Origin of the sequence: Actinoallomurus sp. NBC_01490, from assembly GCF_036227085.1 — a bacterium.
Taxonomy (GTDB): Bacteria; Actinomycetota; Actinomycetes; order Streptosporangiales; family Streptosporangiaceae; genus Actinoallomurus; species Actinoallomurus oryzae.
Genome location: NZ_CP109433.1, coordinates 6,074,427 through 6,132,097 on the forward strand (window position 1 = coordinate 6,074,427; position 57,671 = coordinate 6,132,097).

Genomic DNA, 57,671 nt, shown 5'->3' on the forward strand with positions numbered 1-57,671 from the left:
TCCGTCGAGAGCGTCGAGCAACTCGTCGGCGATGCGCTGTACCCGGGGCCGCAGGCGCTCGACCTGACGCGGCGTGAACCCCTTCGCCACGATCCGGCGCAGCCGCGTGTGGGCCGGAGGATCCATGTTCAGCAGGTTCGCGTCCAGGGCGGGCGGCAGCGAGAACCCCTTGTACCCGCCGCTGGAATGCGCCTTGTCCAGCGACAGTCGCGGGTCGGCGAGCGCCTTGCGCACGTGGTCGTACCGGGTGACCAGCCACACCTGGGTGCCGTCGGGCGCGAGGGCGCGATGCACGGGTCCCTGTTCGCGGAGCCGGGCGTACGTGGCGCGGGGCGCGGTGACGAACTCGCCGTCGATCTCTATGGGCTGCACCGGCCCCAATCTACCGACGTCCCCCGCACCGTACGATCCGGTCCGTCACGTACCGTCACCGGCCCCGGCGGCCGGTGCGTCCGGCGCGCGGTGGACGGGTGCCGGGGCGACGGGGACGGGACGTACCGCGGGACGGCGAGGCGGACGGCACAGCGCGACCACCACCAGGCCCGTGCCGCCCGCGAACGTGATCGCCAGGTCCGGCGGCACGAACTCGCCGAGCGCGCCCGCCGTGGCGAAGCCCACGCCCTGCGTCACCATCAGTCCCGCGGAGTTCAGCGCGTACGCGCGCCCGAGCAGCTCCGGCGGGGTCACGTCGAGCAGCAGCTGGTCCAGGCCGAGCACGTACGCGCCGCAGAGCCCGGCGGCGGTCAGCAGGACCAGCGCGGGAACCAGCGGTGGACGTACGGCGAAGAACGCGAGGGGCACGAAGCCGCAGGCGGCCAGCGGCGCGCTCAGCCGGGCGCGGCGGGCGGCCGGGATCAGCCAGATCCCGGCCAGCTCGCCGAGGACCGTGCCCACCGGGTCGGCGGCCAGCCACCATCCGGTCGCGGAGGCCGGCAGTCCCCGCCCGGCGACGGCGGGCGCCGCGAGCGCCTCCGGCCACGTCGTCAGGAACGGCACCAGCCAGCCCAGGAGCAGGACCCGCCGCAGCGGCCCGTTCGCCAGCACCCGCGTCACCCCGCGCAGCGAGTCCCCGGCGAGCGAGCCGCCGGCCCCTCCGCGCGCCGGCCGCCGCGCGAGCAGGACGCGCAGCACCAGCGCCGAGGCCGTGAACGTCACGGCCTCCACCCCCAGCACGGCGCGCGGCGGCAGGGCCGCCAGCAGTCCGCCGCCGGCCGCGTACCCGGCGACCTGGGCGCCCTGCCCCACCAGCCGCAGCAGCGAGCGCGCCGGCACCACCGCGTCCGGCGGAAGAACGTCGGCGACCAGCGCGCCCCGTGCCCCGGTCGCGACCGGGGTCAGCAGGCTCATCGCGAACAGCAGCGCGAACAGCGCCGGCACCGGCACACCCGGCACGGTCATCGCCGCGACGATCGCGGCGCAGCCGAGGTCGCACCCGACCAGCAGCCGCCGCGACGGCACCCGGTCCACCAGGCCGGACAGCAGCGTCCCGCCGAACAGGTACGGCAGGAACGTCGCCGTGAAGACCAGCGCCGACAGCAGCGGCGAACGCGTCTGCCGGTAGACCAGCACGGTCAGCGCCAGCCCGGCGACGACGTAGCCGAGCATCGACACGACGAAGGCGCCGAACAGCGCGCGGAACTCGGCGGAGGCGAACGCGTCGCGGTAGCGCCCCGCCCGGGGGATGGTGCTCACGCCCCGAAGCTGGCAGAACCTACGCTGAGGGGCGAAAGATTCGTTAGGGGGCGAATGTCGTGGCCGTGACCCGCCTCGTGGCGAGCGGCGGCGATCTGCTGCGCTGCCGGTTCGCCACCTCCCCGCTGTGGGAGACGGCGAACGCCGTGCGCGCGTTCGTCGACCCGCGCCCCCGCCCGTACCTGCGGCCCTGGTGGGAACAGGTGCGCGGCACCCCGCCGGCGCACCGGCTGCTCGCCGTGCAGTCCCCGCGCGGCTACACACCCGACTTCCTCAGCCCGCCGCCGCGTGAGGCCGCGCTCTCGGTGGAGGACCAGCTCGCCGCCGTGCGCGCGACCCCGCCCGAACAGGTCCGGGCCGAGCTGCGCCGCGTCCACCCGTGCCGGTCACCGGCCACCGTGCGCGCGATGATCGCCGACCCGGAGGCGGCACGCGACGCTCTCGTCGCCGAGCTGGAGGACGCCTGGCGCCGGCTGGTGCTGCCCTGGTGGCCGCGGGTGCGGGAGCTGATCGACGCCGACATCGAGTACCGCTCACGGCTCCTGGCCGCGTACGGCCTCGGTCACGTGGTCGCCGGCCTGGACGAGCGCATCCGATGGGCCGGGCAGTCCATCGTGATCGAGCCGGCCGGTGACGACGTCGAGCGGGATCTGGACGGCGACGGGCTGATCCTCATGCCGAGCGCCTTCGTGTGGCCCAGCGTCGCGGCGATCGTGGACCGGCCCTGGCAGCCGACGCTGGTCTACCCGGCCCGGGGCATCGGCGCGCTCCTGGGCGGGCGGGCGACGGCCCCGGCCCCGCTGGCCCGGCTCCTCGGCCGTACCCGGGCCCTGATCCTCGCCGACCTCGCCGAGCCGGCCACGACCGCGGCGCTCGCGGCCCGGCACGGGCTGGCGCCCTCCACGGTGTCGGCGCACCTGTCCGCGCTGGAGGGCGCGGGCCTGCTGACCCGGCGCCGTGCCGGTCACGAGGTGCGGTACCGGCGTACGCCGCTGGGCCGGGCGCTGGCCGAGGGGCTCATGCCGGGGGAGTAGCCCGAACCGTCCCCTGGAAGGAGTGGGATTCGCGTCATTACGTGTAACCATGGGAGGGCCAGCCGTACGAACGGATCCGTCCCAACGGGGTGCCGCCATGAGCGAACGCAGTGAGCGAATCGATGACACAGCGCGCTCGGTCACTCCTCCGACGGAGGAGGTCTCATGAGCGATTTCTTCCTCTTCTCGATCAGCCTGGCCGTCACGGTGCTGGGGCTGGCGGGCAGCTGGGCGGCCGCCCGCCGGCGTGGGGCGGCCTCCGGTCTGCGCGGTGCCGCGTGGTCGCTGGTGCCGCTGGGCGCCTACCTGACCGGCCTGACGAAGTTCCTGGCCGACCTGGTGTTCAGCCCGGTCAAGTGGGCGGGAGTGATCGTCCTGGGCCTCGGTGCGGTGCTGTACGTGACCTCCGGCGTGATGCTGCGGCGGGGCGGCGGCGCGAAGGAGGGATCCGGCCGCGTCGATGCCGGCCGTGGCGACTCCGGTGGCGCGCCCAAGGCGGCGTCCAAGGGCCGGGCCAAGCCGGCGGTCGAGGAGCGGAAGGCGGCGGCCGACCCCGATCTGGCCGAGATCGAGCAGATCTTGAAGAACCGCGGGATCAGCTGATGACCTGCGGAAACGTGGGGCCGATGTGACCCACGTGTGACGGCGTGCCTGCACATGTTCACGAGCGTGTAACACCGAATGTGGCCTTGATGACGACGAGATCACAATCGAGACACGGGTACTAGCGCCGACCTGCTCCCGGGCATGAAAGTCGTCCCGGGAGAGGTAGGTTCCCTCTCCAATGGGCGCGTATGGGCCTCATATGTCCTGTTTCGCATATGGGGTGGCCGATCGCTCCATTGACGGCAACGCCGCCGAACGTGGGAGGTACCCCTAGTGACCGAGCGCAGTGAGGGAACCGTTCGACACAGCACTTTGGTCACGGTGCCGATGAAGGAGGTGCCGTGACCGCACCGATCGAGGTGTCGGGTTCCGAGGCCGAGGCGCAGCCCGAGGCCGTGCTCGCGGGCATGGGCGGCAAGGTCGAGGGCCGTTCGCTCGGTCAGATCGCCTGGATGCGGCTCCGGCGCGACAAGGTGGCCATGGCCGGTGGTGTCGTGGTGATCCTCCTGGTCCTCATGGCGATCTTCGCTCCGTTGCTGACGTCGTGGTTCGGCCACCCGACGAGCGAGTTCCACCAGGACCTGATCGACCCGAACCTCCAGCGTCCGCTGCACGGGCCCTGGCACTCGGGCATCAGCGGGAAGTTCCCGCTCGGGATCGAGCCGACGAACGGCCGTGACATCTTCAGCCGGATCGTGTACGGCGCCCGGATCTCCTTGCTCATCGCATCCCTCGCGACGCTGCTGTCGGTCGTCATCGGATCGACCCTCGGCATCATCGCCGGCTACTTCGGCGGCTGGGTCGACACCCTGATCGCCCGCGCGATGGACGTCTTCCTGGCCTTCCCGCTCCTGCTGTTCGCCATCGCGCTCGCCGGCGTGGTTCAGGGCAAGGTGTTCGGGCTGTCCGGCAACGGGCTGCGCATCGGCCTGCTGATCTTCATCATCGGGTTCTTCAACTGGGCCTACATCGGCCGGATCATCCGCGGGCAGACCCTGTCGCTGCGCGAGCGGGAGTTCGTCGACGCCGCGCGCTCGATGGGCGCGCGGGCGCCCTACATCCTGTTCCGCGAGCTGCTGCCGAACCTCGTCGCGCCGATCCTGGTGTACTCCACGCTGCTGATCCCCACGAACATCCTGTTCGAGGCGGCGCTCTCCTATCTCGGGGTGGGCGTCAACGAGCCGACGCCCACGTGGGGCGGCATGCTCGCCCAGGCGGTTCCGATCTACTCGGTCGACCCATGGTTCATGATCGTTCCCGGCCTGGCGATCTTCATCACCGTTCTCGCCTTCAACCTGTTCGGCGACGGGCTGCGCGACGCCCTGGACCCCCGTGCCCGCTGATCACAGATGTGCCGATCGGACCGACTCTCAGCGTCGTTCCCCAAGGAGGAAGACAACCAAATGAGGAGAAGAACGCCTTTGGTGGCGGTGGGCGCCGCGCTCGCCCTCGCCCTGGCCGCGTGCGGCGGCACCGGCGGTTCCAACAGCGGTAGCGGAGGGAACGGCAAGTTCAACGAGGGCAACACCTCGGTGGTGAACGCGTCGACGAAGACCGGCGGCACGCTCCGCATCGGCACCGCCTCCGACTGGGACAGCACCGACCCGGCCGACACCTACTACGGGTGGTCCTGGGACTTCATCCGCCTGTACGGCCGGGCGCTGACGATGTTCAAGACCGTGCCCGGCAAGGACGGCCTGCAGCTGGTCCCCGACCTGGCCCAGAACCTCGGTCAGCACAGCGCCGACTTCAAGACCTGGACCTACAAGCTCAAGCCGGGCGTCAAGTACGAGGACGGCACGCCGGTGCGCGCCCAGGACGTCAAGTACGACGTCGAGCGCACGCTGGACAAGAACACCTTCCCGGACGGGCCGACGTACTTCGGTGACTTCCTCGACACCAAGGGCTACTCGTCGCCGTACAAGGACAAGACCCCGGGCAAGCTCGGTCTGAAGGCGATCGACACGCCGGATGACAACACGATCGTCTTCCACCTGAAGAAGGCGTTCGCCGGCTTCGACTACTTCGCGATGCTGCCGGCCACCATCCCGGTGCCGCAGGCGAAGGACACGGGCACGAACTACAAGCTGCACCCGGTGTCCACCGGGCCGTACAAGTTCGAGAACTACACGCCGGGCAAGCAGCTGAACCTGGTCCGCAACACCAACTGGGACCCCAGCACGGACCCGAACCGCAAGCAGCTGCCGGACCGCATCCAGGTGCAGATCGGCGTCAACGCCGACGACCTGGACAACCGGCTGATCGCCGGTTCGGCGGACATGGACATCCAGGGCCTGGGGCTGGGCGCCGCCGCCGCGGCCAAGGTCCAGTCGAACCCCAACCTGAAGAAGAACGCCGACTCGGCGGCGACCGCCCGGCTGGACTACGTGGCGATCTCCTCCTCGGTGCCGCCGTTCGACAACGTCCACTGCCGGAAGGCCGTGGAGTACGCCACCGACAAGCAGGCGATGCAGACCGCCTACGGAGGCCCGCTGTCCGGTGGTGACATCGCGACCCACCTGATGATGCCGCTGATCCCCGGCAACCAGGACATCAACCCCTATCCCTCCGGGGCGGACAACCACGGCGACGTGGCCAAGGCCAAGCAGGAGCTGCAGGCGTGCGGTAAGCCGAACGGTTTCAGCACGGTCATCTCCGCGCGCACCGAGCGGACGAAGGAGCTCAACGCCGCTCTCGCGCTCCAGCAGGGTCTGCAGAAGGTCGGCATCAAGACCGAGATCAAGAAGTTCCCCTCGGGCGACTACTTCAAGCTCTACGCCGGCAAGCCGGAGTACGTGAAGGACAACGGCATCGGCCTGATCATGATGTCCTGGGGCGCCGACTGGCCGGAGGGCTTCGGCTACCTCTCGCAGATCGTCGACAGCCGCGTCATCCGGAGCGCGGGCAACACCAACCTCGGCGTGAAGGACCCGGCCGTCGACCAGCTGCTGGACAAGGCGGCGGTGACCGCCGACATCACCGCCCGCGGTGCGCTGTGGGCCCAGATCGACGCGAAGGTCATGGACGACGCCTACATCGTGCCGTTCCTGGATGAGAAGCACCTGCTCTACCGGCCGGCCACGGTGAAGAACGCGTACGTCAACCAGGGCCTCAACGGCTTCTACGACTACGCCCAGCTGGGCGTGAAGTAGCCGTCGGGCAGAACCGTCCATAGAAGGCAGGTGAAGGCATCGGTGGACGGCGGGAGCTAACCGGCCCGCCGTCCACCGCAGCCAGGGACTGTGGTCAACTTCCTCATCCGGCGACTGCTCGCCGCCATCGCCCTGCTCATCATCGTGAGCATGGTGACCTTCGCCATCTTCTTCCTCGTCCCGAGGCTGACCGGTGCGAGCAGCGCGGACCTGGCCTCGCGTTACGTGGGTAAGAGCGCGGGCCCCCAGGCGGTCCACGAAGTGGAGATCCGGCTCGGCCTGAACCGGCCGGTGGTGGTCCAGTACTGGGACTTCGTGAAGGGCATCGTCGTCGGGGCGCACTACGACTTCGGCCCCTCGAAGGTGTACTGCGCGCCGCCGTGCTTCGGCTACTCCTTCATCAACCAGACGCCGGTCTGGCCGGACCTGCTCGACCGGCTGCCGGTGACGCTGTCCCTGGCGGGCGGCGCGGCGGTGATCTGGCTGCTGTTCGGCGTGACCACCGGCGTGATCTCCGCGCTCAAGCGGGGCAGCGCGGTCGACCGGGTGTCGATGGGCGTCGCCCTCGCCGGGGTGTCGCTGCCGATCTTCTTCACCGGGCTGCTGTCACTGGCGATCTTCCGGGACCACCTGCAATGGTTCCCCGGCGCCGGCACCTATGTCGGGCTCACCCAGAATCCGGCGACCTGGGCCGCCAACCTCGTGCTGCCCTGGGTCACGCTGGCGTTCCTGCAGGGCGCGTTGTACGCGCGGCTGACCCGCGCCGGAATGCTGGAGACGATGGGGGAGGACTACATCCGCACGGCACGCGCCAAGGGCCTGCCCGAACGCGTCGTGATCACAAGACACGCACTGCGGGCCACCCTGACGCCGGTACTGACCATCTTCGGCATCGACCTGGGCACGCTGCTCGGCGGCGCGGTGCTGACCGAGGGCACCTTCTCCCTGCCGGGGCTCGGCAAGTTCGCGATCGACTCGATCAACAACAACGACCTGCCGCGGGTCCTCGGCGTCGTGATGATCGGAGCGTTCTTCATCGTGATCGCCAACCTCGTCGTGGACATCCTGTACGCGGTGATCGACCCGAGGGTGAGGCTCTCATGACGGAACCGGAGGCGACGGTGGAGGCGCCGCGGGCGTTCCTGGAGGTCCGGGACCTGCGCATTCACTTCCCGACCGACGACGGGCTGGTCCGGTCGGTCGACGGGCTGTCCTTCTCCCTGGAGCGCGGCCGTACGCTCGGCATCGTGGGGGAGTCGGGCTCGGGCAAGAGCGTGACCAGCCTCGGCCTGCTGGGCCTGCACAACCGCAAGAACGCCCGGGTCTCCGGTGAGATCTGGCTGGACGGGCAGGAGATCGTCGGCTCGTCGGCCGACCAGGTGCGGCGCATGCGCGGCCGGAAGATGGCGATGATCTTCCAGGACCCGTTGTCGTCGATGCATCCCTTCTACACCATCGGCGCGCAGATCATCGAGGCGTACCGGCTGCACAACGACGTCTCCAAGCAGGTCGCCCGCAAGCACGCCATCGACATGCTCCACCGCGTCGGCATCCCGCAGCCGGACAAGCGGGTCGACGACTACCCGCACCAGTTCTCCGGCGGCATGCGCCAGCGCGCGATGATCGCGATGGCGCTGTCGTGCGACCCGGAGCTGCTCATCGCCGACGAGCCCACGACGGCCCTCGACGTGACCGTGCAGGCGCAGATCCTCGACCTGATCCGCGACCTGCAGCAGGAGTTCAACTCCGCGGTCATCATCATCACGCACGACCTCGGCGTGGTCGCCGAGCTGTCCGACGACATCCTGGTGATGTACGGCGGCCGATGCGTGGAGCACGGCGACGTGGAGGAGATCTTCCACGCGCCGGAGCACCCCTACACCTGGGGCCTGCTCGGCTCGATGCCCCGCCTGGACCGGGACCGCTCCGAGCGGCTCCTGCCGATCAAGGGCAGCCCGCCCAGCCTGATCAACGTGCCGCAGGGCTGCGCGTTCAGCCCCCGCTGCGCGTACGCGGAGCTGAACCAGGGGCGCAGCGAGACCGAGCGCCCGGAGCTGCGCGAGGTCTCGCCCGGGCACCGGGTCGCCTGCCACCTGGACCGGCAGGACCGGCGGCGTCTCTGGGACGAAGAGGTACGGCCGAAGCTTTGAACGAGGAGACCGCGGGAGACATGGTGACGACACCTGACACGACGGTGGTGGAGGAGCCGCGGCCGTCGGGCCCGGAGGGTGACGCCCTGCTGGAGGTCAGCGGGCTGCGCAAGCACTTCCCGGTGACGCGCGGCGCGGTCGTCAAACGTCAGGTGGGCGCCGTCAAGGCCGTCGACGGCGTCGACTTCACCGTCCGTACGGGCCAGACCCTGGGCCTGGTGGGGGAGTCCGGCTGCGGCAAGACGACCACCGGCCGCATGATCACCCGCCTGCTGGAGCCCACGGACGGCCGTATCGTCTTCCAGGGCCGCGACATCACCCACGTGTCGCAGGGCGCGATGCGCCCGCTGCGCCGCGACATCCAGATGATCTTCCAGGATCCGTACTCGTCGCTGAACCCGCGCAAGACGGTCGGCTCGATCGTCGGCGCGCCGTTCCACCTGCAGAAGGTGGCGACCGAGGCGGGCGTGAAGAAGGCGGTGCAGGACCTGCTCGACGTGGTGGGCCTCAACCCCGAGCACTACAACCGGTATCCGCACGAGTTCTCCGGCGGGCAGCGGCAGCGCATCGGCATCGCCCGCACGCTCGCGCTGCGGCCGAAGCTCATCGTGGCGGACGAGCCGGTGTCGGCCCTGGACGTCTCGATCCAGGCGCAGGTCGTCAACCTGCTGGAGGACCTGCAGGACGAGTTCGACCTGACGTACGTGGTGATCGCCCACGACCTGTCGGTGGTCCGGCACATCTCCGACCAGGTCGGAGTCATGTACCTGGGCAAGATGGTGGAGCTGGGCGACAACGAGAGCCTGTACGGCGGACCCATGCACCCGTACACGGTGGCGCTGCTGTCGGCGGTCCCGGTGCCGGACCCGAGCGTCCGCGGCGGACGCGAGCGGATCCGGCTGCAGGGCGACGTGCCCAGCCCGCTGAACCCGCCGCCGGCCTGCCGGTTCCACACCCGCTGCTGGAAGGCCCAGGAGGTGTGCGGCCAGGTGGAGCCGCCGATGGTGGAACTCCGGCCGGGTCACCAGGTCGCCTGCCACTTCCCGGAGAACGCCCCGGCGGACGCCGAGAGCCGCGTCGCCAAGGCCGCCGGTATCGCCTGACGGGTCACCGCCCGCATGCCGTGCGTGGTGAACGTCTCACTTCGTGCGCTTGGTGCAATGATGCACTGGTTGCAATGATTTACGGGTGACAGGCAGATTCGCGGCATGCGTGGCGGTGCTCGTGCTCGGCCTGGCCGGGTGCGGCGGCGGGCAGGGTGGCGGGGTCCGGGCGGACACCACGTTCGATCAGGCGTCGACGCGAACCGTGCACCCCTCGTCGAGCCGCGGCGGCACGCTACGGCTCCTCATGACCGACGCGCCGGTCTCACTCGACCCCGGCGACCTCGGGTTCGCCTACGGTGCGGACCTGGCACGCCTCTACGCGCGCTCGCTCGTCACCTACGCCCCGGCCCCCGGCGCCGCCGGCCTGCGGCTCGTGCCCGACCTGGCCGAAGGGCTCGGCATGCCCAGTGACGGGGGCCGCACCTGGACCTACCGGCTCCGCCCCGGCCTGACCTACGAGAACGGCCGCGCCGTACGCGCGCAGGACGTCAAGTACGCGGTCGCGCGCAGCAACTACACCGCCGAGCTGAACGACGGCCCGCACGACCTGCGCGACGTCCTGTCCGGAACCTACTGGGGCCCGTACCTCGACGCGGACCTCGACCACTTCACCGGCGTCACGACGCCCGACGACCGCACGGTCGTCTTCCACCTCGGGCACCCGTTCGCCGACTTCGACCACCTGGTGGCGAGCCCGCAGACCGCGCCCGTGCCGCGCGACGCCGACGCGAGACGAAAGTATGAGAAGCACCCCCTGTCCACCGGGCCGTACCGCTTCTCCCGCAATGACATCGGCGAGGGCTTCACCCTCGTCCGCAACCCCGAGTGGAAGAACGGCCCCGCCCGCCCGGCGCTGCCCGACCGGATCGAGGTCACCGAGAAGGTCGCCGCCGCCGACGTCGACGCCCGCCTGCTGGGCGGCGGCGCGGACGCCGACCCGACCGGCGCGGGCGTGCTGCCCCGGACCCGCGCGAGCATCCTGGCCTCTCCCGCCGAACACGCGCGTGCCGACGACCCGCTGACCGGCCTCGTGCGGTACGCCATGCTGCCCCGGGGCGTACGGCCCCTGGACGACGTGCACTGCCGCCGTGCCGTGCAGTACGCCGTCGACCGCGCCGCGGTACGGGCCGCGTACGGCGGCCCCGCCGCCGGCGATGTCGCCACGACCGCGCTGCCCCCCACCGTCATCGGGTACCGCGCCGCGAACCCCTACCCGCACGACCTCGCCCGCGCGCGGCAGGAGCTGCGGGCCTGCGGCCGGCCGGACGGCTTCCACACCGGCCTGGCGGTACGCAGCGACCGGGCCGGGGACGTCGCCGCCGCCGGAGCGCTGAGCCGCGCGCTGGACGCGGTCGGCATCACCGTCCAGGTCACCAGGCTGTCGCCGTTCCAGTGGGGGAGCACGGCCGGCTCACCCGCGTACGTGCACGCCCACCAGCTGGGCATCGTCCTGGACGCGCAGGCCGCGACGTACCCGACCGGGTACGGCTTCCTGGCACCGATCACCGGCGCGGTCACCAGGACCGCCAACCGCGACATCATGGAGCTGCGCGACCCGCGGCTGAAACGGATCCTCACCGACGGCCTGAAGACCACCGACCCGGCCCGCCGCGCGAGCGCCTGGGCGGAGGCGGACCGGCAGCTGATGGCGGACGCCGCACTGGTGCCGCTCCTCGACGAGCGGACCGTCACCTACCGCCCCGGCTCGCTGCGGAACGTCTACGTCCACCCCGCCTACGGCATGTACGACCTGGCCGCCCTCGGCCGCTGACCCGCGGGGCCCGCGGCGGAGCCACCACAGGCGGGTCCTCCGCCCCGAGGACGAGAACACCGGCCTCGCCGCGGACCGGGGAACCCGCGGCGCCGGACCGGGCCGCACGGGCCTCGCGGCGGGCGTCCGGGCCGGGGGCGCTACGCCTGGCCGGGCTGGATCAGGCCCGTCTCGTAGGCGAACACCACGGCCTGGACGCGGTCGCGCAGTCCCAGCTTGGCCAGCAGGTTCCCCACATGCGTCTTGATCGTCGTCTCGCTCACCACGAGCTGCGCGGCGATCTCGGCGTTGGACAACCCCCGCGCCACATGCCGCAGCACCTCCAGCTCCCGCTCGGTCAGCATCGCCAGGCCCCGCGGCGGCGCCTCCTCCCGTACCGACGGCAGCCGCGTCGCGAACCGGTCCAGCAGCCGCCGCGTCACGCTCGGCGCCACGATCGCGTCCCCGCCCGCCACGATGCGGATCGCCGTGACCAGGTCCTCCGGCGGCGCGTCCTTGAGCAGGAACCCGCTCGCCCCGGCCCGTACCGCCTCCACGACGTACTCATCGAGGTCGAACGTGGTCAGGATCAGCACCCGTGGATCGTGCTTGGCCGCCTCCTCGCGGACGATCCGCCGCGTCGCCTCGATGCCGTCCACACCCGGCATCCGGATGTCCATCAGGACCACCTCCGGCAGCAGCGTGCGGGTCAGCTCCACCGCCTGCGCGCCGTCGCCTGCCTCGCCGACGACGGCGATGTCCGCCTCACCCTCCAGGATGAGACGGAACCCGGTGCGCAGCAGCGGCTGGTCATCGACCAGCAGCACCCTGATCGTCACGGAACCTCCAACGGGAATCGGGCGCGGACCTCGAACCCACCGCCCGAACGCGGTCCGATCCGCAGATCGCCACCATAGAGGGCGACCCGCTCACGCATGCCCATCAGCCCATGCCCGTTGCCGCCCCCGCCCGGCCGGCCCAGGCCCGCCACCAGCCCCCGGCCGTCATCCTCCACCTCGATCTCCAGCTGACGGTCGGCGTACTGGATGCGCACCCACGCCCGCGCCTGCGGCCCGGCGTGCTTCAGGGTGTTCGTCAGCGCCTCCTGCACCAGCCGGAACGCCGCCAGATCCACGCCCGGCGACAGCGACCGGCTCTCACCCTCGATCCACAGCTGGACCTGCAGGCCGGTCTCGCGCAGCTGCTCCACCAGGCCGCTCACGTCGTTCACGCCCGGCTGCGGCGACAGCTCGCTGCGCGCCGGCTCCGCCTCGGTGCGCAGCACCCCCACCAGCCGCCGCATCTCCCCGAGCGCCGTACGGCCCATCTGCTCGATCGTGGACAGCGCGTCCTGCACCGCCTCCGGGTCGCGGTGCAGGATCCGCCGCGCCGCACCCGCCTGAACCGTCATCACACTCACATGATGGGCCACCACGTCATGCAGCTCACGGGCGATCCGCGAACGCTCCTCCGCCCGCGCCGCCCGCGAGTCGGCCTCGCGCGCCCGCTCCAGCCGCCGCGCCCGCGCCTCCAGCTCATCCAGGTACGCCCGGCGCAGCCGCAGGCTCCGCCCGATCCACCACCCCCCGGTGAACAGCACCGCGTTGCTCACCGCCTGCCAGAACGTGTGCCCCTGCGCGGCCATCGTGATGAGGTACGTCACCAGCGCCAGCACGCCGACCGGCAGGCTCGTGCCCAGCCCGCGGTGCGAGGCCACGGAGTACAGCGCCACCAGGCACGCCAGGCCGGCGCCCAGCGTCGGCACGTAGCCCAGCACCGTCAGCAGGACGTTCCCGGCCAGCGTGAACGCCATCACCGGCACCGGCATGCGCCGGCGCAGCGTCAGCGACATCACCACGACCGACATCAGCACCGCGCACAGCATGTCGGGGTGCTTGCCGGGAAGGTCGCCGTAGGAGTTCTGGAACGCCGCCTCGACCAGGCAGGAGACCGTCAGGAACGCCGAAACGAGCGCATCCGCGACGACTGGACGCGCACCAAGCCACGCACGACGGCCGCGAATCAGCTCGGACACGCCTCAACGTTAGGGGCTCCGGCCCGCCACGATCCCCTCCTGCACGCGGATCCGCCCTCCTCCGCAGGGAGGAGACCACGCCACCGTGGGAAGGAAGCGCGGAGCGACCACCGGGACACCCGGCCCCGCGCGCTCGCCACGGCCGGGCGCTCACAGGTCGTCGCGCTCCGGCCCCAGCGGCTCACCCTCCGCCGCGCTCCCCGCACCCGCGCTCGGCAGCGGCGGCAGCACGCCCCCGAACGACGGGCAGCGCTGCTTGTGGTCGCACCAGTCGCACAGCCGGCTCGTGCGCTCCCGCCACTCACCGGAGTCCATCGCCCGCCGGATCGCCTTCCACAGCGCCTCGACCTTGCGCTCCGTCGCCCGCAGGTCGGCCTCGTCCGGCGCGTACCGCAGGATCTCACCGTTGCCGAGATACATCAGCTGCAGCAGCCGCGGCACCGTGCCGCGCAACCGCCACAGCACCAGCGCGTAGAACTTCATCTGGAACAGCGCACGCGCCTCGAAGTCGGCCCGCGGCGCCCGCCCGGTCTTGTAGTCGACCACCCGCACCTCACCGGTCGGCGCCACGTCGAGCCGGTCGATGTAGCCCCGCAGCTGCAACCCCGACTCCAGGACCGTCTCGACGTACAGCTCGCGGCTCGCCGGCTCCAGCCGCCGCGGATCCTCCAGCGCGAAGTAACGCTCCACCATCGCGCGCGCCTCGGCCAGCCACTCCTCCCGCGCGCCCTCGACACCGGCGCCGTCCCCGGCCTCCTCGTCGTCGAACAGCGTCGCCAGCTCCGGCTCCTCGGCCAGCAGCCGCTCCCACTCCGGCCCCAGCAACTCCAGCGCCGCCGCCGGCGTCCGCGCCGCCGCCGGCATGTCGAACAGCCGCTCCAGCACCGCGTGCACGAGCGTGCCCCGCACCTGCGCCGCGCTCGGCCGCTCCGGGATACGGTCGATCACCCGGAAGCGGTACAGCAACGGGCACGTCATGAAGTCGCCCGCCCGCGACGGCGACAGCGACCCGACCACCGTCACTCCGCCGGCCGACCCCTCCTCCTCGCCCGATCCGCCGTCGGTCTCGGTGTTGATCTCGGTGGCCGTCATGCGCGTAACCCTAGGGCAGGCCGACGACAGAACACCGGCGAACCACCACCGCGGCACGACCGCGCCGGGCGCCGCGGCACCATCGCGTCGCGTGCCGCACCCGCGGGCGGTCCACGTAGCATCGGGGGCGTGGCAGACAGCGCGCCCCAGGGCGATCGGTCCGGCCCGGCTCAGCCGGGGATCCTCATGGGACGCCCGTTCGGCATCCCCATCTACGTCTCACCGACCTGGTTCATCGTGGCGATCGTCATCACCGTCATGTTCGAACCCCAGGTCGCCCAGCACGTCCACCGGCCCGTGAGCTACCTCGTGGCCCTCGCCTACGCCGTGCTGCTGTACGCCTCGGTCCTCGTCCACGAGATCGGCCACTCCGTCGTCGCCCGCTGCTTCGGCCTGCCCGTCCGCGCCATCACCCTCCACATCCTCGGCGGCGTCTCCGAGATCGAGGAGGAGCCCCGCACCCCCGGCCGCGAGTTCCTCGTCGCCGCCGCCGGCCCCCTCCTGTCCCTCGGCCTCGCCGTCGGCGGCTACGCCGTGCTCCTCCTCGTGCCCATGCCCGACGTCACCGTCCTGCTCATCGAGGCCCTCACCCTCGCCAACCTCCTCGTCGGCGTGTTCAACCTCCTGCCCGGCCTGCCCCTCGACGGCGGCCGGCTCGTCCGCGCCGCCGTCTGGAAGATCACCGGACGCCGGCGCACCGCCACCGTCGCGGCCGGCTGGGCCGGTCGCGCCGTCGCCGTCGCCGTGCTCATCCTCGGCGCCGCGCTCTCGGCCACCGGCGGCGGCGACCGCTGGCTCACCGTCATCTGGGCCGCGCTCGTCGCCTCCTTCATCTGGGTCGGCGCCGGCGAGGCCATCCGCGTCGCCCGCATCCGCGACCGCATCCCCCTCCTCAACGCCCGCGCCCTCGCCCGCCGCGCCGTCCGCGTACCCCAGAACACCCCCCTCGCCGAGGCCGTACGCCGCGCCCAGGAGGCCGGCGCCGGCGCCATCGTCGTCGTCGACCACGACGACGACCCCATCGGCATCGTCAGCGAGACCGCCGTCGCCGCCACGCCCGAGCAGCGGCGGCCCTGGGTCGACACCGCCGCCCTCACCCGCACGCTCGACCCCGGGATGGTCCTGCCCGCCGACATCGCCGGCGAGGACCTCGTCGCCGCCGTCAACCGCGCGCCCGCCTCCGAGTACCTCCTGGTCGAGCCGACCGGCGAGATGTACGGCGTGCTCGTCGCCCAGGACCTCGCCAAGACCTTCACCCGAGCCTGACGGAGGCCGCACCACGGGCCGGGGCGCCCAGGCCCCGTGCCGGGGTCCGGGCGCCTCCCGGACCTCGATAGCCTTGACCCATGACCGAACCGATCGCCGGCTCCGCCATGCCCGCAGCCCCGCACGGGCCGTTCCGCCCCGGCGACAGGGTTCAGCTCACCGACCCCAAGGGACGGGTCAACACCGTCACCCTCCAGCCCGGCAAGCTCTACCACAGCCACAAGGGCGCCATCCCGCACGACGACATCATCGGCAGCCCCGAGGGCAGCGTCTTCCGCTCCACCGGCGGCACCGAATACCTCGCCTTCCGGCCGCTCCTCGCCGACTACGCGCTCCGCATGCCCCGCGGCGCCGCCGTCGTCTACCCCAAGGACGCCGCCCAGATCGTCACCATGGCCGACATCTTCCCCGGCGCCCGCGTCGTCGAGGCCGGCGCCGGCTCCGGCGCGCTGACCTGCTGGCTCCTGCGCGCCGTCGGCGAACACGGCCTGGTCTCCTCCTACGAACGCCGCGAGGACTTCGCCGAGATCGCCCGCACCAACGTCGAGACCTACTTCGGCGGCCCGCACCCCGCCTGGCGCCTCACCCTCGGCTCCCTCGAAGACGCCCTCTCCGACACCGACGTCGACCGTGTCGTCCTCGACATGCTCGCCCCCTGGGAATGCGTCGACGCCGTCGCCAAGGCCCTCGTCCCCGGCGGCCTCGTCTGCGCCTACGTCGCCACCACCACCCAGCTGTCCCGCGTCGTGGAGAGCCTGCGCGAGCACGGAGCCTTCGCCGAGCCGTACGCCTTCGAGACCCTCCTGCGCTCCTGGCACGTCGAAGGCCTCGCCGTACGCCCCGACCACCGCATGGTGGGTCACACCGGCTTCCTCGCCACCGCGCGCCGCCTCGCCGACGGCGTGCGCCCCCCGGTGCGCCGTCGCCGGCCCGCCAAGGGCGCCCAGACCGCCGAGGCCCCCGAGCCGCCCGCACCGCTCGACTGACCGCGCCCCCGGCGCGTGCCCGCCGTGACCGCGCCGTTCCCGTCCGTGCCGCTCCGGCGTGCCCCGCCCCGCGCGGCGCGTACCCGCCTCACGGCGGCCACGGACCCGGTCCGGCCTCCGGAAGCGGCCCACTGTGGTTTTTCACACGTGCGGCCGCCACCCCGCCATATGGCCTCCGACCTGCGAAGGCATCCGATTTCCGCACCTCGTCGCCGCCCCGCCACGACACGAGTACCCGTTGGCCATGTTACGGAGGCGCTCCGGATAGGTAGGGTTTCAGTTAGGTCGTCGTCTCTGCCTGAGGAGGTGACGAGCGTGGCCGCTCGTGACGATGCCGGGGCGCGGAAGGCGCAGCACGAAAAGGAGGTCCGCGACCTCCAGACGCAGATCTCCTTCCTCGAGGAGGAGATCTCCGTGCTGCGCCGAAAGCTCGCGGAATCCCCCCGACAAGTACGTGTACTCGAAGAACGCCTACATGAGGCGCAGGCAAGCCTGGCCGCGGTTACGGGCCAGAACGAACGCCTCGTGGCGACTCTCAAGGAAGCCCGAGAGCAGATCATCGCGCTGAAGGAGGAGGTCGACCGCCTCGCGCAGCCGCCATCCGCCTTCGGAACGTTCCTCGCCGCGCGCGAGGACGGCACGGTGGACATCTTCACCGGCGGACGCAAACTACGGGTGAACGTCAGCCCGGGTATCGAGATCGAGGAGTTGAAGCGCGGCCAGGAGGTCATGCTCAACGAGGCGCTCAACGTCGTCGCCGCACTCGAGTTCGAGACCCAGGGCGAAGTCGTGATGCTGAAGGAGGTTTTCGCCGACGGCGAACGCGCCCTCGTCATCGCGCACGCCGACGAAGAACGCGTCGTCAAGCTCGCCGAGCCCCTGCGCGGAGTCTCCCTGCGCGCCGGCGACTCGCTCATGCTCGACACGCGCTCCGGATACGCCTACGAAAAGATCCACAAGGCCGAGGTCGAAGAACTCGTCCTTGAGGAAGTCCCCGACATCTCCTACCAGGAGATCGGCGGCCTGGGCCCGCAGATCGAGCAGATCCGCGACGCCGTCGAGCTGCCCTACCTCCACGCCGACCTCTTCCGCGAACACCAGCTCCGCCCGCCCAAGGGCGTGCTGCTCTACGGCCCGCCCGGCTGCGGCAAGACCCTCATCGCCAAGGCCGTCGCCAACTCCCTGGCCAAACAGGTCGCGGAGAAGACCGGCGCCGAGGGCAAGAGCTTCTTCCTCAACATCAAGGGACCCGAGCTCCTCAACAAGTACGTCGGCGAGACCGAGCGGCACATCCGCCTGGTCTTCCAGCGCGCACGCGAGAAGGCCTCCGCGGGCACACCGGTCATCGTCTTCTTCGACGAGATGGACTCCATCTTCCGCACCCGCGGATCCGGAGTCTCCTCCGACGTCGAGAACACGATCGTGCCGCAGCTGCTCTCGGAGATCGACGGCGTCGAAGGCCTGGAGAACGTCATCGTCATCGGCGCCTCCAACCGGGAGGACATGATCGACCCGGCGATCCTCCGGCCCGGGCGCCTCGACGTGAAGATAAAGATCGAGCGTCCCGACGCCGAGGCGGCCAAGGACATCTTCTCCAAGTACATTCTCCCCGGACTTCCCCTCCACCCCGACGACGTCAAGGAACACGACGGCTCGGCCGATGCCACGGTCGAGGGCATGATCCAGCGAGTCGTCGAGCGGATGTACACCGAGAGCGAGGAGAACCGCTTCCTCGAGGTGACCTACGCCAACGGAGACAAGGAAGTCCTCTACTTCAAGGACTTCAACTCCGGCGCGATGATCCAGAACATCGTCGACCGGGCCAAGAAGATGGCCATCAAGGACTTCCTCGACAGCGGGCAGAAGGGCCTGCGGGTCAACCACCTGCTCGCCGCCTGCGTCGACGAGTTCAGCGAGAACGAGGACCTGCCCAACACCACCAACCCCGACGACTGGGCCCGCATCTCCGGCAAGAAGGGCGAACGGATCGTCTACATCCGCACGCTCGTCTCCGGAAAGCAGGGCACCGAGGCCGGCCGTTCCATCGACACGGTCGCCAACACCGGCCAATACCTCTGACCCGCACGTCGCGGGCGGCCGGCACCACGCCGGCCGCCCGCGACGACTCGTCTCCGCGGCCGTACCGGTCCCCGGCGAGGCGCGCGCGGGCGTGCACCCGTACCCGGCCGTCAGGCCCGCTCGTCGGCGGACGCCCTCCGCGGTGCCGCGCCCGAGATCGAGATTTCCGCCACACCGGGGCATGACATCGCCGGCGGTCGCGATCGCGACCACCGGTTCCCGGCGGACCGGTACGCCCACGGGACCCATACCCGAGCACCGCCGGCGCTCCCCGCGCCGATTGCCGGGTCTTTACCCTGACCTGGAACGGCCATGGCGACACCGCCCGTCCCGGGGCTCTCCCCGGCATCTGGTTCGGACTCCTCCTGAGCCCGTCCCCACAAGGGGAATCGGGTCACGATCCCGCCGCGCCTCGCAAGACCACGGCGATCGCGCATTAGGCTCGGGTCTATGAGCGTGCGGCGGGTAATGGGAATCGAGACCGAATACGGCATTTCCGTGCCCGGTCAGCCGGGGGCCAACGCGATGGTGACCTCCTCGCAGGTCGTCAACGCCTACCTCGCGGCATCAGCGGCCAAGGCCAGGCGGGCACGGTGGGACTTCGAGGAGGAGAACCCCCTGCGGGACGCCCGCGGGTTCGACCTCGCGCGCGAGGTCGCCGACCCCACCCAGCTCACCGACGAGGACCTCGGGCTGGCCAACGTCATCCTCACCAACGGAGCGCGCCTCTACGTCGACCACGCGCATCCGGAGTACTCCACACCCGAGTGCACCAACCCGCGCGACGCCGTGATCTGGGACAAGGCCGGAGAGCGCGTCATGGCCGACGCCGCCCGCCGGGCCGCCCAGGTCCCCGGCACCCAGCCCATCCAGCTGTACAAGAACAACACCGACAACAAGGGCGCCTCGTACGGCTGCCACGAGAACTACCTGATGAAGCGGGAGACCGCCTTCTCGGAGATCGTCCGCCACCTCACCCCGTTCTTCGTGACCCGCCAGGTCGTCTGCGGCGCCGGCCGCGTCGGCATCGGCGTCGACGGCCGCACCGACGGCTTCCAGATCAGCCAGCGCGCCGACTTCTTCGAGGTCGAGGTGGGCCTCGAGACGACCCTCAAGCGCCCGATCATCAACACGCGTGACGAACCTCACGCCGACCCGGAGAAGTACCGCAGGCTCCACGTGATCATCGGCGACGCCAACATGAGCGAGGTCTCCACCTTCCTCAAGCTCGGCACCACCGGCCTGGTGCTCGCCATGATCGAGGACGGCTTCCTCACCGTCGACCTGTCCGTCGACATGCCGGTGGCGACGCTGCGCGCCGTCTCCCACGACCCGTCCTGCAAGCACCTGCTCACCCTGCGCGACGGGCGCAAGATGACCGCCGTGCAGCTGCAGATGGAGTACCTCGAGCAGTCCCGCAAGTACGTCGAGGACCGCTTCGGCGCCGACGTCGACGAGATGACCACCGAGGTCCTGGACCGCTGGGAGTCGGTCCTGCACCGCCTCGGCGAGGACCCCATGCAGCTGTCGGGCGAGCTCGACTGGGTCGCCAAGCTCGAACTGCTGGAGGGCTACCGCAGCCGCGACGGCCTCGACTGGTCCCACCCGCGGCTCCAGCTGGTCGACCTGCAGTACTCCGACGTTCGCCCGGAGCGCGGCCTGTACAACCGTCTCGTGGCGCGCGGGCGCATGAAGCGCATCGCCACCGACGCGGAGGTCGACGCCGCCATCGAGGACCCGCCGGAGGACACGCGGGCCTACTTCCGCGGCCGGTGCCTGCGGCAGTACGCCGACTCGGTGGCCGCGGCGTCGTGGGACTCGGTCATCTTCGACGTCCCGGGCCGGGAGTCGCTCCAGCGGGTGCCGACCCTGGAGCCGCTGAGGGGCACCAAGACGCACGTGGGCGCCCTCCTGGACCGCTGCCGTACGGCCGCGGACCTGGTGACCGCCCTGACGGGGGAGTAGCGCCCAGAGGGGCCCAGAACGCGCCGGTCCGTACGGGGAGCGGCCCCGGGGCCGGCGTGCCATCGACGGTGGAAGGCGGCCGGCGGAACATCCCGGTACGGCCGTCCGTTCACGATCAATGCACAGTCGTGACCGGTATGACCGTTTCGCGGGGATCGCCGGTGGTGATAACGCCGTCATGAGGCCGATCGCCGATCACGGTGGAACACGGTGAGTGATCCACTGGTTGTCGGCGGGCGACGATAGAGTCGAGGTCTCTCGGCAGGAGTGGAGGCTCAGCATGGCGACGAGGGACACCGGCGGGCAGCGGCAGACGACCCGGCGTGAGGAAGAGGTCGACGAGACCCAGACCGCCCCCAGCGAAGACGTCCAGGAGCGGAACGAGAAGCTCACCGACGATGTCGACGCCATTCTGGACGAAATAGACGAAGTTCTCGAAGAGAACGCAGAGGAATTTGTCAGGTCATACGTGCAAAAAGGCGGCCAGTGAGGCATATGTCCGATTTAAACTCGGGCAAAGATCGCTGCAGGGACTGCGGCGAGGTCAAGTCCGCGTCGGAGTTCTGGCGTCGTAAGCAGTCTCCGGATGGACTGTCGCTCTACTGCAGAGCGTGTTTCGGCTTGCGCAATGCCGCCGGTTACCGAAAGCGTCAGGCGGCGATAGGTAAGACGCCGCGCGCCTATCGCCGCCACTCGGCTGTACCGGATGGACTGAAATACTGCGCCCGTTGCGCGGAGACGAAGCCGCTCGCCGACCTTGGTCGCAACCGGGCGGATCCCAGGGGCCTGGCGACTTACTGCAAACCCTGTCACAACAGGGTGATGGCTGAGATCAAGGCGAAGAACCACGGCAGCGTGCGCTCATGGGAGATCGGGCAGATCGGCGGGCATGACCTCGCCGTCCCTCTTGCGTTCGCGCGCGACGACTCCGGGGACCCGTGGGAGTTCGACGTCGACGTGGCCGATCCAGGGCCGGTCGAGCCGCGCTTTCCCGTTCTCGACCTCTCCGATCTCCGAGACGACGCCCCCAGGCCCACCGGGCCGCCGCATCCCGCGGAGTACGCCCTCCTCTGATCAGTGGCGCGGCGGTGGTCGCCGACGCCGCTGATCGCGGACCGGCAGAGTGGCGGTCGGCTCGTCCCGATCATGTGCCCCCGCCGAGTGGCGCCGGTGGCCCGCCGTCTGTGAGTTTCTGAGAGTTTCGGCCGGGCGTGATTCCGGCAAGGAATGCAGGTGAATCCGCCGGCAGCAGGACCATGGCGTTGACTTCGGGCGGCATCGGTTCGCCATGGTCGCCGTTCCGGGCGGACGGGGCCCTCGGTTCACAGGGCGCACTCGCACTCGTGCAGATCTCTCCCAGAAGAGCGGATCACCGTGAGGTGGTGCGCGCGCCGACGGCGCGCGGTCCGTACCCGATCGGCTCTGGAGAGATCGTGATCGAAGTCTGTGGACTCACCAAGCGTTACGGCGATGTTCTGGCCGTCGACGACCTGACGTTCGCCGTCCGTCCGGGGGAGGTGACCGGGTTCCTCGGCCCGAACGGAGCCGGGAAGTCGACCACGCTGCGGATGATCCTGGGCCTGGACGCCGCCAGTTCCGGGACGGCCACCGTCGGCGGGCGCCCGTACGCCGCGCAGCCGGCGCCGCTGAAGGCCGTCGGCGCGCTGCTGGACGCGGGTGCGGTGCTGCCCAACCGTACGGCGTACCACCATCTGCTGGCCCTCGCGGCCGGCAACGGGATCTCGCGCGGCCGGGTGGCGGCGGTGCTGGCGGAGGTGGGGCTGGACGGCGTCGCCCGCCGCAGGACCGGGACGTTCTCGCTCGGTATGCGGCAGCGGCTCGGCATCGCCGCGGCGCTGCTGGGCGATCCTCCGGCACTCGTGTTCGACGAGCCGCTCAACGGGCTCGACCCGGAGGGGATCGTCTGGATCCGCGGGCTGATGCGGCGGATGGCCGCCGAGGGGCGCGCCGTGCTGGTGTCGAGCCATCTGATGAGCGAGATGGCGCTCACCGCCGACCACCTCATCGTCATCGGCCGCGGCCGGCTGATCGCGGACACCGCCATGAAGGTGTTCATCGACGCGCACTCCGGCCACGAGGTCCTGGTACGCGGCCCGCAGGTGGAATCGCTGCGCCGGATGCTGCCGCCGGTGGCGGAGGCGCGCCCGGACGGCGCGGACGGCCTGGTGGTGACCGGGATGGACGCGGCCGGGCTCGGGGCGCTGGCCGCGGCCGGCGGAGTGGAGCTGCACGAGTTGACGCCACGAGAGCCGTCGCTGGAGCAGGTGTTCATGGACCTGACCCGCGACGCCGTCGAGTATCAGGCGGAGACCGGTGAGAAGGAGACGAGCCGATGAGCCCGGGCGCCGCGCGAACCCGGACGGCGGTACGGAAGGAGCCGGCGCGGGATCGTCCGCGGGGGTTCCGGATGACCCTCCGCCCGGCGGGCCGGGCGACGTTCGCGCACTGCCTGCGCGCCGAGTGGATCAAGATCCGTACCATGCGGTCGACCGTCTTCCTCGTCGTCGGCACCCTGGCGTGCTGCGTGGGCCTCGCCTCGCTGAACGGCGCGTCGGCCGGGGGCGAGTACGCGACCATGACGGCCGCCGACCGGGCCGCCTTCGATCCGCTGGCCACCAGCCTGCGCGGCTATCTGCTGGCGCAGATCGCCCTCGGCCTGCTGGGCGGCCTGATGATCACCGCCGAGTACGGGGCCGGCACGATCGTCGGCACGCTGACCGCCGTGCCGCACCGGGCCCGGGTGCTGGCCGCCAAGGCGGTGGTGCTGATCGCGGTCGCGCTGCCGGTCGGGCTGCTGGTGTCCTTCAGCGGCTTTCTCGTCGGGCAGGCGGCGCTGGCGGGTGCGGGCGCCCCGCACCCCGGGCCGTCCGATTCTCTGGCGCTGCGGGGCATTCTGGGCGGTGCGCTCTATCTGGCGCTCGCGGGTCTGCTCGGGCTGGCGATCGGCACGGTGATCCGTAGTACGACGGCCACGGTGACTACCCTGTTCGGCGCGATGCTGATCGTGCAGGCGTTCGCGCCCGCTCTGCCCGGCGCGGTCGGCGACTGGGTGGCGAAGTACTGGCCGCCCATCGCGGGCGGCCAGATCATCACCGGCTACCGAGATCCGGCGTTGCTGGACCCCTGGTCCGGGCTGGCGGTCATGGCGGGGTGTGCCGCGGTCCTGCTGGGCGTGGCGTTCATCGTCTTCCGCAGGCGAGACGCGTAGCCGGGCCGGGCGCGGGCCGGGTGCGGCCGGGGAGACCGAGGGCGGACGATCAGGCGGGATGGGGCGGATGACGACATCGGAACGGCTGCTGGTCGTGGAGGACGAGCCGACGCTGCGCGAGCTGCTGTCCGCGAGCCTGCGGCTGGCCGGATTCGCCGTGGTCCCGGTCGCGACCGGCGCGCAGGCGCTGGCGGCGGTGCGGGAGCAGCGTCCCGATCTGATCGTGCTGGACGTGATGCTGCCCGACTTCGACGGCTTCGAGGTCGTCCGCCGGCTGCGGGGGATGCCTTCGTCTCCGGCGGCGGGGCATCCGCCGGTGCTGTTCCTCACGGCCCGCGACGCGCCGGAGGACCGGATCAGCGGGCTCACGGCGGGCGGTGACGACTATGTCACGAAGCCGTTCAACCTGGAGGAGCTGGTCCTGCGGATCCGGGCCATTCTGCGCCGTACGAGCGGCCGGCAACCGGACGGCCGGTTGGTCGTCGGCGATCTGGAGCTGGATCCCGGCAGCCACCAGGTGACCCGGGGCGGGCGGTCGGTGCAGCTTTCCCCGACCGAGTTCAGCCTGTTGCGGGTGCTGATGGAGAACGCCGGGCAGGTGCTGTCGAAGTCCCAGCTCCTGGAGCTGGTCTGGAGGTATGACTTCGGGGGCGATGACAGCATCGTGGCCTCCTACATCAGCTATCTGCGGCGCAAGGTGGACCGGGGCGAGCCGAAGCTGATCCATACGGTGCACGGCACCGGCTACGTCCTGCGCAGGCCCCGGTCGTGAGCGCGAGCGCCGCGCGCCGGCTGCGCGGTCGCCTCTCGCTGCGCGGCCGGCTGCTGGCGATCGCGCTGCTGCTGCTCGTCGTCGCCCTGCTCGGCAGTGACGGCCTGGTCGTCGCACTGCTCCAGCGCGACCTGGTGCATCAGCTGGACGACCGGCTCCGCGCCGCCGCGACGGTCGCCGCGCGCCTTCCGGCCCTGCCGGACGTCGCGGGCGATCAGGTTCCGGAGGTGCGCGAGACGGTGGAGCAGCAGTTGTCCGGTGAGGTCTATGTCGCCTACCTCGACCCGGAGGGCCGGGTGCGGCGGGCCGTCCGGCCGGTCTCACGGCATGCCCCCGAGCTGCCCCGGCTCGACGCCGCGGCGGTCGGCGCACGCCGCCACCGGCCGTTCGAGGTCCCCGCCGTCGGCGGCGGCGAGGGCTGGCGGGTGATCGTCATGCCGGGCCCAGGCCGGAAGCCGGGCGGAGCGGAGACCGTGGCCGCCGACGGCGGCAGCGTCGTCGTCGCCGGTTCGCTCTCCCAGGCCGGTGCGACGATCAGACAGCTCGGCGTACGGGTGCTGGTGATCGACTCTTTGGTGCTGGGGCTCCTCGGCGTGGCCGGCTGGTTCGCCGTACGGGCGGGGCTGCGCCCGCTGCGCCGGATCGAGACGACCGCGGCGGCCATCGCGGACGGCGACCTTTCGAGCCGGGTTCCCGAGCTGGCCGCCTCGCGTACCGAGCTGGGCCGCCTGGCCGCGGCGCTCAACGGCATGCTGGAGCGGATCGAGGGAGGCGACGCCGCGCGGGCGGCCACCGCGGAGCGCATGCGCCGCTTCGTCTCCGACGCCAGCCATGAGCTGCGCACACCCCTGTTCGGCATCAAGGGGTTCACCGAGCTGTACCGGATGGGCGGCATGCCGGAGCGCGCCGACGTCGACGGTGCGATGAACCGCATCGAGCGGGAGGCGGCACGTCTGGTCCGGCTGGTCGAGGACCTGTTGCTGCTCGCCCGCCTCGACGAGCACGCCGCCGCGGCGGATCTCCCGCTCCGTCTCACCCCCATGGATCTGCGGACGCTGGCCGCCGACGCCCTGCACGACCTGCGCGCTCTGGATCCCGGGCGTCCCGTCGCCCTCACCGGCCCGGGCGGCGGCCCGCCGGGTGGCGCGCCCGTGCTCGGTGACGAGGCGCGGCTGCGCCAGGTGACCTCGAACCTCATCGGGAACGCGGTCGCCCACACCCCGCCCGGCACCCCGGTCCGGATCGGTGTCGGCACCCGGGACGGCCTGGCGGTGCTGGAGCTGCGTGACGAGGGTCCGGGGCTGTCTCCCGAGCAGGCGGCGCGGGTCTTCGATCGCTTCTACCGCGCGGACGGCGCCCGGGGCCGTGCCGAGGGCGGGGGTGCGGGCCTGGGCCTGGCGATCGTCGCCTCTCTGACGGCGGCCCACCACGGCCGGGTGGAGGTCCACACGGCCCCGGGCGAGGGCGCGACCTTCCGCGTCCTGCTCCCCCTTCACGGTTGAGCAGGACGCGGATCACGAAGAGAGGGGACCGGCCTGGGCGCCGTGCGAGAGACGGTGGGGGATGCGATCCACATCCGGCGGGTTAGGCCGGGTTCGCCGTGAGCGGACGGGGGGAGGGATCATGACGCATGCACGCGATGGTGCCCTGACAGTAGGGTCTGGTTAGCGGGGGCGATCGCGTCCGCTGCAGTGGAAGGAGTCGTGTGACGTCGCAAGGTTCCGCGCCGGGGCGTCTGCCGGGCGCGTTCGCGAGCCAGAGCCCCTCGTCGTTCACCGAGTTCCTGGCGGTGCATTCGCCGAACATGTTGCCGGGGAATCGGGAGTTGCCGGCGGGGGCGTCGGCGGGTGAGCACTTCCCCCACGGTACGACGATCGTGTCGGTGACGTTTCCCGGTGGTGTGGTGATGGGCGGGGACCGGCGGGCGACCGCGGGTAATGTCATCGCTCAGCGTGATATCGAGAAGGTCTTCCGTGCCGATGAGTACTCCGCGATCGCGATCGCGGGGACGGCGGGTATCGGTTTGGAGGTCGTGCGGTTGTTCCAGGTGGAGCTGGAGCATTACGAGAAGATGGAGGGCCGTACGCTTTCGCTGGAGGGTAAGGCGAACCGGCTGGCGACGATGGTGCGGGGCAATCTCGGCATGGCGATGCAGGGGCTGGTGGTGGTGCCGCTGTTCGCGGGTTATGACGAGGAGCGTGACGGTGGCCGGATCTTCAGTTATGACGCGGCCGGTGGTCGTTATGAGGAGCATGAGTTCCACAGCATCGGGTCGGGTTCGGTGTTCGCGCGTGGTGCGTTGAAGAAGCTTTTCCGGCCTGATCTGTCGGAGGAGGAGGCGGTTTTGGCCTCGATCCATGCGTTGTACGACGCGGCCGATGATGACTCCGCGACGGGTGGTCCTGACCTGACGCGCCGGATCTTTCCGGTGGTCGCGGTGGTGACGGCCGACGGTTACCGGCGGTTGCCGGCGGAGCGGGTGGGTGAGCTGGCGGAGTCGGTCGTGCAGGGGCGGATGGGTGCCCCGGGCGGCCCGCCGGCGCCGTTGCGATGATCAGCCGACCAATGACGATCGAGTAGTGAGGAACGCCACCGGTGTCCATGCCGTTCTACGTGTCGCCCGAACAGGCGATGAAGGACAAGGCCGACTACGCCCGCAAGGGCATCTCACGGGGCCGCAGCGTGGTCGTGCTGCAGTACGCCGACGGCATCCTGTTCGTGGCGGACAACCCGTCGCGGGCCCTGCACAAGATCAGTGAGATCTACGACCGGATCGCGTTCGCGGCGGTCGGCAAGTACAACGAGTTCGAGAATCTCCGGCAGCAGGGCGTGCGGTACGCCGACGTGAACGGCTACATGTACGACCGTCGCGACGTCACCGCGCGGGGCCTGGCCAACGCGTACGCGACGGCGCTGGGCACGGTGTTCACCGAGTCGAACAAGCCGTTCGAGGTGGAGCTCGTGGTCGCCGAGGTGGGCGCGGACGTGGCGTCGGACCAGATCTACCGGCTGACGTTCGACGGTTCGGTCGCCGACGAGCAGGGTTACGTCGCGATGGGCGGTCAGGTCGATCAGGTGGCGTCGGCGCTGAAGGACCGCTTCGAGGAGGGCCTGCCGCTCGCGCGTGCGCTGGGCGTGGCCGTGCACGCGCTGGAGCAGCAGGACGCGGACCGCCATCTGGAGGCGGGTCAGCTGGAGGTGGCGGTGCTGGACCGCAACCGGGACCACCGGTTGTTCCGCAGGCTGACGGCGGCGCGGATCAAGCAGCTGCTGGAGGAGGCGGAGCAGGCCGGTGGGGCGGCGCCGGAGGACGGCGCCTCCGAGGATGGTGCCTCCGAGTAAGACCGAAGCGGCACCCGTCGTGATCGTCGCAGGTCACGGCGGGTGCCGCGTGTTTTTGATCTACAATGTAAAGGCGCCGGGCGAGGTCACGGCGGGTTCATGCGTACGGCAGGCGACCGGATGTGGCGCTCTCGTGACCGGTACACCTGGGCTTGATCTCTACCAACCGCGGTCCTCTGACACATAGCCTTGCGGTGTGGACAGGCGCATCTTCGGGTTGGAGAACGAGTACGGCGTTACGTGCACCTTCCGCGGGCAGCGGCGGTTGTCACCTGATGAGGTGGCCCGCTACCTGTTCCGCCGGGTGGTGTCGTGGGGCCGTAGCAGCAACGTGTTCCTGCGCAACGGGGCACGGCTGTACCTCGACGTCGGAAGTCATCCTGAGTACGCGACGCCCGAGTGTGACAGCGTCGATGAGCTCGTCGTGCACGACAAGGCGGGTGAGCGGATCCTCGAGGGTCTCCTGGTGGACGCCGAGCGGCGGCTGCGCGAGGAGGGGATCGCGGGGGACATCTATCTGTTCAAGAACAACACCGACTCGGCCGGCAACTCCTATGGCTGCCATGAGAACTACCTGGTCGGACGGCACGGTGAGTTCGGCCGGCTGGCCGACGTGCTGATCCCGTTCCTGGTGACGCGTCAGATCATCTGCGGGGCCGGCAAGGTGCTGCAGACGCCGCGCGGCGCGGTCTACTGCGTGAGCCAGCGCGCGGAGCACATCTGGGAGGGTGTGTCGTCGGCGACGACGCGGTCCCGGCCGATCATCAACACGCGGGACGAGCCGCACGCGGACGCGGAGCGGTTCCGGCGGCTGCACGTGATCGTCGGTGACTCGAACATGAGCGAGACGACGATGCTGCTCAAGGTCGGGGCGACCGACCTGGTGCTGCGCATGGTCGAGGCCGGTGTGGTGATGCGCGACCTGACGCTGGAGAACCCCATCCGGGCGATCCGCGAGGTCAGCCACGACATGACGGGGCGGCGCAAGGTACGCCTGGCGAACGGGCGGGAGGCCAGTTCGCTGGAGATCCAGTCGGAGTACCTGGACAAGGCGCGCGACTTCGTGGACCGGCGCGGCGCGGACCCGGTGGTGCTGCGGGTGCTGGACCTGTGGGAGCGCACCGTACGCGCGGTCGAGACCGGCGATCTGGACCTGGTGGCGCGCGAGATCGACTGGGTGACGAAGTATCAGCTGATCGAGCGGTACCGGCAGAAGTACGACCTGCCGCTGAGCTCGCCGCGGGTGGCGCAGCTGGACCTGGCCTACCACGACGTGCACCGCGGGCGGGGGCTGTACTACCTGCTGGAGCGGCGCGGGTCGGTGGACCGGGTGGCGCGTGACCTGGCGATCTTCGAGGCGAAGTCGGTGCCGCCGCAGACGACGCGTGCGCGGCTGCGCGGGGAGTTCATCCGGCGGGCGCAGGAGAAACGCCGGGACTTCACGGTGGACTGGGTGCACCTGAAGCTGAACGACCAGGCCCAGCGCACGGTGCTGTGCAAGGACCCGTTCCGTTCGGTGGACGACCGTGTCGACAAGTTGATCGCGGGAATGTGACCGCGTTCTCACGCTACCTTTAGGTGCCTGCTACAAGGTTGGGTGCGTTCGTGCTGTCGTCATGCCCGCGAAACGGTGGAGAAGATGTCTGAAGTCGAAGGCCGCGAGGAAACCGAGACCGAGGAGACCGAGGAGCCTCAGGACTCCCGGCCGGCCGAGGAGCCTCAGGACGACTCCCGGCCGAAGGTGACGATGCCGCAGGCCCGGGAGATCGGCCGCAGCGAGTTCACTCCGCACGCGCTCGGCACCAAGACCCGCACGGCGCCGCGCAAGGGGACGCGCAAGGCCGCCAAGCGGCGTCAGATCGTCTACTCGGTGGCGGGCGCGGTGGTCGTGCTGGCGCTCATCGGCGCGGGCATCTGGTGGGAGACGCGGCCGGCGCCGTCGGTGAAGTTCAAGGGCGCGTTCGGCAAGGCGCCGTCGGTGTCGGTGCCCAAGGCCAAGCCGGCGGCCAAGCAGAGCGTCAAGGAGCTGATCCACGGCTCCGGGCCCAAGATCGGCAGCAACGACTTCGTCGTCGCGCACCTGCTGGCCTACCAGTGGGCGGCGAAGCACCAGAAGTCCCCTCAGCCGCTGCTGGACACCTTCAAGCAGAACAAGCCGGCCGCGGGCACCGCGAACCAGCTGACCGGGCTTCCGGCGCTGGACAAGGAGATCGTGGGCCGCACGCCGGGCACGCGGCTGGAGCTGACCCTGCCGTACAAGGCGGTCGGCGACCAGGTCGCGCAGGCGCTGAAGCTGGGCGCCGGCGATGACCTGGTGCTGTCGGTCGACGTGCTGAAGGCCTACGGCAAGACCGCGTCGGTGCAGGGCACGCAGCAGAAGGTCGACGCGAAGCTCCCGCAGGTCACGCCGGGCGCGCCGGGCCAGGCTCCGACGATCAAGATCCCGTCGGGTTCGGCGCCGAAGAAGCTGCAGGTCCAGACGCTGATCGAGGGCAACGGCAAGGCGGTGGCCAAGGGCCAGACGCTGATCGGTCAGTACGACGGTGTGCTGTGGCGCACCGGCAAGGAGTTCGACTCCAGCTACAAGCACGGTGCCCCGGCCGGTTTCCCGATCGGCGTCGGGCAGGTGATCCCGGGCTGGGACAAGGCGCTGGTGGGCAAGAAGATCGGCAGCCGGGTGCTGGTGGTCGTCCCGCCGAAGGAGGGATACGGCCCGACCGGGTCGCCGCAGGCGGGCATCAAGGGCACCGACACCCTCGTGTTCGTTGTCGATATCCTCGACGCGATCTGATCGCCCGGTCGCTGGAGGTCGGCGTATGCGGCGTGCCGTCCCGTGGGTCCTGCTGGCCCTCCTCGTCTCGTGCGCTGCCGCGTGCAGCGGGGGCGGGCTGCCCGACGGCGTGAAGGTGACCGGGGCGCTCGGCCGGCAGCCGACGGTGCGGATCCCGGGGTCGTCGCCCGGCGGCGAGCTGGGCGTCAAGACCCTGCACTCGGGCAAGGGCACCAAGGTGGCGGCGGGCGATCTGGTCGCGGCGAACTACGTCGGCTACCGCTGGAACGGCGGTGACCACAAGCTGATCGCCAGCAGCTACGACTCGGGGCACCCGGCGATGTTCCCGTACGGGCACCTGGTGCCGGGGCTGAACAAGGCGCTGGCCGGGCAGCGGCCGGGCGGCCGGGTGGTGGCGGTGATCCCGCCGGGGCAGGGGTACGGCGCGAACGGCTACGCGGCGCTGCAGATCGGTGGCAGCGACTCGCTGGTGTTCGTGCTGGACGTGCTGGCGGTCTATCCCAACGGCGCGGCCGCGCACGGCGCGGCGGAGCCGCAGAGCGAGGCGGGCCTGCCCCGGGTGACGACGGGCGCCGTGCCGTCGCTGACGATCCCGTCGGGGCGCCCGCCGGCGAAGCTGACCGTGCGCACGATCGTGCGGGGCACCGGTAAGCCGGTGGAGGCCCGGCAGACCGTCGTCTACCACGACCTGGGGCAGATCTGGCGTAACCACAAGACGTTCGAGTCCTCGCGTGACCGCGGGCACCCGGACTCGGTGGTGGTCGGCGCCCGGCAGATGATCGACGGGTGGGACCGCGCGGTCGTCGGCAAACCGGTGGGCAGCCGGGTGCTGGTGGTGGTCCCGCCGAGCATGGGATACGGCAAGAAGGGGCATTCCGCGTCGGGCATCACGCGTAGCGACACCTTGGTGTTCGTGATCGACGTTCTCGCCGCGTACTGACCGGCCGCGCGCTCCCTACAATCGGGCGCGTGAGCGATGTGGAGGCCATCACGGCCCTGGGCGATCCGGTGCGGCGGCGGGTGTACGACTACGTGGTCGCCCAGGATCACGAGGTGGGGCGGGCCGAGGCCGCCGACGCGGCCGGGATCCAGCGGACACTGGCGGCCTTCCACCTCGACCGGCTGGCCGAGGCGGGCCTGCTCGACGTGGTGTTCCGCCGTCCGCCCGGCCGCTCCGGTCCGGGGGCCGGGCGGCCCGCCAAGCTCTACCGGCGCTCCGCGGTCGATCACGTCGTGAGCCTGCCGCCGCGTGACTACGGCACGCCGGCGGCGCTGCTCGCGGAGGTCGTCGACGCGCTGGGGGCCGAGGGCGACCTGGAGCGGGTCGCGCGGCGGCACGGCCGTACGGCGGGGGAGACGGCGGAGGGCGGTGTGGAGGACGTCCTGGCGCGCCAGGGCTACGCGCCGTACCGGGCCGACGGGGCGGTCCGCATGCGCAACTGCCCGTTCCACGCCGTGGCCCGTGAGTTCCCGCCGCTGGTCTGCGGCATGAATCTCGCTCTGGTGGAGGGGCTGCTCGACGGCATGGGCGAGACGGGGCTGTGCGCGCGGATGCGGGCGAGGCCGGGGGAGTGCTGCGTGGAGATCATTTCTAAAAATAATGATGATTGACTTTAGAGCGCCGGAAGTGATCTGCTGACCCGCATGACGGATCATCACCTCGCGCAGCTCAACGTCGGCCGCCTGCGGTGGCCCCTGGACGCCCCCGAGTCCGCCGGCTTCGTCGACGGGCTCAAGCCGATCAACGCCCTGGCCGACGCGGCCCCCGGGTTCGTGTGGCGCCTGACCGACGAGGGCGGGCAGGACGCCACCTCGATCCACCCGGACGGTGACGACATGATCGTCAACCTGTCCGTGTGGAAGTCGCGTCAGGCGCTGTGGGACTTCACCTACCGCTCGGACCACCTGGAGTACGTGCGGCGCCGCCGCGAGTGGTTCCAGCGCCCCACAGAGCCGATCATGGTGCTGTGGTGGGTGCCGGCCGGCCACCTTCCCTCGGTGGAGGAGGCGCTCGCCCGGCTCGCCCGCCTGCGCGAGGCGGGCCCGGTCCCGGAGGCGTTCACGCTCCGCCGGCCGTACGAGCCGGACGGCCGCCCCGCCCCCACCTGATCTACAACGTAAAGGCGCCGGGCCGGGCGAGCGGGAGTTCAGCCGAGAAGGGCGGCGGCGTGGCGACCGGCCGCGGCGGCGGTCAGGAAGCCCGCGAGGTCCTCGTCCAGGCCCCGGCCCATCGTCGACAGGCGCACCGGTGAGGCGCGCAGCGCCTCCTCCAGGCCGTCGACCGGCACGCGGACCAGGTCGTGGCGTTCGCCGAGCGGCGCGGCGTCGGCGGCGACCCGCGCGCCGAACGGGCCCGGCAGCTCCGGCACCACCACCTGCGCCCGGGCGAGCGCGACCCGCCCGTACGCGGTGAGGCTGTGGTGCGACACCCCCTGATGGCGTTCGCGGGCGTCGGCCTCGCTGACCCGCAGCGAGGCGACGGGCCGGCCGCCGAGCACGCCCGCGGCGTTCACCGCCTCACCGGCCGACACGCCCGAGAATCCCCAGCGCGTTCCGGTGCCGAGGTTGCCCGGCCCCTGCGCGACGACCGCGACCTCCGCCTCCAGCACGAGCCGGGCGGCCAGCAGCCCGGTGTGCAGGGTCACCGCCTCCAGGTCGCCGCCGAACGCCTGTCCGGTCGTGACGACCGCGGCGAGGGCTCCGGCCTCGCGCAGCGCCGCGGCCGAGCGGGAGAACCAGGAGGGCAGCGCGCCGCCGTCCGGCATGACGTAGACGACACGGGTCCCCGGGCGGTCGAGGTGCAGCCCCGCGACGATCGCCGGCAGCGCCGAGTGCAGGTCGGCGACGACCACCGGCATCCCGTCGATCGAGTCGGCGTCGCGGAGCAGCTCGTGGTGCGGGGAGTCCTGCTCGTCGGCGCCGAGTACGGTCGCCTGCAGAGGCGTGTAGCGGGCCTTGACGAGATGGCCCGGACCCGAGGGATCCGGCGGGAAACGGTCCGGTACGGCCGCCACGATGGCGTACCCTCCGGTGCCAAGCCCCATGGCGAGCGCCGTAGTGTTGAGCAGCACCACGTCGCCCACCTGGGGCGATCCCACCAGTGCCGGGTAGGCCAGCGCGCGGGCCGCGCCGTCGTGGTCGATCTCCACGTCGAGTTCCATCGCGCCGGGCCACTCCCGGCGTATCTTGACAACCGTGCCTTTGCGCCATCGGATCACCCGCCAACGGTAGCGTCGGAGGCCACGGGGACGGGTCCGAAGGAGTGCCGATGTCGCGCCGCAAGACAGAGCGGTTGCTCAATCTCGTGGTGTGCCTGCTGGCCACCCGCAGATATCTCACCGCGGAGCAGATCCGCCAGGCCGTGCCGGGCTATCCCGACGGCTCCGAGGCGTTCAAGCGCATGTTCGAACGCGACAAGGAGGAGCTGCGCGAGCTCGGCGTCCCGCTGGAGACCGGCAGTGAGGGCGAGGAGGACACCGGCTACCGCATCCAGCGCCAGGCGTACGAGCTGCCGGAGATCCAGCTGGAGCCCGACGAGGCCGCGGTGCTGGGCCTGGCCGCGCGGGTGTGGCAGCGCGCCAGCCTCGCCGAGGCGGCCTCCGGGGCGCTGCTGAAGCTCCGCGCCGCCGGCGTGGACACCGCCGAGGCCGCCTCTCTGGGCATCGAGCCGCGGGTCGACACCCACGAGCCGGCCTTCCCCGCCCTGTGGCGCGCCGTGCGCGACCGCCGGCCGGTCGCCTTCGACTACCAGGGGATCGGGCGCAGCGCGCCGCAGCGGCGTCACCTGGAGCCGTGGGGGGTGGTGAGCCGCCGTGGCCGTTGGTACGTCGCGGGCCACGACCGCGACCGCGGGCAGGTGCGGGTGTTCCGGCTCAGCCGCATCCTCGGCACCGTCTCCGGCGACGGGCCGGCCGGCAGCGTCGTGGTGCCCGACGGCGTCGACGTCCGCGAGATCGTCGCCGCCAGCGGCAGCCCGGCGCCGGACCGGCGCACCGCCACGGTGCGGCTGCGCCGTGGCGCCGCCCACGGCATCCGCCGGTGGGCCGCCGACGTACGCCCCGACGAGGGCGAGTGGGACCGCGCCGAACTCGGCTTCGCCGACGTCGACCGGCTCGTGGACTACCTCGCCGGGTTCGCCGACGACGTGGTCGTCATCGGCCCTCCCGACGTACGCGACGCCATGATCCAGCACTTGAAGGCGGTGCTCGCATGAGCGAACGCAGTGAGCGAATCGAAGACACAGCGTTCTGGGCCACTCCTCCGACGAAGGAGGGCGCATGAGTTCGGCGGATCGTCTCACGCGGCTGCTCGCTCTCGTCCCGTACGTCGTCTCGCGCAGCTCGGTCAGCGTCGCCGAGGCCGCCGCGGCGTTCGAGGTCAGCGAGAAGCAGCTCATCGACGACCTGAACCTCCTGTGGTGCGTCGAGTTGCGCGCCCCCGACCCGTACTGCCCGATCGACCTGTCCTATGAGGGCGGTGAGATCGTCGTCAGCGAGGCCGAGTCGATCAGCCGCCCGCTGCGGCTCGACGTGGACGAGGCCGCCGCGCTGCTCATCGCGCTGCGCACGCTCGCCGAGATCCCCGAGCACGGCGACGCGCTCAGCCGCGTGATCGCCAAGCTGGAGGCCGCCGCCGGCAACGCCGCGCGGCCGAGCAGCCAGGTGTCGGTGCAGGTGGAGGTGCGCCCGGACATCCTTCTCCAGGTGCGCGCCGGGCTCGACGAGGGCCGGCGGCTGCGGATGACCTACTACGTGCCGGGACGCGACGAGAACACCGAACGCGACGTCGACCCGATGCGCCTGCTCCTGGTGGACGGCTGGTCCTACCTGGAGGGCTGGTGCCGCCGGGCCGAGGCGGTGCGCCTGTTCCGCCTGGACCGCATCGTCGAGCTGGAGGTCCTCGACGTCCCCGCGCGGATCCCGGAGGAGGCCGAGCCGGTCGACGTCGACCGCGGCCTGTTCCGGCCGTCCCCGGACGACACCAGAGTGATCATCGACCTGACGCCGTCCGGGCGCTGGGTCGCCGACCACTACCCCTGCGAGAGCGTCACCGAGCTGGGGGAGGGCCGGCTGCGCGTCGAACTGCGCACCCGGGACACGCGGTGGGTCCGCCGCCTGGCGCTGCGGCTGGCCGGGGACGGCGCGGTCGTCGCCCCCGCCGATCTGGCCGAAGGCGTCCGTGACGACGCCGAACGCGCCCTCGGCCAGTACACCTGACCCGCGGCCGGGGCGCCCGCGCCGCGGACCGGCTCCGGCCACGGGCCGTGTAGTCTCGGGCGCGTGCCGTGGGTGATGTTGTTCATCGGACTGACCTTCGCCGGACTGGTGGTGATCGCCGTCTGCGCGGTCAAGGTGTTCGTCGCCGTCCGCGATCTCGGCCGGGAGATCCAGCACACCAGACAGCGTCTGGCGCCGAAACATTCGGCGCTGCGCACCGCGGCGCGCCGTCTGGAGGAAACGCGATAGTGAGCCATTCGCCCGGACGGCGTACGATCAGGGGAGAACCGGCCACTGCTGAAGAGGACTGTCATGGATCTTGGCCCGTGGGAGATCGCGATCATCGCGGTCGTCATTCTGGTGCTGTTCGGCTCGGCGAAGTTGCCCCAGGCGGCGCGTTCGCTCGGGCGTTCGATGCGCATCTTCAAATCCGAGACCAAGGGTCTGATCGGCGACGATGACGAAAAGCAGAGCACGTCGGCCGACGCTCGCACGGAGGCCGCACGGCTGCGCGCGGAGGCGGCACGGCTCGAGGCGCAGGCCGGTCCGCAGGAGCTGAAGGCCCCGGTGGACGACGCCGTGAAGGAAGGCGTGCCGGTACGGCAGTCGGAGCACGGCAAGTAATCCTGACGAGCCGGAGCACACAATCACATGTCGGCGATGAAGTCCCTGCGGCGTGCCTCCCGAACGCCGAACCCGGATGGGCGTATGCCGCTCATGGAGCACATCCGCGAGCTGCGCAACCGTCTGCTCAAGGCGATGCTCGGGATCGTCGCGGGGGGCATCGTCGGCTGGATCTTCTATGACCCGATCTGGAACGTCCTGCAGCACCCGTACTGCAAGATTCCGCAGGCCAACCGCCTCGGGCAGTGCGTACTGACCACGACCGGGATCCTCGACCCGTTCGTGCTGCGGATCAAGATTTGTCTGATCATCGGGCTGGTGCTCGGTGCGCCGATCTGGCTCTACCAGATCTGGGCGTTCGTCGCGCCCGGGCTCTACCAGCGCGAGCGGCGTTGGACGTACGTCTTCATGGCCGGGGCGGTCCCGCTGTTCGCGTTGGGCGCGTGCCTGGCCTACCTGACGCTCGACAAGGGCCTGGGCATCCTGCTCGGCTTCACGCCGGAGCACGTCCTGCCCCTTGTGACGATCACCAGTTATCTCGGCTATGCCGTCGCGATGCTGTTGATCTTCGGTGCGACGTTCGAGTTGCCCCTGTTCGTCGTCGTCCTCAACCTCGCCGGCGTTCTGACGCACGCGCGGATCAGGAAGTGGCGCCGCACCCTGGTCTTCGGCATCTTCGTGTTCGCCGCGGTCGCCACGCCGAGCCAGGACCCGTTCACGATGCTGGCGCTCGCCCTGCCGACCGTCGTGCTGTTCGAGGTCGCCGAGGTGATCGCCTACGTCCACGACAAGCGCAAGGCCGCCCGGCCCGACCCGTACGCCCACCTGTCCGACGACGAGGCGTCCCCGATCGACATGGGCGACCTGGAAGACCACGACCTGGAGGACACCCCACGCGGCTAGGGCCACCCCCGGCGGTTCGATGATCGTCGGGGTGTGCCGCGTCCCACGCCCGGCCTTCCGTAGGCTTGGACCATGACCACCCCCGCGGAGCGCTATGCCGCGAACCGCCGGCGCATGGCGGGCTACACGCCGGCGCTGACGGACTTCCAGAGCCTGTACGACTTCGACCTCGACTTCTTCCAGGTCGACGCCTGCCGCGCGCTGGAGAACGGCCATGGCGTCCTCGTCGCCGCCCCGACCGGCTCCGGCAAGACCGTCGTCGGCGAGTTCGCCGTCCACCTGGCGCTGGCCAACGGGCAGAAGTGCTTCTACACCACGCCGATCAAGGCGCTGTCGAACCAGAAGTACGCCGACCTGGTGCGCCGCTACGGCACCGGGAAGGTCGGCCTGCTCACCGGCGACAACACCATCAACGGTGAGGCACCGATCGTCGTCATGACGACCGAGGTGCTCCGCAACATGCTCTACGCCTCCTCCCCGACGCTGTCGGGGCTGGCCTACGTCGTCATGGACGAGGTGCACTACCTGGCCGACCGGTTCCGCGGCGCGGTCTGGGAGGAGGTCATCATCCACCTGCCCGAGTCCGTACGCCTCGCGGCGCTGTCGGCGACGGTCAGCAACGCCGAGGAGTTCGGCGAGTGGCTGCAGGAGGTGCGCGGCGACACCACCGTCATCGTCGACGAGCACCGGCCGGTGCCGCTGTGGCAGCACATGCTGGCCGGCAACCGGCTGTACGACCTGTTCGTCGACGACGAACACACCAAGGTCAACCCGGCGCTGCGCCGGTTCGCCCTCGACGACCTGCGGCGCACCAAGGTCAACCAGGGACGCCGCAGCGGCCGGCGGCGTGAGGCACGGCCGCAGCGGTTCCGCCCGCCGGCCCGTTCGGAGGTGATCGACCGCCTCGACCGGGCCGGGCTGCTGCCCGCGATCACCTTCATCTTCAGCCGGGCCGGCTGTGACGCGGCCGTCGAGCAGTGCATGTACGCCGGGCTGCGGCTGACCTCCATGGAGGAGGCCGAGGAGATCCGCGCCCACGTCGAGGAACGCGTCGCCGACATCCCGCGCGAGGACCTGGACGTCCTCGGCTATCGCGCCTGGCTGGGCGCTCTCGAACGCGGCCTGGCCGCCCACCACGCCGGGATGCTGCCGACGTTCAAGGAGATCGTCGAGGAGCTGTTCACCGAGGGGCTCATCAAGGCGGTCTTCGCCACCGAGACGCTCGCACTCGGCATCAACATGCCGGCCCGCACCGTCGTCATCGAACGCCTCGTCAAGTGGAACGGCGAGATGCACGCCGACCTGACGCCGGGGGAGTACACCCAGCTCACCGGCCGGGCGGGGCGGCGCGGCATCGACGTCGAAGGCCATGCCGTCGTGCTGTGGACCCCCGGCGTCGACCCCGGCTCGGTGGCCGGCCTGGCCGGCACCCGCACCTACCCGCTCAACTCCAGCTTCCGCCCGTCGTACAACATGGCCGTCAACCTCGTCGGCCAGTTCGGCCGTGAGCGGGCCCGTACGCTCCTGGAGGAGTCCTTCGCACAGTTCCAGGCCGACCGGGCCGTGGTGGGCCTGGCACGGCAGCTACGGCGCAACGAGGAGGCCCTGGAGGGTTACCTGGAGGCCGCCACCTGCCACCTCGGCGACTTCATGGACTATGCCCGGCTGCGGCGGCGGCTGTCGGACCGGGAGAAGGAGCTCGCGCGTGCGCGGTCCGGCGCCCAGCGGGCCGAGGCGGCGCGGTCCCTGGAGCGGCTGCGGCCCGGTGACGTCATCGTCGTGCCGAACGGCCGGTGGGCCGGGTTCGCGCTCGTGCTCGAACCCGGCGCCGCCAAACGCGTCGACGATCCGTCACCGCTCGTGCTGACCGTCAACCGGCAGGTCAAGCAGCTGGCGCTGATGGACTTCCGCGGTCCGGTCGAGCCGGTGGAGCGCATTCGCATCCCCGCGTCGTTCAGCCGCAAGTCGCCTCAGCACCGCCGTGACCTGGCCTCCACGCTGCGCAACAAGACCGCCCTGATCGATGCGCCGCGCCCGGCCAAGCGGCCCGAGCCCACCGGCGAGGACCCGCAGATCAAGGAGCTGCGCCGGCGGCTGCGCGAACACCCCTGCCACGGCTGCGCGGAACGCGAGGACCACGCCCGGTGGGCCGAACGCTACTTCCGGCTCGAACGCGAGACCGCCGATCTGCGCCGCCGTGTCGAGGGCCGTTCCCAGGTGATCGCCCGGACGTTCGACCGGGTGTGCGGCGTCCTCGAACAGCTCGGCTACCTGGAGGACGAGCGCGTCACCGACGCGGGGCGGCGGCTGGGGCGCCTCTACAGCGAGTCGGACCTGCTCACCGCCGAATGCCTGCGCGAGAACGTCTGGGAGGGCCTGGACGCCGCCGAGCTCGCCGCGAGCGTGTCCGCGCTCGTCTACGAGTCCCGGACCGACGACCCCAAGGCCCCGCGCGTGCCGGCCGGCCCGGTCACCGAGGCGCTGACGAAGATGGCGAGCCTGGCGGAGGACCTGCGCGAGGTCGAACGCGACCACCGCGTGGCGTTCCTGCGCGAGCCGGACCTGGGCTTCGTGTGGGCCGCCCACCGGTGGGCCCGCGGCCACCAGCTCGACGCGGTGCTCAGCGACACGGACCTGACCGCGGGCGACTTCGTCCGCTGGGTGAAGCAGCTGCTGGACCTGCTGGGCCAGATCGCCGAGGCCGCTCCGCGCGACAGCGGCATCCGCGCGACGGCCGGCAAGGCCATGGACGCCATGCGCCGCGGCGTCGTCGCCTACTCCTCCGTCGCCTGACCGGCCCGCGCGCCGGGTCCCCGCGGGTTTCCCGTCACGGGGCGTCGGTCAGAACTCGTCCTCGGCCTCGGCGACCTCGCGCAGGGCGCCGGGGTCCAGGATGAGGATGCGCATGCGCTGGGTGACGACCACGCCGTGCTTGCGCCACACCGTCAGGGCGCGGGCGACCGTCTCGCGGGCCCGGCCGATCATCGTGGCGAGTTCGTGCTGGGTCAGCGGCAACGGCAGCGCCACGGCGCCGTCCGCGCCCGGAACGCCGTAGCGTTCGGCCAGGTCGAGCAGCAGTAGCGCGAGCAGCTTGGGGCCGCTCGTGCCGACCTGGGAGGTCATGCGGCGGTCGGCGTCGTCCATCCGGCCGACCATCACCCGCGCGAGGACCTGCGCGGCGTGGGCGTGGGCGTTGAGGAAGTTCGCGAACTGCTCGGCCGGGACCGCGAGCGCGCGCACCCGGTTGAGGGCCTTGACGTTCGCCGATCGCGGCCGGCCGTTCAGCCAGCCGCTCTCGCCGATCGTGTCGGCCGGTCCGCGGATCGCCAGCATGACCTCATGCCCGTCGGCACGCCCGGCCGTCACCTTCACCCACCCGTCCAAGATGATCAGGACGTGGTCGGGGTCGGCGCCCTGACTGCACAAGAGCGTACCGGCGGCATACTCACGAGTCCGACCGGCCGCGCGCAACGCGGTCCGTTCGGACTCGTTCAGTGCCTGCCAAAAACCTTGTCTGTTCGCGAGGGTCTCCTGCACCAGGTTCCCGTCTGCCCGTCCCGGCAGAGGTTCGTTATTGAACCTCATTTCTTCCAGTGGACCTAATGAATGGCAAGGATGTCTAGAGGCCGGCACCCGATGCATGGGGAGTGGGGCGGTTTTCCATGACCCGGGTGCCGGCCGGTCCGTGACGGCCTAACGGCCGAAGGCCATCGCCCCGGCCGCGACGCTCCAGGCGAGCACGCCGACGCCGGTCACGTAGGCCCAGGTCAGCGCCTGCTGGGTCAGCGTCTCGCGATGGCGCACGGCCGCGGTCAGCTTCTGCAGCTGCAGCACGGCCGGCGCGCACAGCTCCGGCGCGTCGCCCGGGATCTCGGCGATGAAGCGATAGAACCGCTCCTGCGCGAACGAGGTGAGGCGGTTCGCGCGGACGAGCAGGGCGACGGTCACCGCGCCGGCGGCGAGCACCGGCGCCAGAGCCGCGAGAAGGACGCCGCCGTACGGGGCGCCGCTCGCCGTCCGGATCGTATCGGCCTGCACGACCAGACCCATCGCCCCCGTCGCGACGATCCATCCGGCGAGGGCGGTGGCGTGGTTGGAGCGCCGCACCATCCCGAACATCGCGCTCACGCCGCCGAACGCCGCCCCGTCATCCCCGGGGGACGGTGGTGTTCGCCTGCTGAGGATCGTCGTCATGGCCGCCTCTCAGTGATCCCCGTCGCGCAACTTTCACTGCGCCTCTCACTGAAATGAAAACCCCAAGCGGCCGGGAACACTGCGCCATATGACGCAATCAGCGCATTAGTCGCCCGACGTTTTCACGGCGGCCAGCAATCGGTTGACCGGACCCTCGAGGTTCCACCGGTCGGTGAGCTCCACCAGGCGTTCCGGCGAGCGCGGCGTGCGCGGCAGCCGCGCGTCGAGATCCGGAAGGGGGATATCGGTGACGACCCGCACGACCATTTCGGCGGCGCGCAGGTAGTCGCGCGCCTTCTCCAGCTTCAATCGGCTGCCGGCCGGGAAACCGGACATCTCGCCCGTATCGAGCGCCTTTTCGATGCCCTCCAGCGAACCGAATCTCGTGATCAAAGCGGCGGCCGTCTTGTCGCCGACGCCGGGCACGCCCGGCAGCCCGTCGCTCGGGTCGCCGCGCAGCGTCGCGAAGTCGGCATAGGCCCGCCCCGGCACGCCGTACTTGGCGGTGACCTCGGCCTCGCCGACGACCTGCAGCGCCTTGATGCCGCGCGCCGTGTAGAGGACGCGCACCGGCTTGTCGTCGCGGACGAGCTGGAACAGGTCACGGTCGCCGGTCACGACGTCGACCTCCCCCGGCTCGGCGGCGGCGAGCGTGCCGATGACGTCGTCGGCCTCGTACCCCGCGGCGCCGACCTTGGCGATGCCGAACGCCTCGAGCACCTCCTCGATGACCGGGACCTGCGCGCCGAGTGCCGGCGGCGTCTGGTCGCCGCCGTCGGGCCCGACCCGGTGCAGCTTGTAGGACGGCAGGGCCTCGACCCGGAACCGCGGGCGCCAGTCGGCGTCCATGCAGGCCACCACGGAGTGCGGCGACCGCTCCCGCACGAGCCGGGCGATCATGTCGAGCAGCCCGCGGATCGCGTTGACGGGCGTGCCGTCGGAGGCGGTCACCGATTCGGGCACCCCGTAGAAGGCGCGGAAGTACAGCGACGGCGTGTCAAGCAGCATGAGTCCACCCACGCCCCCATCTTGGCAGCCTCCGCCGACAGGAACCGCCGGGTCGTCCGACCCGGTCGGGCCCCGGCTCGGAAACGCCCACTGAACGCGCGCACGCCGCCGTCTCCGCGCGCCGCGCCCCGTCCCCGTGTGGATGACCGAGGACGCGTCCGGCGAAGACGGCGAGCGTCTCCGCGGCGGTGCGGAGGCCGGCGTACCGGCCGCCCACCGGTTCCCCGCGCCCGGCGAGGCCTGCGGGGAACCGTCAGCGGCCCGGCGCCCGCGCGTCGTCGAGGAACGGGGCCAGCAGCCCGGCGGTCACCGCGCGCAACCGGTCGCGCGACAGAGGGTCGTAGGTCCCCTCGTGGGCACGGGCCTCGTCGGTGCCGTCGAAGTAGCGCCCGCCGGTCGCGCCGGCCGGCCCGGTCGCCAGGTTGATCACCGCCCGCACGCCTTTGGCGACCGTGGACATCGGCGGCATCATCGACTCCCTGACCATGTGGGTGTTCATCATCGTCGCCGGGTGCAGGCAGGTGACCGCGACCGGACGCCCGGCGAGCTCCTCGGCGAGGGAGAAGGTGAACGCGGCGAGCGCGAACTTGCTGCGGAAGTACGCCTGCGCCCCGGAGTAGTGCCTCTCCAGCCCCAGGTCGGCCAGGTCGACCGGTGCCTGCCCGGCCGAGCCGACGTTGATGACCCGCGCGGGCGCGCCCGCCTCGAGCGCGGGCAGCAGCCGCCGGGTCAGCAGGACCGGCGCGAGGTAGTTCACCGCGAACCGCAGTTCGTGGCCGTCCTCGCTGAGCATTCTGCGGCGGTACGGCGGACGGCCGGCGCCCACGCCGGCATTGTTGACCAGCAGCCCGACGGCGCCGTGCTCGCCGGTCACCCGGTCGGCCAGCTCGCGGACCCGCGCGAGCGAGCCCAGGTCGGCGAGGCAGACCTCGGCGCTGCCCCCGGAACCGGTGATCTGATCCACCACGGCGGTCGCCCGCCCGGCGTCGCGGCCGTGCACCAGCACGTGCCGGCCCTCCCGGGCCAAAGCGGTGGCGACCGCCTTGCCCAGGCCGGAGGTCGCGCCCGTGACCAGGGCGATGTTCGTCATCTCTGCTCCCTTGACTTCCTCGGTTCGCGGCACCGGCCGGTCAGGCCGCCGTGGCCTTGCCGAGCCCGAGCATCCGGACCACCACCCGGTCACGGAGCCGCGACGGCAGGCGGGCCAGGATCAGCGCGGGCCGTACGTCGGAGCCGGCCGCGTAGCGGGCCCGCGGGCGGTTCGCCTCCAGCGCCCGGACGATCGTGCGGGCGACCCGGTCCGGCCCGGCGCCCCGCATCCGGGCGACGGCGGCGTCCACGGCCTCGATCTGCCGCCGGTACAGCGCGAGGCGCGCCGGGTCGGCGGAGGCGAGGGCGGTCTCCGCGGCGGCGTTCGCCTTGGCGAAGATCCCGGTCTCCACGGAGCCCGGGACGACGGTGACCACCGCGATGCCCTGCCCGGCGAGTTCGACGCGCGCGGCGTCGGACAGGGCGTCCAGTGCGGCCTTGCTCGCCGAGATCGGACCGGCGAACGGCATGGCGAGCCGCGCGGTCGGTGCGCTGATGTTGATCAGACGGCCGCCTCCCGTACGGAGCAGCGGCGCGAACGCGCGGGTGACCTCGACGGGCCCGAAGACGTTGACGGCGAACTGCCGGTGCAGTTCGCCGGCCGGGACCAGCTCCAGCGGGCCCTGGACGATGACGCCGGCGTTGTTGACGACGCCGGCCAGGCCCTCGCCGTCCCCCAGCCGGGCGACCTCCTCGGCCGCGGCCGCGACGCTGCCGGGATCGGTGACGTCGATCCGCACCTGCTCGACGCCGGCCAGGTCACGCAGGTGCGGCGCCTCGGCGCGGACGCCGGCGTAGACCCGGTACCCGCGTTCGGACAGCGCCCGGGCCGTGGCGGTGCCGATGCCTCCGGCCGCTCCCGTGACGAAGACGGCGCGCGTGTTCGTGCCCATGAACCCACCTCATGTGTACTGGGGTACATGTTCTGGAGGACATGTACTTAGGGACATGTGGAATCATCGAGGTGGTCCAGGGGACATGTCAAGATGGAGTCCACGACCACGTCCGGAAAGGTGCTGTCTTGTCCCTGCGCCATGGATTGCTCGGGCTGCTCGCCGAAGGCCCGGCCAGTGGGTACGACCTGGCCCGGCGCTTCGAGGAGGCCCTCGGCCCGGTATGGCCGGCCCAGCACCCGAAGATCTACGCGGAGCTGTCACGGCTCGCCGGCGCCGGGATGATCGAGGTGGACAGCCGTGGCCCGCGCGGCCGGAAGGCGTATCGGATCACCGACACCGGCCTCGCCGAGGTACGCCGCTGGCTGGCCGAGGGCGACGTCGACCACACCCTGCGCAGCGAGTCGGTGCTGCGGTCGTTCTTCTTCTGGCTCATGGAACCGGACGCACTGCGCGAACACCTGCGTCGCGAGCAGCGGTTCTTCGCCGAGACCGCCGCCATGGCACGGACGTACGCGGCGGCCAAGGACCGCGGTGACTTCGGCGACAGCATGCAGACCAAGTCGATGCGCGTGGCCGTGGAGGCGGCGATCCGGATGTACCAGGCGCTGGCCGACTGGGCCGAGTGGGCCCAGACCGTGCCCCCGGCGGTCGCGGACACCGGCCGGTCCGACGAGGCGGCCGATGCGGCTCGGACGCCGACCGGCCCCGACGAGCCGGCCGCGGCCGGTTAGGGTCTGTCTCAAGGCCCCGCCGTCCCATGGCGCGCGGCGCTCGGGCGGTGCCGCGTCCCGCGCCCTCGGCGGGCGGTAGGGGGATCGCGCGGGCACTCGTCCCGTCGCCGGTCGGCGAACCGCGTCGGCGCCCTCCTCCGCCGTGCGAGGCGCCGGCCGGACACCACGGGCCACGAACGAGGATGTCGCGACGGGCCCCGGCCGCGGCGCGCCGGAGTCACTCGATCTGGATGGCGACCACGCAGGTGTCGTCGTTGGGGTTGGGGGCGCCGAAGGCCTCCAGGACGTGGTCCAGCACGCCCTCCGGGTCGCGGGAGCCGGTGGTGGACGCCGCGTGGACCAGCAGATCCAGGCCCTCCTGTAGGCAGCGCTCCCGGCGTTCGATGAGGCCGTCGGTGTAGAGCAGCAGCAGGTCGCCCGGCTCCAGCGAGGTCGTCTCCACCGCGAACTCCGGCTCGTGCATCGCGCCGAGCAGGATGCCCTCCGGCGGGTCGAGCGTGACGGCCTTGCCCTCGCGGATCAGCACGGGTGGCAGGTGACCCGCCTGGGCCCAGGTGAGCGTGCGCTCGTCCGGGTCGTACCGGCCCGCCAGCACGGTGGCGGTCAGGGACGTCGGCCAGTGCAGCGTCAGCCGGTTGAGCCAGCCCAGCAGCCGGTCCGGCGGCGCGCCGGAGAACGCCAGCCCGCTCAGGCCGTTGCGCAGCCGGGCCATCGCCGCGGCGGCGTTCAGGCCGTGCCCGGACACGTCGCCGATGGCGAGGAAGACTCCCTCGCCGTCGATGGCGGTCGTCTCGTACCAGTCGCCGCCGACCCGCGCCGAGTGACCCGCCGGCAGATAACGCACGGCCGCGCGCAGCCCCGGCTTTTCGACGATGCCCTCGGGCAGGGGGAGGATCGACCGCTGCATCTCGATCGCCTGGTGACGCTCGGCGGCGATGAGACGGCGCTCCAGCTGTACGCGGGAGGCCTTGAGCGCCCGCTCGCCGAGGCGCCAGCGGGTGACGTCCTGGCAGACGCACCGCACGGCGGCGGGCGTGCCGTAGGCGTCCAGCACCGGCTCGCCCATGAACCGTACGTCGCGGGTCTCCTCTCCGCGCAGAACACGGATCTCGTTGTCGACCTTCTCGGTGCCGTCGAGCAGCGTGCGGACCAGGTGGACGACCAGCGGCACGTCGGCGGGAACGACCCGCTCGGCCAGGCGTTCGAGAGGCAGCGGGCCCTCGGCCGGATCGCGTCCGAAGATGCGGTAGAGCCGGTCGGACCAGTGGATCCGGCCGCCGGTCAGGTCCCACAGCCCCCAGCCGAGGTTGCCGATGCGCTGGGTCTGCTCATGCTGCGCCGCCGGGTCGTCGGCGGCCGGCGGCGCGGGGCCGGGCGACGGCGTCACCCGTGGCCGCGCGCGGGCGTGCAGGCGGGCGGCGACGTCGGTGTCCGGCACGCCGGGGGACAGGACGGACAGGACGCCGGGAGAGGGGGCGTCCTCACCGCCGGGCTCGGGGGTCAGCAGTAAGCGCGCGGCGACCTCGGGGGAGACCCCGCTGTCGCGCGCGATCTCCAGAAGATGGGTGTGGGCGGCGGCGACGCCGCAGCCGAACCGCTCGGCGAGCAGGCCCTTCGCCTGTTCGAGAATGGCCGTGCGGCGGGCGACGGCGTGCGTCTGCTCAAGCTCTGCCCGGAGCCGGTCGACGGTGTCCGCCAAGCTGGCGGCACGCTCGACCCCGGAGCCGTCGTGGTCGTGAGGGATGCCCATGTGACCGCTTTCGAGGTGATCGTCTGCACCCGGACGGACACTCACAGTAGTGGCTCCGGGGCGGCGGAAGGGGGACCGAACCTGGTTTCCGGGGGTCGTGGCGGATACGAAGCAGCATCTGGCGGACGCGCTCACCTCGGGTGAGCCGTAGACCATATCCTAGCGATTCACACCCTCCGCGATGAAGCGATCGCGAACAGCGATCATTCGTGACCGCCTCCTGCGTCCGAGGTCACCGGCATCGGCGATTCCCCCGCCTCGCGCCGGAGCGGTCGGCGTCCGCCGGGACGGGTAGATTTCCGGCAGGCCCGCAACAAGGAGAGGTGGCACGTTGACCAGTGCTGAATCAGCTTTCGAGCCCGAGCGTCTGACACGGGCGCGGCAGGCGGTCGCCGAGTCGGACCTGGGCGCGGTGTTCCTGACGCCAGGGCCCGACCTGCGTTACGTCACCGGCTACGACGCCATCCAGCTCGAACGCCTGACGTGTCTCGTCATGCCGGCCGCCGGCGACCCGTTCCTGGTCGTGCCCCGGCTGGAGCTGCCGGCGGCGCAGGCGTCGCCGGCCGGGGAGCTCGGCCTGGAGATGGTTCCCTGGGACGAGACCGACGACCCGTTCGCGCTCGTGGCCTCCCGGCTGCCCCGTGACGTGTCACGCGTCGGCGTCGCCGATCGCATGTGGGCGGTCATGGCGCTGCGGTTCCGCGCCGCGCTGCCGGGCGCCGAGCAGATCCCCGCGGGCACGGTCCTGCGCGAGCTGCGGATGCGCAAGAGCCAGGCCGAGGTCGAGGCGCTGCGCGAGGCGGGAGCGGCGATCGACCGCGTGCACCGGCTCGTGCCGGGCCTGCTCAAGGCGGGCCGCACCGAACGCGAGGTCGGCCGCGACATCGCCGAGGCGATCGTCGCCGAGGGGCACGCGGTCACCGACTTCGTCATCGTCGGCTCCGGACCCAACGGCGCCAGCCCGCACCACGAGCTGTCCGACCGCGTGATCCAGCCGGGCGACCCGGTGGTGGTCGACATCGGCGGCACCATGCCGAGCGGCTACTGCTCGGACTCCACGCGCACGTACGCGGTCGGTGAGGCGCCCGCGGACTTCCGCGCCTACTACGCCGTGCTCCAGGAGGCACAGGCCGCCGCCCGCGCCGCCGTGCGCCCCGGCGTCACTCCGCAGGCCGTCGACGCCGCCGCCCGCGACATCATCGCCGCGGCCGGCTACGGCGAGCTCTTCATCCACCGCACGGGCCACGGCATCGGCCTGGAGACCCACGAGGATCCCTACATCGTCGCGGGCAACACCGAGCCGCTCGACGTGGGCATGGCCTTCTCCATCGAGCCGGGCATCTACCCCGGCCCGCACGGCGCGCGCATCGAGGACATCGTCGTGTGCACCGCCGACGGCCACGAGAGCGTCAACGGCGTGACGCGCGACCTGGTCATCGTCGACGCCTGACGGGACGCCGTGCGGCGCCCCGGCGGCGCCGCACGGCCCCGCCGCCGGCCGGACCGGTCCGCCGTCTCCGCCGCGCGGCGCTCCGGCTCGGAGCACGCTCGCGGCGGCCGGCGCGGGCGGCGGCGAAACCGGTTAGTCGGACGTCCTAGTATTTTCCTGAGTTCCTCTTCAGCGTCGAGGAGGGACGGGGAGGCGGATGGACGATGAGCCCTGCGGAGACCAGCGTCGAACGCGACCTGCCGACGCCGGAGGCCCATGATCTTCTCGACCTGACCCGCGACCTGGTCGCGGCCGAGCTCGCGCCGCGCGCCGCCGCCGAAGAGGAGGCCGGGCGGTTCCCCCGCGAGGTCTTCCGCACGCTGGGCCGCGCCGGGCTGCTCGGCCTGCCCTACCCGGAGGAGTACGGCGGCGGCGGGCAGCCGTACGCGGTGTATCTGCAGGTCATCGAGGAGCTGGCGGCCGGCTGGCTCGCCGTCGGCCTGGGCGTGAGCGTGCACACGCTCGCCTGCTTCCCGGTCGCGCGGTACGGCACGGCCGCCCAGCGCGAGCGGTGGCTGCCGGACATGCTGGGCGGTGAGACGCTCGGCGCGTACTGCCTGTCCGAACCCCACTCCGGGTCGGACGCCGCGGCGCTGACCACCCGGGCCGAGCGTGACGGCGACGTCTACCGGCTGCAGGGCACCAAGGCGTGGATCACCCACGGCGGCCGTGCCGACTTCTACACCGTCTTCGCCCGCACCGGGCCCGACAAGAGCCGCGGGGTGTCCTGCCTGCAGGTCGGCGCGGCCGGCGAGGGCATCTCCGCGGCACCGCCGGAGAGGAAGATGGGCCTGCGCTCCTCTCCCACCGCGCAGGTGAGCTTCGACGACGTGCGGGTGCCCGCCGACGACCTGGTCGGCGGGGAGGGCCAGGGGTTCCCGATCGCGCTGTCCGCGCTCGACGGCGGCCGCCTGGGCATCGCGGCGTGCGCCGTGGGGGTCGCCCGCGCGGCCCTCGACGCGGCCGTCGCGTACGCGCGCGAACGCCGCCAGTTCGGCCGGCCCATCGGGGAGTTCCAGGGGCTGAGGTTCCTGCTCGCCGACATGGCGACGGGCGTGGAGGCGGCCCGGTCGCTGTACCTGAGCGCCGCCCGCCGCCGTGACGCCGGGCTGGAGTACGGCACGCAGGCGGCGATGGCCAAACTGTTCGCGACCGACACGGCGATGCGCGTGACCACCGACGCGGTCCAGGTGCTCGGCGGCTATGGATACGTCAGTGACTTTCCGGTCGAGCGCTATATGCGCGAGGCGAAGGTCCTGCAGATCGTCGAGGGAACCAATCAGGTTCAGCGCGTCGTCATCGGCCGCGCCTTGACCCACCCAAGATAACGATCTCTTTACGAAGCGCGTTCTCCGACCGGATATCTTGCGGCCTCCGTAAAAGGGGGAGTAGGACACTGGCACGCGTTCTTTTGCGTCCCGGGATATTGGTTGAGGAGGCGCGGTGGCACAGGTCGTCCTGGCCGGGGTCGGCAAGGTATATCCGGACGGCACTCGTGCCGTCGACGATCTGAATCTGAACATCGCGGACGGTGAGTTTCTCGTTCTCGTGGGACCGTCCGGCTGCGGCAAGACGACGGCGCTGCGAATGGTCGCCGGCCTGGAGGAGATCTCCGAGGGCACGGTGAGCGTCGGCGGCCGGGTGGTCAACCGGGTGCCCTCGCGCGACCGTGACGTCGCCATGGTCTTCCAGAGCTACGCCCTGTACCCGCACCTTTCGGTCCGGCAGAACATCGGGTTCGGGCTCACGCTGCGCAAGGTGCCCAAGGCGGAGATCCGCAAGCGGGTCGAGGAGGCCGCCCGCACGCTGGGGCTGGAGGACTACCTCGACCGCCGGCCGCGGAACCTGTCCGGCGGTCAGCGGCAGCGGGTCGCCATGGGCCGGGCGATCGTCCGCGAGCCGCAGGCGTTCCTGATGGACGAGCCGCTGTCCAACCTCGACGCCAAGCTGCGCGTGCAGATGCGCGCCGAGATCGCCCGCATCCAGCGCGACCTGGGCGTCACCACGATCTACGTCACCCACGACCAGACCGAGGCGATGACCCTCGGCGACCGGGTCGCGGTGATGAAGAAGGGCGAGCTGCAGCAGGTCGCGCCGCCCCAGGAGCTGTACGACCGGCCGGCGAACCTGTTCGTCGCCGGCTTCATCGGCTCGCCGGCGATGAACCTCCTGCAGGGAGAGCTGACCGGTACCGCGGCCGACCTGCGGCTGAAGATCGGCGGGCAGGAGCTCCGCGTCGGCCCCGAGGTCCTGGAGCGCAGGCCCGCGCTGCGCGACTACATCGGCCGTTCCCTCGTCGTCGGCATCCGGCCCGAGGACATGGAGGACGCCCGCCTCAGCGAGGCGACCGACGGCAACCGGCTCACCTCGACCGCCGAGCTGGTCGAGGCGATGGGCTCCGACGTGCTCGTGCACTTCGGGCTGGAGACCTCCACGGTCGTGACCGAGGACACCAAGGAGCTCGCCCGCGACGCCGGCACCGACGTGCTCGGCACGCTGGAGACGCCGCACACCGTCGTGGTGGCGCGCTTCAGCCCCCGCACGCAGGTCACGGTCGACGACGCCGTCGAGGTGCGCGTCGACACCGCCCGGCTGCACTTCTTCGACCTGGAGACGAGCGCGGCGATCTGGGGCGACGAGGCCGCCGGCGGCACCGGACCCGAAGCGCCGGCCGCGGAGGAGCCCACCGTGGAGGAGGCCGCCGCGGACGCGCCCGCACCGGCCGGTGACGCGACCGGCGATGACCCCGACGACGACGCCAGGAAGGAAGACCGATGAGGATCAGCACGCGATGGACGGCCGCGGTGGCCGCGGCCGGGCTGCTGGCGTCGGCCGCGGCCTGCGGTGGCGACGACAAGCCTTCCGACTCGTCCAGCTCCGGTGCCGGGGGTCAGGAGCTGAAGGGCGTGACGATCGAGGTCGCGGCGAAGTGGACGGGGGTGGAGCAGCAGAACTTCGAGAAGGTGTTGTCGGCCTTTGAGAAGAAGACCGGTGCGAAGGTGAATTACGCTTCGACCGGTGAGAATGAGGATGCGTATCTTGGGCCGCGTCTGCAGGCTCATCAGCCGCCGGATGTTGCGATTCTTCCGCAGCCTGGTCTGGTGGCGCAGTACGCGAAGAAGAATGATCTGAAGCCGTTGTCGCCGGATGTGACGGCGGTGATCGATGCGAATTACACGCCGTACTGGAAGCAGCTGGGGTCGGTGGATGGCAAGGCCTACGGTGTGCTGGTGAAGGCGGCGTACAAGTCGATCATCTGGTATCGGTCGAAGGCGTTCGAGGACGCGGGGGTGCAGCCGCCGGCGGACTGGGCGTCGTTCACCAAGGCGGCGCAGACGCTGTCGGACGCGGGTTCGACGCCGTTCGAGCTGGCGGCGGGTGCGGCCGATTCGTGGACGTTGACGGACTGGTTCGAGAACGTGTACCTGTCCCAGGCGGGTCCGGACATGTACGACAAGCTGACCAAGCACGAGATCAAGTGGACCGACCCGTCGGTGACCAAGGCGTTGCAGACGCTGGTGCAGGTCTGGGGCAAGTCCGACATGATCGCCGGTGGTACGGCGGGGGCGTTGCAGCAGAAGTTCGACGCTTCGGTGACGGACACGTTCGGCAAGAACAAGTCCGCGATGGTGTACGGCGGTGACTTCGCCGCGGCGAACGTGAGCACCACCTCGGCGAAGATCGGGACGGACGCGAAGGTGTTCGCGTTCCCCAAGGCCGGGGACACCACTCCGGCGGTGCTGGGTGGTGACACCGCGGTGGCGATGAAGGACTCCAAGGGCGCGATGGCGCTGATCAAGTTCCTCGCCTCGCCGGAGGCGGGCACGGTGTGGGCCAAGGGCGGCGGCTACATCTCCCCGAGCAAGAACGTCAAGCCGGACGCCTACCCGGACGCGCTGACCAAGCAGCTGGTGTCGCAGCTGCAGGCGGCCGGGGACTCGGCTCGCTATGACATGTCCGACCAGACCCCGGCGGCGTTCGGTGCGACTCCGGGTCAGGGTGAGTGGGAGGACCTGCGTGCGCTGGTGAAGAACCCGGGCGACATCAAGGGCGTGCAGGCCAAGCTGGAAGCCGACGCGGCCAAGGCCTACAAGTAAGGGCGCGAGGCATGACGGTCGCACGTGAGGAGACGGCCTCGCCGCGGGACGGCGGCGAGGCCGGGACCCCGGGGTCGGGCCGGCTCGGCCCGCCGTCCTGGCTGGCGCTCGGCTTCCTGCTCCCGGCGTTACTGCTGCTGGGTGCGCTGGTGGCGTATCCGATCATCTACACCGCGATCCGTAGCTTCTTCGACGCCACGGGTAAGAAGATGGTGGGGCTGGACAACTACACCGCCATCTTCACCGATCACGACAGCCTGCTCGCGGTGCGGAACACCGCGATCTGGGTCGTGATCGCCCCGACCGTGGTGATGATTCTGGGCCTGTTGTTCGCCGTTCTGACCGAGCGGATCCGCTGGTCGACGGCGTTCAAGATGGTGGTGTTCATGCCGATGGCCGTCTCGTTCCTGGCCTCGGGTGTGATCTTCCGCCTGGTGTACGAGCAGGACCCCTCGATGGGCGTCGCCAATGCGGTGATCACGTCGATCCACGACACGTTCGCGGGCGGTTCCCGGTATCCGGGCGCGACGGTCCGGCAGAACGACAGGAGCCCGGACGTCGCCCAGGCGGGTGCGGTCACGACCCGCACCCCGGTGCAGGCCGGGCAGACCACGCTGCTGCCGCTGGTGGGCGTCAAGCCGGAGAACCTGCCCAAGAAGATCACCCCGGCCAAGGCCCCCGCGCCGGTGCCGGGCAAGGTGTCGGGGCTGGTGTGGTTCGACTTCACCAAGGGCGGCGGTGGCACGCTCAACGCCCCCGATCCCACCGAGGCGGGCCTGGCGGGGATGAAGGTCCAGGCGGTCTCGGGCACCAAGGTCCTCGCCTCCACGACGACGGACGAGGACGGCTCCTTCGTCTTCACGAAGACTCTTCCGGCCGGGGCGACGCTGAAGCTGCCGAAGAGCAACTTCACGGCGGCGTATGCGGGGGTGGACTGGCTGGGGTCGGCGTTGATCACTCCGGCGATCATCGCGGCGTTCCTGTGGGTGTGGGCCGGGTTCGCGATGGTGTTGATCGCGGCGGGTCTGGCGGCGATCCCGCGGGACGCGCTGGAGGCGGCGCGGGTGGACGGTGCGACCGAGTGGCAGGTGTTCCGGCGGGTGACCGTCCCGTTGCTGGCGCCGGTGCTGACGGTCGTGTTCGTGACGATGTTGATCAATGCGCTGAAGGTGTTCGACCTGGTGTTCATCATCGGCGGCGGTGATCCGAACGCGTCGGTGCTCGCGGTGCGGATGTGGACCGAGTCCTTCGGCGGGGGCAACGACCAGGGGGCCGGGTCGGCGGTCGCGATCTTGTTGTTCTTGCTGGTCGTGCCCGCGATGTTGTTCAACCTGCGACGCTTTAGAGCGGAGAAGCGATGACCATCGACGCTGTCGACGCGCGGGCCCGCGCGAAGGGCGGAGCGCACGAGCGGTACTCCGGTGCGCCGCGCCGGGGCCTGGCATCGCGCATCGTCTCCAAGGTGGGGGGTGGTGTGGTCCAGGTCGTGCTGATCCTGCTCGCGGTGATCTGGCTGGTCCCCACGCTGGGGTTGTTCGTCGCCTCGCTGCGTTCGCAGCAGGATGACAACTCCTCGGGCTGGTGGCATGTGTTCACCGCGCCGTCGCAGCTGACCTTCAAGGCCTACTCCGATCTGCTGGCCAAGCCGGATTTCGTGGACTCGTTCTGGAACACGGTGCTGATCGCGGTGCCGGCCACGCTGCTGGTGGTGGCCATCGCGTCGCTGGCGGCGTACGCGTTCGCGTGGCTGGAGTTCCCCGGCCGGGACTGGTTGTTCCTGATCGTGGTGGCGTTGCTGGTCGTGCCGGTTCAGGTCGGGTTGATCCCGGTCGCGAAGCTGTACGGGTGGCTGGGGGTCTTCGGGTCGATCCCTTCTGTGGTGGCCTTCCACGTGGCGTTCGGGTTGCCGTTCGCGATCTTCTTGTTGCGGAACTTCTTCGCCGGGATCCCGCGTGACCTGCTGGAGGCGGCCCGGATGGACGGCGGTAAGGAATGGACGATCTTCATCAAGGTGATCTTCCCGCTCGGTGGGCCCGCGATCGCCTCGCTGGGGATCTTCCAGTTCCTGTGGGTGTGGAACGACATGCTGGTGTCGCTGGTGTTCGCCAACACCGGTTCTCAGCCGATGACCAAGTGGCTGCAGTCGCAGATGCGGCAGTTCACCGGCAACATCGACATCCTCGCCCCCGGCGCGTTCTTGTCGCTGATCGTTCCGCTGGTCGTGTTCTTCGCCTTCCAGCGCTACTTCGTCCAGGGCGTCCTCGCCGGCTCCGTCAAATAGCCCGGCCGTCCATAACCGGGCAACGCCGGAATGCCGGTGTTCCGGTTCCCCGCCGGGCGTCACGGTAGGTTCTAGGCGTGGAGGACATCGACCGGCAGATCGTCTCCCTGCTCGCGGGCGACGGTCGCATGAGTTTCACCGACCTGGCGCGCGAGACCGGCCTGTCCGTGTCCGCGGTCCATCAGCGGGTGCGCCGCCTGCAGAAACGCGGCGTGATCAAGGGCTACTCCGCCGTCCTCGACCACGAGGCCGTCGGCCTGCCGCTCACCGCGTTCATCTCGATCAAGCCGATCGACCCGGCGGCGCCCGACGACGCCCCGGAGAAGCTCGCCCACCTCGACGAGATCGAGGCCTGCCACTCGGTCGCCGGTGAGGAGAGCTACATCCTGAAGGTCCGGGTCACCTCGCCGGGAGCGCTGGAGGAGCTCCTGCAGCAGATCCGGGCCGCCGCGAACGTCTCCACCCGGACGACGGTCGTGCTGAGCACCCCGTACGAAGGCCGCCCGCCCCGCCTTTGAACGGGCCGGCCTGGCCGTGCGCCGGTCCGCCTATGTGAAGAATCCCACGTGATGACACGGACTCGCCGCATGCCTTCTGTGCCGGTGCGATGCGCAGGGCATACGGACTCCGGCCGCTCGTAGTCGTCGCCTTCGGGCCCCGTGGTCGCGAAGGTATACCGCATGTCTTCGCGGATGCGCCGGGGCGCGGCCTCGGGTTCAGGGGATTGGCTGCTGATGTTCCTGCGGGCGAGGGACTCCCCACCCGGCCGCCGGTTCGGGACGGCGACCGGTCCGGGGGAGTGGCTTCTGGTCTTCCTCGAGGCCGCCCGCCCGCCGGACCGGTTCGTCGCCGCGGGTCTGGAACCGGTACGGGCCAAGGGGGCGTGATGGTCGCCAGAATGCTGTTCGCCGCGCTGCTCGGCGCACTCATCGGGGGTGCCGAGCTGGTCGGCAGATATCAGGACAAACCGGCTGCGGCGGTGTTCTCGCCGTCCGGCCTGCTCTACATCGCGGTCAACGCCTCGGCCTCCACCGCGGCGCTGATCACCGCCGAGGCGATGGGCTGGGGCTTCGCGCTGCCGGCCGGCGCGCCGGCGATCGGCGCCGCGGTCGCCCAGGTCATGGCCGCCGCGGTGGGCTCCGCGGCGATCTTCCGCTCGTCGTTCATGATCGCTCAGGACAAGGGCGTCAGCATCGGCCCGATCCTCCTGCTGTCCGGGCTGCTCAAGATCGTCGACGCCGCGATGGACCGCAAGCGCGCGCTCAGCCGGCTGTCCACCAACGACCTGGCCGGGCTCTCGTTCGCCGGCGACCACGCCGCGCTGGCCGAGCTCTGCAGCCACGCCATCCGGCGCTACGAACTGGCGGAGGCGCAGCGTCTCGGTGAGCTGGCGGCCGACCTGCGGGCGCGCGACGACCTCACCGACGCCGACAAGCTCGACTGCTTCGGGCTGGAGCTGAGCCGGCTGGTGGGGGAGCGGGCGCTGCGCAAGGCCGCCGAACGCCTGCGCGATCGGCCGGAGCTGGCGGAGGCGCCCGCGCCCGCCGCGGTCGTCGAAGAGGTGGTGACGGCCGCCGCCACGAGCGGCGAGGAGGAGAGCGAGTTCGCCTCACGGCTGGGTGGGAGCAGACGGCTGGCGCGACGTTCGGAATACTGAGTGCCACGTCGCGACCGCCGCGGCGGCGTGGAGGGAGGCGGCTCATGGTACGACCGGGAAAGATGGGGGAGATCGCCCAGTCGGTCAAGCCCCGGCTGCGCGGCTGGCTGCACGCCGGCACGTTCCCGGCCGTCCTCGTCGCCGGCCTGGTCCTGGTCGCCCTCGGCCCGACGCTGTCCGCACGGCTCGCCGCCGCCGTGTACGCGCTGACCTCGGCCCTGCTGTTCGGCGTCTCCGCGCTCTACCATCGGGGACACTGGTCCGAGCGGGCCGAGGCGGTGCTCCGCCGGTTCGATCACGCCAACATCTATCTGATCATCGCGGGCACCTACACGCCGTTCGCGCTGCTGGCCCTGCACGGCACCGCCCGTACGGTCGTGCTCGCGGTGATCTGGACCGGCGCCGCGGCGGGCGTGCTGTTCCGCATCGTGTGGGTGGGCGCGCCGCGCTGGCTCTACACCGCGCTCTACGTCGGGCTCGGCTGGGTGGCGGCGGCGTTCATGCCGCAGCTGCTGGACGGGGCCGGGGTGACCGCGCTCGTGCTCGTGTGCGCGGGCGGCCTGCTCTACAGCGCCGGCGGGCTGGTGTACGGGCTGCGCCGCCCGGACCCCTCGCCGCGCTGGTTCGGCTTCCACGAGGTGTTCCACGCCTTCACCGTCGCGGCCTACGTCGCCCAGTACATCGCCGTG

At 71.2% G+C, this 57,671-nt stretch carries 54 protein-coding genes (2 of these 54 cut by a window edge); 42 read left to right on the plus strand and 12 right to left on the minus strand.

The features are described 5' to 3' along the window. Together OG417_RS28315 and OG417_RS28320 are read right to left on the minus strand one after the other, a co-directional pair. Positions 1 to 372 carry the 5' portion of a cytochrome P450 family protein gene (locus tag OG417_RS28315; protein ID WP_329234660.1) on the minus strand. 813 nt of this gene lie to the left of the window's left edge, so 372 of the gene's 1,185 nt are visible here — the first part of the coding sequence; the start codon lies at positions 370 to 372; the stop codon falls past the left edge of the window. A 45-nt stretch (positions 373 to 417) separates the two neighbouring features. Then, on the minus strand, positions 418 to 1,692 hold the full coding sequence (locus tag OG417_RS28320) for an MFS transporter (protein ID WP_329234662.1): 1,275 nt from the start codon (positions 1,690 to 1,692) through the stop codon (positions 418 to 420). 65 nt (positions 1,693 to 1,757) lie between these two features. Between OG417_RS28320 and OG417_RS28325 the strand changes: the two genes are divergently transcribed. The 8 genes from OG417_RS28325 to OG417_RS28360 all read left to right on the plus strand — a co-directional run bounded on the left by OG417_RS28325 (position 1,758) and on the right by OG417_RS28360 (position 11,511). Then, entirely contained in the window at positions 1,758 to 2,726 is a 969-nt protein-coding gene (locus OG417_RS28325) for a DUF5937 family protein (RefSeq protein ID WP_329234664.1), read from the plus strand. Between the two features lie 165 nt (positions 2,727 to 2,891). Next, complete coding sequence (locus OG417_RS28330) at positions 2,892 to 3,329, plus strand: hypothetical protein (protein WP_329234668.1); 438 nt, start codon at positions 2,892 to 2,894, stop codon at positions 3,327 to 3,329. A 344-nt stretch (positions 3,330 to 3,673) separates the two neighbouring features. After that, a complete protein-coding gene (locus OG417_RS28335; protein ID WP_329234671.1) occupies positions 3,674 to 4,675 on the plus strand; it encodes an ABC transporter permease in 1,002 nt (333 codons plus the stop codon). 60 nt (positions 4,676 to 4,735) lie between these two features. Continuing rightward, a complete protein-coding gene (locus OG417_RS28340; RefSeq protein WP_329234674.1) occupies positions 4,736 to 6,484 on the plus strand; it encodes an ABC transporter substrate-binding protein in 1,749 nt (582 codons plus the stop codon). A 90-nt stretch (positions 6,485 to 6,574) separates the two neighbouring features. Continuing rightward, positions 6,575 to 7,588, plus strand: a complete 1,014-nt coding sequence (locus OG417_RS28345) for an ABC transporter permease (protein WP_329234676.1) — start codon at positions 6,575 to 6,577, stop codon at positions 7,586 to 7,588. Beyond that, complete coding sequence (locus OG417_RS28350) at positions 7,585 to 8,634, plus strand: ABC transporter ATP-binding protein (protein ID WP_329234679.1); 1,050 nt, start codon at positions 7,585 to 7,587, stop codon at positions 8,632 to 8,634. The genes OG417_RS28345 and OG417_RS28350 overlap by 4 nt, the downstream gene beginning before the upstream one ends. 20 nt (positions 8,635 to 8,654) lie before the next feature. After that, a complete protein-coding gene (locus tag OG417_RS28355) occupies positions 8,655 to 9,737 on the plus strand; it encodes an ABC transporter ATP-binding protein (protein ID WP_329234682.1) in 1,083 nt (360 codons plus the stop codon). Positions 9,738 to 9,822: 85 nt separating this feature from the next. After that, a complete protein-coding gene (locus tag OG417_RS28360; RefSeq protein ID WP_329234685.1) occupies positions 9,823 to 11,511 on the plus strand; it encodes an ABC transporter substrate-binding protein in 1,689 nt (562 codons plus the stop codon). A 140-nt stretch (positions 11,512 to 11,651) separates the two neighbouring features. Here the strand turns inward: OG417_RS28360 and OG417_RS28365 are convergent, their stop codons facing one another. The 3 genes from OG417_RS28365 to OG417_RS28375 all read right to left on the minus strand — a co-directional run bounded on the left by OG417_RS28365 (position 11,652) and on the right by OG417_RS28375 (position 14,503). After that, the gene (locus OG417_RS28365) at positions 11,652 to 12,329 is read right to left on the minus strand and encodes a response regulator transcription factor (RefSeq protein ID WP_329234688.1); all 678 of its coding nucleotides are present in this window, start codon (positions 12,327 to 12,329) and stop codon (positions 11,652 to 11,654) included. Further along, entirely contained in the window at positions 12,326 to 13,525 is a 1,200-nt protein-coding gene (locus OG417_RS28370; protein ID WP_329234690.1) for a sensor histidine kinase, read from the minus strand. The genes OG417_RS28365 and OG417_RS28370 overlap by 4 nt, the downstream gene beginning before the upstream one ends. A gap of 150 nt (positions 13,526 to 13,675) precedes the next feature. Beyond that, the gene (locus tag OG417_RS28375; RefSeq protein ID WP_442875768.1) at positions 13,676 to 14,503 is read right to left on the minus strand and encodes a RecB family exonuclease; all 828 of its coding nucleotides are present in this window, start codon (positions 14,501 to 14,503) and stop codon (positions 13,676 to 13,678) included. 243 nt (positions 14,504 to 14,746) lie between these two features. On the opposite strand from OG417_RS28375, the gene OG417_RS28380 reads away from it, so the two are divergent. The 17 genes from OG417_RS28380 (at position 14,747) to OG417_RS28460 (ending at position 33,156) form a co-directional block, all read left to right on the plus strand. Further along, positions 14,747 to 15,883, plus strand: a complete 1,137-nt coding sequence (locus OG417_RS28380; RefSeq protein WP_329234696.1) for a site-2 protease family protein — start codon at positions 14,747 to 14,749, stop codon at positions 15,881 to 15,883. Positions 15,884 to 15,963: 80 nt separating this feature from the next. Next, the gene (locus OG417_RS28385; protein ID WP_329234699.1) at positions 15,964 to 16,869 is read left to right on the plus strand and encodes a tRNA (adenine-N1)-methyltransferase; all 906 of its coding nucleotides are present in this window, start codon (positions 15,964 to 15,966) and stop codon (positions 16,867 to 16,869) included. A gap of 306 nt (positions 16,870 to 17,175) precedes the next feature. Beyond that, positions 17,176 to 18,948: a proteasome ATPase gene (gene arc / locus OG417_RS28390; RefSeq protein WP_329234702.1), complete on the plus strand. Its 1,773-nt coding sequence runs from the start codon at positions 17,176 to 17,178 to the stop codon at positions 18,946 to 18,948. 450 nt (positions 18,949 to 19,398) lie between these two features. Next, positions 19,399 to 20,913 carry a depupylase/deamidase Dop gene (dop, locus tag OG417_RS28395; protein ID WP_329234705.1) on the plus strand — a complete coding sequence of 505 codons (1,515 nt, stop codon included), beginning with the start codon at positions 19,399 to 19,401 and terminating at the stop codon, positions 20,911 to 20,913. Positions 20,914 to 21,193: 280 nt separating this feature from the next. Further along, the gene (locus OG417_RS28400; protein ID WP_285583207.1) at positions 21,194 to 21,403 is read left to right on the plus strand and encodes a ubiquitin-like protein Pup; all 210 of its coding nucleotides are present in this window, start codon (positions 21,194 to 21,196) and stop codon (positions 21,401 to 21,403) included. Between the two features lie 332 nt (positions 21,404 to 21,735). Beyond that, a complete protein-coding gene (locus OG417_RS28405; protein WP_329234708.1) occupies positions 21,736 to 21,987 on the plus strand; it encodes a hypothetical protein in 252 nt (83 codons plus the stop codon). A gap of 359 nt (positions 21,988 to 22,346) precedes the next feature. Next, positions 22,347 to 23,270: an ABC transporter ATP-binding protein gene (locus OG417_RS28410; protein WP_329234711.1), complete on the plus strand. Its 924-nt coding sequence runs from the start codon at positions 22,347 to 22,349 to the stop codon at positions 23,268 to 23,270. A gap of 71 nt (positions 23,271 to 23,341) precedes the next feature. Continuing rightward, positions 23,342 to 24,142: an ABC transporter permease gene (locus tag OG417_RS28415; RefSeq protein ID WP_329234715.1), complete on the plus strand. Its 801-nt coding sequence runs from the start codon at positions 23,342 to 23,344 to the stop codon at positions 24,140 to 24,142. 67 nt (positions 24,143 to 24,209) lie between these two features. Then, positions 24,210 to 24,914 (plus strand): response regulator transcription factor, encoded by a 705-nt coding sequence (locus tag OG417_RS28420; RefSeq protein WP_329234717.1) that lies wholly within the window; start codon positions 24,210 to 24,212, stop codon positions 24,912 to 24,914. After that, positions 24,911 to 26,416: a sensor histidine kinase gene (locus OG417_RS28425; protein WP_329234720.1), complete on the plus strand. Its 1,506-nt coding sequence runs from the start codon at positions 24,911 to 24,913 to the stop codon at positions 26,414 to 26,416. The genes OG417_RS28420 and OG417_RS28425 overlap by 4 nt, the downstream gene beginning before the upstream one ends. A gap of 302 nt (positions 26,417 to 26,718) precedes the next feature. After that, the gene (prcB, locus tag OG417_RS28430) at positions 26,719 to 27,468 is read left to right on the plus strand and encodes a proteasome subunit beta (RefSeq protein WP_442875769.1); all 750 of its coding nucleotides are present in this window, start codon (positions 26,719 to 26,721) and stop codon (positions 27,466 to 27,468) included. A gap of 47 nt (positions 27,469 to 27,515) precedes the next feature. After that, positions 27,516 to 28,256: a proteasome subunit alpha gene (gene prcA / locus OG417_RS28435; protein ID WP_329262668.1), complete on the plus strand. Its 741-nt coding sequence runs from the start codon at positions 27,516 to 27,518 to the stop codon at positions 28,254 to 28,256. A 196-nt stretch (positions 28,257 to 28,452) separates the two neighbouring features. Continuing rightward, entirely contained in the window at positions 28,453 to 29,811 is a 1,359-nt protein-coding gene (pafA, locus tag OG417_RS28440) for a Pup--protein ligase (RefSeq protein WP_329234726.1), read from the plus strand. Between the two features lie 84 nt (positions 29,812 to 29,895). Next, on the plus strand, positions 29,896 to 31,047 hold the full coding sequence (locus OG417_RS28445; protein WP_329234730.1) for an FKBP-type peptidyl-prolyl cis-trans isomerase: 1,152 nt from the start codon (positions 29,896 to 29,898) through the stop codon (positions 31,045 to 31,047). A 25-nt stretch (positions 31,048 to 31,072) separates the two neighbouring features. Then, positions 31,073 to 31,987 carry an FKBP-type peptidyl-prolyl cis-trans isomerase gene (locus tag OG417_RS28450; protein WP_329234733.1) on the plus strand — a complete coding sequence of 305 codons (915 nt, stop codon included), beginning with the start codon at positions 31,073 to 31,075 and terminating at the stop codon, positions 31,985 to 31,987. A 29-nt stretch (positions 31,988 to 32,016) separates the two neighbouring features. Continuing rightward, complete coding sequence (locus tag OG417_RS28455) at positions 32,017 to 32,658, plus strand: helix-turn-helix transcriptional regulator (RefSeq protein ID WP_329234736.1); 642 nt, start codon at positions 32,017 to 32,019, stop codon at positions 32,656 to 32,658. A 33-nt stretch (positions 32,659 to 32,691) separates the two neighbouring features. After that, positions 32,692 to 33,156, plus strand: coding sequence for a DUF3291 domain-containing protein (locus tag OG417_RS28460; RefSeq protein WP_329234739.1), 465 nt, complete (start codon positions 32,692 to 32,694; stop codon positions 33,154 to 33,156). A 38-nt stretch (positions 33,157 to 33,194) separates the two neighbouring features. On the opposite strand, the gene OG417_RS28465 is transcribed toward OG417_RS28460, so the two are convergent. Then, a complete protein-coding gene (locus OG417_RS28465; protein ID WP_329234743.1) occupies positions 33,195 to 34,265 on the minus strand; it encodes a DUF3866 family protein in 1,071 nt (356 codons plus the stop codon). 50 nt (positions 34,266 to 34,315) lie between these two features. On the opposite strand from OG417_RS28465, the gene OG417_RS28470 reads away from it, so the two are divergent. The 6 genes from OG417_RS28470 to OG417_RS28495 all read left to right on the plus strand — a co-directional run bounded on the left by OG417_RS28470 (position 34,316) and on the right by OG417_RS28495 (position 40,583). Beyond that, on the plus strand, positions 34,316 to 35,260 hold the full coding sequence (locus OG417_RS28470; RefSeq protein WP_329234746.1) for a helix-turn-helix transcriptional regulator: 945 nt from the start codon (positions 34,316 to 34,318) through the stop codon (positions 35,258 to 35,260). 64 nt (positions 35,261 to 35,324) lie between these two features. Beyond that, entirely contained in the window at positions 35,325 to 36,263 is a 939-nt protein-coding gene (locus OG417_RS28475) for a WYL domain-containing protein (RefSeq protein ID WP_329234750.1), read from the plus strand. 63 nt (positions 36,264 to 36,326) lie between these two features. Then, on the plus strand, positions 36,327 to 36,512 hold the full coding sequence (locus OG417_RS28480; RefSeq protein WP_329234753.1) for a hypothetical protein: 186 nt from the start codon (positions 36,327 to 36,329) through the stop codon (positions 36,510 to 36,512). A gap of 63 nt (positions 36,513 to 36,575) precedes the next feature. Next, the gene (tatA, locus tag OG417_RS28485) at positions 36,576 to 36,887 is read left to right on the plus strand and encodes a Sec-independent protein translocase subunit TatA (RefSeq protein ID WP_329234756.1); all 312 of its coding nucleotides are present in this window, start codon (positions 36,576 to 36,578) and stop codon (positions 36,885 to 36,887) included. Positions 36,888 to 36,971: 84 nt separating this feature from the next. Then, positions 36,972 to 37,790 (plus strand): twin-arginine translocase subunit TatC, encoded by an 819-nt coding sequence (gene tatC, locus OG417_RS28490; protein ID WP_329234759.1) that lies wholly within the window; start codon positions 36,972 to 36,974, stop codon positions 37,788 to 37,790. 72 nt (positions 37,791 to 37,862) lie between these two features. After that, positions 37,863 to 40,583: a DEAD/DEAH box helicase gene (locus OG417_RS28495; RefSeq protein ID WP_329234762.1), complete on the plus strand. Its 2,721-nt coding sequence runs from the start codon at positions 37,863 to 37,865 to the stop codon at positions 40,581 to 40,583. A 48-nt stretch (positions 40,584 to 40,631) separates the two neighbouring features. Here OG417_RS28495 and OG417_RS28500 read toward each other — a convergent pair whose 3' ends face one another. The 5 genes from OG417_RS28500 to OG417_RS28520 form a co-directional block, all read right to left on the minus strand. After that, positions 40,632 to 41,327 carry a Crp/Fnr family transcriptional regulator gene (locus OG417_RS28500; protein WP_329262674.1) on the minus strand — a complete coding sequence of 232 codons (696 nt, stop codon included), beginning with the start codon at positions 41,325 to 41,327 and terminating at the stop codon, positions 40,632 to 40,634. Positions 41,328 to 41,483: 156 nt separating this feature from the next. Beyond that, positions 41,484 to 41,984: a hypothetical protein gene (locus OG417_RS28505; RefSeq protein ID WP_329234765.1), complete on the minus strand. Its 501-nt coding sequence runs from the start codon at positions 41,982 to 41,984 to the stop codon at positions 41,484 to 41,486. 105 nt (positions 41,985 to 42,089) lie between these two features. Beyond that, positions 42,090 to 42,992, minus strand: coding sequence for a 5'-3' exonuclease (locus tag OG417_RS28510; protein WP_329234768.1), 903 nt, complete (start codon positions 42,990 to 42,992; stop codon positions 42,090 to 42,092). A gap of 253 nt (positions 42,993 to 43,245) precedes the next feature. Then, positions 43,246 to 44,082, minus strand: a complete 837-nt coding sequence (locus tag OG417_RS28515; protein WP_329234771.1) for an SDR family NAD(P)-dependent oxidoreductase — start codon at positions 44,080 to 44,082, stop codon at positions 43,246 to 43,248. Between the two features lie 40 nt (positions 44,083 to 44,122). Continuing rightward, entirely contained in the window at positions 44,123 to 44,974 is an 852-nt protein-coding gene (locus tag OG417_RS28520; RefSeq protein WP_329234774.1) for an SDR family NAD(P)-dependent oxidoreductase, read from the minus strand. Positions 44,975 to 45,102: 128 nt separating this feature from the next. Here OG417_RS28520 and OG417_RS28525 point away from each other — a divergent pair, with 128 nt between their 5' ends. Then, positions 45,103 to 45,708: a PadR family transcriptional regulator gene (locus OG417_RS28525; RefSeq protein ID WP_329234776.1), complete on the plus strand. Its 606-nt coding sequence runs from the start codon at positions 45,103 to 45,105 to the stop codon at positions 45,706 to 45,708. A 217-nt stretch (positions 45,709 to 45,925) separates the two neighbouring features. On the opposite strand, the gene OG417_RS28530 is transcribed toward OG417_RS28525, so the two are convergent. Further along, positions 45,926 to 47,458 carry a SpoIIE family protein phosphatase gene (locus tag OG417_RS28530; RefSeq protein ID WP_329234779.1) on the minus strand — a complete coding sequence of 511 codons (1,533 nt, stop codon included), beginning with the start codon at positions 47,456 to 47,458 and terminating at the stop codon, positions 45,926 to 45,928. Between the two features lie 331 nt (positions 47,459 to 47,789). Between OG417_RS28530 and OG417_RS28535 the strand changes: the two genes are divergently transcribed. From OG417_RS28535 to trhA, 10 genes are all read left to right on the plus strand, one after another. Then, positions 47,790 to 48,908, plus strand: coding sequence for a M24 family metallopeptidase (locus OG417_RS28535; RefSeq protein ID WP_329234783.1), 1,119 nt, complete (start codon positions 47,790 to 47,792; stop codon positions 48,906 to 48,908). Positions 48,909 to 49,111: 203 nt separating this feature from the next. Then, positions 49,112 to 50,275 (plus strand): acyl-CoA dehydrogenase family protein, encoded by a 1,164-nt coding sequence (locus OG417_RS28540; protein WP_329234787.1) that lies wholly within the window; start codon positions 49,112 to 49,114, stop codon positions 50,273 to 50,275. 115 nt (positions 50,276 to 50,390) lie between these two features. Further along, a complete protein-coding gene (locus OG417_RS28545) occupies positions 50,391 to 51,725 on the plus strand; it encodes an ABC transporter ATP-binding protein (protein WP_329234790.1) in 1,335 nt (444 codons plus the stop codon). Then, positions 51,722 to 53,044: an ABC transporter substrate-binding protein gene (locus OG417_RS28550; RefSeq protein ID WP_442875584.1), complete on the plus strand. Its 1,323-nt coding sequence runs from the start codon at positions 51,722 to 51,724 to the stop codon at positions 53,042 to 53,044. The genes OG417_RS28545 and OG417_RS28550 overlap by 4 nt, the downstream gene beginning before the upstream one ends. Before the next feature lie 11 nt (positions 53,045 to 53,055). Continuing rightward, a complete protein-coding gene (locus OG417_RS28555) occupies positions 53,056 to 54,405 on the plus strand; it encodes an ABC transporter permease (RefSeq protein WP_329234795.1) in 1,350 nt (449 codons plus the stop codon). Next, positions 54,402 to 55,325 carry a carbohydrate ABC transporter permease gene (locus tag OG417_RS28560; RefSeq protein WP_329234798.1) on the plus strand — a complete coding sequence of 308 codons (924 nt, stop codon included), beginning with the start codon at positions 54,402 to 54,404 and terminating at the stop codon, positions 55,323 to 55,325. Before OG417_RS28555 ends, OG417_RS28560 begins: the two co-directional genes overlap by 4 nt. 77 nt (positions 55,326 to 55,402) lie before the next feature. Continuing rightward, a complete protein-coding gene (locus tag OG417_RS28565; protein WP_329234801.1) occupies positions 55,403 to 55,843 on the plus strand; it encodes an Lrp/AsnC family transcriptional regulator in 441 nt (146 codons plus the stop codon). Between the two features lie 162 nt (positions 55,844 to 56,005). Continuing rightward, on the plus strand, positions 56,006 to 56,212 hold the full coding sequence (locus OG417_RS28570; protein ID WP_329234805.1) for a hypothetical protein: 207 nt from the start codon (positions 56,006 to 56,008) through the stop codon (positions 56,210 to 56,212). After that, a complete protein-coding gene (locus OG417_RS28575; protein WP_329234807.1) occupies positions 56,212 to 56,982 on the plus strand; it encodes a hypothetical protein in 771 nt (256 codons plus the stop codon). Before OG417_RS28570 ends, OG417_RS28575 begins: the two co-directional genes overlap by 1 nt. 44 nt (positions 56,983 to 57,026) lie before the next feature. Next, positions 57,027 to 57,671 carry the 5' portion of a PAQR family membrane homeostasis protein TrhA gene (gene trhA, locus OG417_RS28580; RefSeq protein WP_329234810.1) on the plus strand. The gene runs 27 nt beyond the window's last position, so the window shows 645 of its 672 coding nt (coding positions 1-645); it begins with the start codon at positions 57,027 to 57,029; its stop codon lies beyond the right edge, outside the window.

Coding starts and splice junctions, on each gene's coding strand:
- OG417_RS28330 (WP_329234668.1), top strand. CDS start 2,892: ATGAGCGATTTCTTCCTCTTCTCGATCAGCCTGGCCGTCACGGTGCTG.
- OG417_RS28340 (WP_329234674.1), top strand. CDS start 4,736: ATGAGGAGAAGAACGCCTTTGGTGGCGGTGGGCGCCGCGCTCGCCCTC.
- OG417_RS28350 (WP_329234679.1), top strand. CDS start 7,585: ATGACGGAACCGGAGGCGACGGTGGAGGCGCCGCGGGCGTTCCTGGAG.
- OG417_RS28355 (WP_329234682.1), top strand. CDS start 8,655: ATGGTGACGACACCTGACACGACGGTGGTGGAGGAGCCGCGGCCGTCG.
- OG417_RS28375 (WP_442875768.1), bottom strand. CDS start 14,503: ATGACGTGCCCGTTGCTGTACCGCTTCCGGGTGATCGACCGTATCCCG.
- OG417_RS28385 (WP_329234699.1), top strand. CDS start 15,964: ATGACCGAACCGATCGCCGGCTCCGCCATGCCCGCAGCCCCGCACGGG.
- dop (WP_329234705.1), top strand. CDS start 19,399: ATGAGCGTGCGGCGGGTAATGGGAATCGAGACCGAATACGGCATTTCC.
- OG417_RS28400 (WP_285583207.1), top strand. CDS start 21,194: ATGGCGACGAGGGACACCGGCGGGCAGCGGCAGACGACCCGGCGTGAG.
- OG417_RS28405 (WP_329234708.1), top strand. CDS start 21,736: ATGGCTGAGATCAAGGCGAAGAACCACGGCAGCGTGCGCTCATGGGAG.
- OG417_RS28415 (WP_329234715.1), top strand. CDS start 23,342: ATGACCCTCCGCCCGGCGGGCCGGGCGACGTTCGCGCACTGCCTGCGC.
- OG417_RS28420 (WP_329234717.1), top strand. CDS start 24,210: ATGACGACATCGGAACGGCTGCTGGTCGTGGAGGACGAGCCGACGCTG.
- prcB (WP_442875769.1), top strand. CDS start 26,719: ATGTTGCCGGGGAATCGGGAGTTGCCGGCGGGGGCGTCGGCGGGTGAG.
- prcA (WP_329262668.1), top strand. CDS start 27,516: ATGCCGTTCTACGTGTCGCCCGAACAGGCGATGAAGGACAAGGCCGAC.
- OG417_RS28445 (WP_329234730.1), top strand. CDS start 29,896: ATGTCTGAAGTCGAAGGCCGCGAGGAAACCGAGACCGAGGAGACCGAG.
- OG417_RS28450 (WP_329234733.1), top strand. CDS start 31,073: ATGCGGCGTGCCGTCCCGTGGGTCCTGCTGGCCCTCCTCGTCTCGTGC.
- OG417_RS28460 (WP_329234739.1), top strand. CDS start 32,692: ATGACGGATCATCACCTCGCGCAGCTCAACGTCGGCCGCCTGCGGTGG.
- OG417_RS28470 (WP_329234746.1), top strand. CDS start 34,316: ATGTCGCGCCGCAAGACAGAGCGGTTGCTCAATCTCGTGGTGTGCCTG.
- OG417_RS28475 (WP_329234750.1), top strand. CDS start 35,325: ATGAGTTCGGCGGATCGTCTCACGCGGCTGCTCGCTCTCGTCCCGTAC.
- tatA (WP_329234756.1), top strand. CDS start 36,576: ATGGATCTTGGCCCGTGGGAGATCGCGATCATCGCGGTCGTCATTCTG.
- tatC (WP_329234759.1), top strand. CDS start 36,972: ATGCCGCTCATGGAGCACATCCGCGAGCTGCGCAACCGTCTGCTCAAG.
- OG417_RS28495 (WP_329234762.1), top strand. CDS start 37,863: ATGACCACCCCCGCGGAGCGCTATGCCGCGAACCGCCGGCGCATGGCG.
- OG417_RS28505 (WP_329234765.1), bottom strand. CDS start 41,984: ATGACGACGATCCTCAGCAGGCGAACACCACCGTCCCCCGGGGATGAC.
- OG417_RS28510 (WP_329234768.1), bottom strand. CDS start 42,992: ATGCTGCTTGACACGCCGTCGCTGTACTTCCGCGCCTTCTACGGGGTG.
- OG417_RS28515 (WP_329234771.1), bottom strand. CDS start 44,082: ATGACGAACATCGCCCTGGTCACGGGCGCGACCTCCGGCCTGGGCAAG.
- OG417_RS28520 (WP_329234774.1), bottom strand. CDS start 44,974: ATGGGCACGAACACGCGCGCCGTCTTCGTCACGGGAGCGGCCGGAGGC.
- OG417_RS28530 (WP_329234779.1), bottom strand. CDS start 47,458: ATGGGCATCCCTCACGACCACGACGGCTCCGGGGTCGAGCGTGCCGCC.
- OG417_RS28540 (WP_329234787.1), top strand. CDS start 49,112: ATGAGCCCTGCGGAGACCAGCGTCGAACGCGACCTGCCGACGCCGGAG.
- OG417_RS28550 (WP_442875584.1), top strand. CDS start 51,722: ATGAGGATCAGCACGCGATGGACGGCCGCGGTGGCCGCGGCCGGGCTG.
- OG417_RS28555 (WP_329234795.1), top strand. CDS start 53,056: ATGACGGTCGCACGTGAGGAGACGGCCTCGCCGCGGGACGGCGGCGAG.
- OG417_RS28560 (WP_329234798.1), top strand. CDS start 54,402: ATGACCATCGACGCTGTCGACGCGCGGGCCCGCGCGAAGGGCGGAGCG.
- OG417_RS28570 (WP_329234805.1), top strand. CDS start 56,006: ATGTCTTCGCGGATGCGCCGGGGCGCGGCCTCGGGTTCAGGGGATTGG.
- OG417_RS28575 (WP_329234807.1), top strand. CDS start 56,212: ATGGTCGCCAGAATGCTGTTCGCCGCGCTGCTCGGCGCACTCATCGGG.